Origin of the sequence: Thioalkalivibrio sp. ALJ21 (assembly GCF_000378605.1) — a bacterium.
Classification (GTDB): domain Bacteria; phylum Pseudomonadota; class Gammaproteobacteria; order Ectothiorhodospirales; family Ectothiorhodospiraceae; genus Thioalkalivibrio.
This window is the reverse complement of the sequence record NZ_KB905156.1, coordinates 847,364-904,060: the sequence shown is the minus strand read 5'-3', so window position 1 is coordinate 904,060 and position 56,697 is coordinate 847,364. Positions and strand designations below refer to the sequence as shown.

Annotated in this window: 54 protein-coding genes and 1 riboswitch (2 of these 55 only partly in view); of the genes, 10 read left to right on the top strand and 44 right to left on the bottom strand. The window is 66.4% G+C overall.

Annotation, left to right across the window (positions count from 1 at the left end; genetic code table 11):
• The 4 genes from F579_RS0110375 to F579_RS0110360 form a co-directional block, all read right to left on the bottom strand.
• A protein-coding gene (locus F579_RS0110375) for a zinc-binding dehydrogenase (protein WP_019023284.1) crosses the window boundary here: on the bottom strand, positions 1-120 show its beginning. Its footprint begins 879 nt before the window's first position; only the first 120 of its 999 coding nucleotides appear in the window; the start codon lies at positions 118-120; its stop codon lies off the left edge, out of view.
• Positions 121-192: 72 nt separating this feature from the next.
• The gene (locus F579_RS0110370; protein WP_019584608.1) at positions 193-708 is read right to left on the bottom strand and encodes a Slp family lipoprotein; all 516 of its coding nucleotides are present in this window, start codon (positions 706-708) and stop codon (positions 193-195) included.
• On the bottom strand, positions 689-1,261 hold the full coding sequence (locus F579_RS0110365) for a Slp family lipoprotein (RefSeq protein ID WP_019023286.1): 573 nt from the start codon (positions 1,259-1,261) through the stop codon (positions 689-691). The genes F579_RS0110370 and F579_RS0110365 overlap by 20 nt, the downstream gene beginning before the upstream one ends.
• A gap of 36 nt (positions 1,262-1,297) precedes the next feature.
• Positions 1,298-2,179 carry an HDOD domain-containing protein gene (locus F579_RS0110360; protein WP_019023287.1) on the bottom strand — a complete coding sequence of 294 codons (882 nt, stop codon included), beginning with the start codon at positions 2,177-2,179 and terminating at the stop codon, positions 1,298-1,300.
• A gap of 159 nt (positions 2,180-2,338) precedes the next feature.
• Between F579_RS0110360 and F579_RS0110355 the strand changes: the two genes are divergently transcribed.
• Positions 2,339-3,118: a dienelactone hydrolase family protein gene (locus F579_RS0110355; RefSeq protein WP_019023288.1), complete on the top strand. Its 780-nt coding sequence runs from the start codon at positions 2,339-2,341 to the stop codon at positions 3,116-3,118.
• A gap of 82 nt (positions 3,119-3,200) precedes the next feature.
• Here F579_RS0110355 and F579_RS0110350 read toward each other — a convergent pair whose 3' ends face one another.
• The 6 genes from F579_RS0110350 to F579_RS0110325 form a co-directional block, all read right to left on the bottom strand.
• The gene (locus tag F579_RS0110350; protein ID WP_019023289.1) at positions 3,201-4,493 is read right to left on the bottom strand and encodes a response regulator; all 1,293 of its coding nucleotides are present in this window, start codon (positions 4,491-4,493) and stop codon (positions 3,201-3,203) included.
• Between the two features lie 144 nt (positions 4,494-4,637).
• A complete protein-coding gene (locus F579_RS0110345) occupies positions 4,638-6,191 on the bottom strand; it encodes a bifunctional GNAT family N-acetyltransferase/carbon-nitrogen hydrolase family protein (RefSeq protein WP_019023290.1) in 1,554 nt (517 codons plus the stop codon).
• A gap of 39 nt (positions 6,192-6,230) precedes the next feature.
• Positions 6,231-6,554, bottom strand: coding sequence for a hypothetical protein (locus F579_RS0110340; protein WP_019023291.1), 324 nt, complete (start codon positions 6,552-6,554; stop codon positions 6,231-6,233).
• Positions 6,551-6,943, bottom strand: a complete 393-nt coding sequence (locus F579_RS0110335; RefSeq protein ID WP_017925148.1) for a PH domain-containing protein — start codon at positions 6,941-6,943, stop codon at positions 6,551-6,553. The genes F579_RS0110340 and F579_RS0110335 overlap by 4 nt, the downstream gene beginning before the upstream one ends.
• Before the next feature lie 108 nt (positions 6,944-7,051).
• Positions 7,052-7,861, bottom strand: a complete 810-nt coding sequence (gene speD, locus F579_RS0110330) for an adenosylmethionine decarboxylase (protein WP_012983717.1) — start codon at positions 7,859-7,861, stop codon at positions 7,052-7,054.
• 111 nt (positions 7,862-7,972) lie between these two features.
• Positions 7,973-8,401, bottom strand: a complete 429-nt coding sequence (locus F579_RS0110325; protein WP_019023292.1) for an OsmC family protein — start codon at positions 8,399-8,401, stop codon at positions 7,973-7,975.
• Between the two features lie 222 nt (positions 8,402-8,623).
• Between F579_RS0110325 and crp the strand changes: the two genes are divergently transcribed.
• A complete protein-coding gene (gene crp / locus F579_RS0110320; RefSeq protein WP_012983719.1) occupies positions 8,624-9,262 on the top strand; it encodes a cAMP-activated global transcriptional regulator CRP in 639 nt (212 codons plus the stop codon).
• Positions 9,263-9,345: 83 nt separating this feature from the next.
• Here crp and trpC read toward each other — a convergent pair whose 3' ends face one another.
• From trpC to F579_RS0110255, 13 genes are all read right to left on the bottom strand, one after another.
• Positions 9,346-10,152, bottom strand: coding sequence for an indole-3-glycerol phosphate synthase TrpC (trpC, locus tag F579_RS0110315; protein WP_019023293.1), 807 nt, complete (start codon positions 10,150-10,152; stop codon positions 9,346-9,348).
• On the bottom strand, positions 10,152-11,189 hold the full coding sequence (trpD, locus tag F579_RS0110310; RefSeq protein WP_019023294.1) for an anthranilate phosphoribosyltransferase: 1,038 nt from the start codon (positions 11,187-11,189) through the stop codon (positions 10,152-10,154). The genes trpC and trpD overlap by 1 nt, the downstream gene beginning before the upstream one ends.
• 321 nt (positions 11,190-11,510) lie before the next feature.
• The gene (locus tag F579_RS0110305) at positions 11,511-12,710 is read right to left on the bottom strand and encodes a multidrug effflux MFS transporter (protein WP_019023295.1); all 1,200 of its coding nucleotides are present in this window, start codon (positions 12,708-12,710) and stop codon (positions 11,511-11,513) included.
• Positions 12,711-12,981: 271 nt separating this feature from the next.
• Positions 12,982-13,575 (bottom strand): aminodeoxychorismate/anthranilate synthase component II, encoded by a 594-nt coding sequence (locus F579_RS0110300; protein WP_019023296.1) that lies wholly within the window; start codon positions 13,573-13,575, stop codon positions 12,982-12,984.
• A gap of 114 nt (positions 13,576-13,689) precedes the next feature.
• Positions 13,690-15,177 carry an anthranilate synthase component I gene (gene trpE, locus F579_RS0110295; protein ID WP_019023297.1) on the bottom strand — a complete coding sequence of 496 codons (1,488 nt, stop codon included), beginning with the start codon at positions 15,175-15,177 and terminating at the stop codon, positions 13,690-13,692.
• Positions 15,178-15,269: 92 nt separating this feature from the next.
• Entirely contained in the window at positions 15,270-15,953 is a 684-nt protein-coding gene (locus tag F579_RS0110290; RefSeq protein WP_019023298.1) for a phosphoglycolate phosphatase, read from the bottom strand.
• 25 nt (positions 15,954-15,978) lie between these two features.
• Positions 15,979-16,668 carry a ribulose-phosphate 3-epimerase gene (gene rpe, locus F579_RS0110285; RefSeq protein WP_019023299.1) on the bottom strand — a complete coding sequence of 230 codons (690 nt, stop codon included), beginning with the start codon at positions 16,666-16,668 and terminating at the stop codon, positions 15,979-15,981.
• A 180-nt stretch (positions 16,669-16,848) separates the two neighbouring features.
• Complete coding sequence (locus tag F579_RS0110280) at positions 16,849-17,172, bottom strand: cytochrome c (protein ID WP_019023300.1); 324 nt, start codon at positions 17,170-17,172, stop codon at positions 16,849-16,851.
• Positions 17,173-17,306: 134 nt separating this feature from the next.
• On the bottom strand, positions 17,307-17,972 hold the full coding sequence (locus F579_RS0110275; RefSeq protein ID WP_019023301.1) for an energy-coupling factor ABC transporter permease: 666 nt from the start codon (positions 17,970-17,972) through the stop codon (positions 17,307-17,309).
• Positions 17,973-17,974: 2 nt separating this feature from the next.
• Positions 17,975-18,592, bottom strand: coding sequence for a class I SAM-dependent methyltransferase (locus F579_RS0110270; protein WP_019023302.1), 618 nt, complete (start codon positions 18,590-18,592; stop codon positions 17,975-17,977).
• Positions 18,589-19,752: a 5-(carboxyamino)imidazole ribonucleotide synthase gene (locus F579_RS0110265; protein ID WP_019023303.1), complete on the bottom strand. Its 1,164-nt coding sequence runs from the start codon at positions 19,750-19,752 to the stop codon at positions 18,589-18,591. The genes F579_RS0110270 and F579_RS0110265 overlap by 4 nt, the downstream gene beginning before the upstream one ends.
• Positions 19,749-20,264, bottom strand: a complete 516-nt coding sequence (gene purE, locus F579_RS0110260) for a 5-(carboxyamino)imidazole ribonucleotide mutase (RefSeq protein ID WP_019023304.1) — start codon at positions 20,262-20,264, stop codon at positions 19,749-19,751. The genes F579_RS0110265 and purE overlap by 4 nt, the downstream gene beginning before the upstream one ends.
• Positions 20,265-20,367: 103 nt before the next feature.
• Positions 20,368-21,279 carry a fructosamine kinase family protein gene (locus tag F579_RS0110255; protein WP_019023305.1) on the bottom strand — a complete coding sequence of 304 codons (912 nt, stop codon included), beginning with the start codon at positions 21,277-21,279 and terminating at the stop codon, positions 20,368-20,370.
• A gap of 70 nt (positions 21,280-21,349) precedes the next feature.
• Between F579_RS0110255 and F579_RS0110250 the strand changes: the two genes are divergently transcribed.
• Positions 21,350-21,730, top strand: coding sequence for a group III truncated hemoglobin (locus tag F579_RS0110250; protein ID WP_019023306.1), 381 nt, complete (start codon positions 21,350-21,352; stop codon positions 21,728-21,730).
• A gap of 835 nt (positions 21,731-22,565) precedes the next feature.
• Here the strand turns inward: F579_RS0110250 and F579_RS0110245 are convergent.
• The 9 genes from F579_RS0110245 to rpmE all read right to left on the bottom strand — a co-directional run bounded on the left by F579_RS0110245 (position 22,566) and on the right by rpmE (position 31,354).
• Complete coding sequence (locus F579_RS0110245; protein WP_019025620.1) at positions 22,566-24,626, bottom strand: transglycosylase SLT domain-containing protein; 2,061 nt, start codon at positions 24,624-24,626, stop codon at positions 22,566-22,568.
• Positions 24,627-24,768: 142 nt separating this feature from the next.
• Positions 24,769-25,311: a pseudouridine synthase gene (locus F579_RS0110240; protein ID WP_038029645.1), complete on the bottom strand. Its 543-nt coding sequence runs from the start codon at positions 25,309-25,311 to the stop codon at positions 24,769-24,771.
• The gene (locus F579_RS0110235) at positions 25,311-25,976 is read right to left on the bottom strand and encodes a DUF1007 family protein (protein ID WP_012983737.1); all 666 of its coding nucleotides are present in this window, start codon (positions 25,974-25,976) and stop codon (positions 25,311-25,313) included. The genes F579_RS0110240 and F579_RS0110235 overlap by 1 nt, the downstream gene beginning before the upstream one ends.
• Positions 25,973-26,920 carry a 5'-3' exonuclease H3TH domain-containing protein gene (locus F579_RS0110230; RefSeq protein ID WP_019023309.1) on the bottom strand — a complete coding sequence of 316 codons (948 nt, stop codon included), beginning with the start codon at positions 26,918-26,920 and terminating at the stop codon, positions 25,973-25,975. The genes F579_RS0110235 and F579_RS0110230 overlap by 4 nt, the downstream gene beginning before the upstream one ends.
• On the bottom strand, positions 26,904-27,827 hold the full coding sequence (mdh, locus tag F579_RS0110225) for a malate dehydrogenase (protein WP_019023310.1): 924 nt from the start codon (positions 27,825-27,827) through the stop codon (positions 26,904-26,906). The genes F579_RS0110230 and mdh overlap by 17 nt, the downstream gene beginning before the upstream one ends.
• Positions 27,828-27,853: 26 nt before the next feature.
• Positions 27,854-29,074, bottom strand: coding sequence for a malic enzyme-like NAD(P)-binding protein (locus F579_RS0110220; RefSeq protein ID WP_019023311.1), 1,221 nt, complete (start codon positions 29,072-29,074; stop codon positions 27,854-27,856).
• 75 nt (positions 29,075-29,149) lie between these two features.
• Positions 29,150-30,007: a M48 family metallopeptidase gene (locus F579_RS0110215; protein WP_019023312.1), complete on the bottom strand. Its 858-nt coding sequence runs from the start codon at positions 30,005-30,007 to the stop codon at positions 29,150-29,152.
• Positions 30,004-30,780, bottom strand: coding sequence for a hypothetical protein (locus tag F579_RS0110210; RefSeq protein WP_019023313.1), 777 nt, complete (start codon positions 30,778-30,780; stop codon positions 30,004-30,006). Before F579_RS0110210 ends, F579_RS0110215 begins: the two co-directional genes overlap by 4 nt.
• Before the next feature lie 370 nt (positions 30,781-31,150).
• Positions 31,151-31,354, bottom strand: a complete 204-nt coding sequence (gene rpmE, locus F579_RS0110205) for a 50S ribosomal protein L31 (protein ID WP_012983743.1) — start codon at positions 31,352-31,354, stop codon at positions 31,151-31,153.
• A gap of 337 nt (positions 31,355-31,691) precedes the next feature.
• Between rpmE and rimO the strand changes: the two genes are divergently transcribed.
• Genes rimO through bioD form a run of 3 tightly spaced genes read left to right on the top strand, consistent with a single transcriptional unit; the run spans position 31,692 to position 34,690 of the window.
• Positions 31,692-33,053 carry a 30S ribosomal protein S12 methylthiotransferase RimO gene (gene rimO / locus F579_RS0110200; RefSeq protein WP_019023314.1) on the top strand — a complete coding sequence of 454 codons (1,362 nt, stop codon included), beginning with the start codon at positions 31,692-31,694 and terminating at the stop codon, positions 33,051-33,053.
• A gap of 27 nt (positions 33,054-33,080) precedes the next feature.
• Complete coding sequence (locus F579_RS0110195) at positions 33,081-33,977, top strand: phosphoribosylaminoimidazolesuccinocarboxamide synthase (protein ID WP_019023315.1); 897 nt, start codon at positions 33,081-33,083, stop codon at positions 33,975-33,977.
• Entirely contained in the window at positions 33,974-34,690 is a 717-nt protein-coding gene (bioD, locus tag F579_RS0110190; protein WP_019023316.1) for a dethiobiotin synthase, read from the top strand. The genes F579_RS0110195 and bioD overlap by 4 nt, the downstream gene beginning before the upstream one ends.
• Here bioD and F579_RS0110185 read toward each other — a convergent pair.
• From F579_RS0110185 to tkt, 6 genes are all read right to left on the bottom strand, one after another.
• Positions 34,618-35,421: a lipid-binding SYLF domain-containing protein gene (locus tag F579_RS0110185; RefSeq protein WP_019023317.1), complete on the bottom strand. Its 804-nt coding sequence runs from the start codon at positions 35,419-35,421 to the stop codon at positions 34,618-34,620. The genes bioD and F579_RS0110185 overlap by 73 nt on opposite strands.
• Before the next feature lie 91 nt (positions 35,422-35,512).
• Positions 35,513-36,577, bottom strand: coding sequence for a class II fructose-bisphosphate aldolase (gene fba / locus F579_RS0110180; protein ID WP_012983748.1), 1,065 nt, complete (start codon positions 36,575-36,577; stop codon positions 35,513-35,515).
• Between the two features lie 69 nt (positions 36,578-36,646).
• The gene (pyk, locus tag F579_RS0110175) at positions 36,647-38,077 is read right to left on the bottom strand and encodes a pyruvate kinase (RefSeq protein ID WP_019023318.1); all 1,431 of its coding nucleotides are present in this window, start codon (positions 38,075-38,077) and stop codon (positions 36,647-36,649) included.
• 37 nt (positions 38,078-38,114) lie between these two features.
• Positions 38,115-39,293, bottom strand: a complete 1,179-nt coding sequence (locus tag F579_RS0110170) for a phosphoglycerate kinase (protein WP_019023319.1) — start codon at positions 39,291-39,293, stop codon at positions 38,115-38,117.
• A 138-nt stretch (positions 39,294-39,431) separates the two neighbouring features.
• Positions 39,432-40,430, bottom strand: coding sequence for a type I glyceraldehyde-3-phosphate dehydrogenase (gene gap, locus F579_RS0110165; RefSeq protein WP_012983751.1), 999 nt, complete (start codon positions 40,428-40,430; stop codon positions 39,432-39,434).
• Positions 40,431-40,480: 50 nt separating this feature from the next.
• Positions 40,481-42,481, bottom strand: coding sequence for a transketolase (tkt, locus tag F579_RS0110160; RefSeq protein WP_019023320.1), 2,001 nt, complete (start codon positions 42,479-42,481; stop codon positions 40,481-40,483).
• 358 nt (positions 42,482-42,839) lie between these two features.
• Here tkt and metK point away from each other — a divergent pair, with 358 nt between their 5' ends.
• The 4 genes from metK to F579_RS0110140 all read left to right on the top strand — a co-directional run bounded on the left by metK (position 42,840) and on the right by F579_RS0110140 (position 47,282).
• A complete protein-coding gene (gene metK, locus F579_RS0110155; RefSeq protein ID WP_012983753.1) occupies positions 42,840-44,012 on the top strand; it encodes a methionine adenosyltransferase in 1,173 nt (390 codons plus the stop codon).
• Positions 44,013-44,044: 32 nt separating this feature from the next.
• Positions 44,045-44,126: riboswitch (S-adenosyl-L-homocysteine riboswitch) on the top strand.
• A gap of 19 nt (positions 44,127-44,145) precedes the next feature.
• The gene (gene ahcY, locus F579_RS0110150) at positions 44,146-45,558 is read left to right on the top strand and encodes an adenosylhomocysteinase (protein ID WP_012983754.1); all 1,413 of its coding nucleotides are present in this window, start codon (positions 44,146-44,148) and stop codon (positions 45,556-45,558) included.
• A gap of 95 nt (positions 45,559-45,653) precedes the next feature.
• Entirely contained in the window at positions 45,654-46,508 is an 855-nt protein-coding gene (metF, locus tag F579_RS0110145; RefSeq protein WP_019023321.1) for a methylenetetrahydrofolate reductase [NAD(P)H], read from the top strand.
• Between the two features lie 6 nt (positions 46,509-46,514).
• Entirely contained in the window at positions 46,515-47,282 is a 768-nt protein-coding gene (locus tag F579_RS0110140) for a 16S rRNA (uracil(1498)-N(3))-methyltransferase (protein WP_019023322.1), read from the top strand.
• A gap of 12 nt (positions 47,283-47,294) precedes the next feature.
• Here the strand turns inward: F579_RS0110140 and F579_RS0110135 are convergent, their stop codons facing one another.
• The 6 genes in view from F579_RS0110135 to F579_RS0110110 are tightly spaced (at most 38 nt apart) and all read right to left on the bottom strand, a layout consistent with a single transcriptional unit that may run on beyond the window.
• Positions 47,295-47,786, bottom strand: a complete 492-nt coding sequence (locus F579_RS0110135; RefSeq protein WP_012983757.1) for a hypothetical protein — start codon at positions 47,784-47,786, stop codon at positions 47,295-47,297.
• Positions 47,783-53,293, bottom strand: a complete 5,511-nt coding sequence (locus F579_RS0110130; RefSeq protein WP_019023323.1) for an Hpt domain-containing protein — start codon at positions 53,291-53,293, stop codon at positions 47,783-47,785. The genes F579_RS0110135 and F579_RS0110130 overlap by 4 nt, the downstream gene beginning before the upstream one ends.
• Positions 53,294-53,308: 15 nt before the next feature.
• Positions 53,309-55,387 (bottom strand): methyl-accepting chemotaxis protein, encoded by a 2,079-nt coding sequence (locus F579_RS0110125; RefSeq protein ID WP_038029651.1) that lies wholly within the window; start codon positions 55,385-55,387, stop codon positions 53,309-53,311.
• Between the two features lie 35 nt (positions 55,388-55,422).
• Positions 55,423-56,001, bottom strand: coding sequence for a chemotaxis protein CheW (locus F579_RS0110120; RefSeq protein ID WP_019023325.1), 579 nt, complete (start codon positions 55,999-56,001; stop codon positions 55,423-55,425).
• Entirely contained in the window at positions 55,998-56,363 is a 366-nt protein-coding gene (locus F579_RS0110115) for a PleD family two-component system response regulator (RefSeq protein ID WP_012983761.1), read from the bottom strand. The genes F579_RS0110120 and F579_RS0110115 overlap by 4 nt, the downstream gene beginning before the upstream one ends.
• Before the next feature lie 38 nt (positions 56,364-56,401).
• Positions 56,402-56,697: the 3' portion of a PleD family two-component system response regulator gene (locus F579_RS0110110; protein ID WP_017925122.1), read on the bottom strand. It continues 124 nt past the right edge of the window; only the last 296 of its 420 coding nucleotides appear in the window; its start codon lies beyond the right edge, outside the window — the gene reads right to left on this strand; the stop codon is at positions 56,402-56,404.

Genomic DNA, 56,697 nt, shown 5'->3' with positions numbered 1-56,697 from the left:
CACCCCCGCCGCCAGCAGTCGAATCTTTACGTCGTCAGTCCCTTCAAGCTCGGGCTCGGGGACCTCCCTCAGTTCCAGGACATCCGCCCCACCGGGCTCGTCGAAAACGATGGCTCGCATCGAGCGACTCCTCGTGTTTGAACATGCCTTGTGGATTTTGATACCGCTTCGGGAAGTCTTTCCAGAGACGCGCTAGAGGCCAATCCCGATACCGATCCCGAAACGCACGCCCGACGACGGCCTCGGGGGCTCCGGGTCTGGCCACAGATGGACCGAGTAGGCATCCAGCAGCGGGAAGACGTAGGCCAGCTCCCCGATCGAGCCTTCCTCGGTCCCCGATACCGTCCCCACCGCCGTCACGCGCCGCCCCGGGCGGTAGTCGACCGGGTCGGCAAAACCATCGAGCTTGAGGCGAAAACGCCCTGTGTTGGCCTGCCGTGTCTGGGGTTCCTGGCGCTGCAGCGGGTAGCTGACCACCTCGAGTACCGTGCTGTCCGCACGGTTGTCGACGCGGGCAATCACCCCGCCCCAGACCTGGTCCTCGGCGGGCAGGTTGTCGGCCGTCACGCTGCGCGGGGGCACCGGATCACCCACCGCATCGGGGATGTCCAGCGGGCCGGAGGCGCAGCCCGCCAGCAGCACCGGCGCAAACACCAGCGCCAGCGCAGCGACCCGGGTGCGCCATGTGTTACCAGTACCAGGGATCATATCGCCAGGGGTCGTGACGCCAGTGGTAGGGGTGCGGCCGCCAGTACGGGCCCATATAGCCCGGCGGGCCCCAAGGATCGTAGTAGTACGGATCGCGCGGCGGGGGGCGCTTGGCCCACAGGTGTACCGTCTGTGCATCGATACGGACGAAGCGATAATCGAACTCGCCAATCGAGCCGTCCTCTATGCCATCCAGCCGGCCGCGCACCGTGACCTCGCGCCCCTCCTCGTACACCTGGGGATCGAGGAAGTCGTCGATATAGGCACGGAACCGGCCCTCCGATTGGTCGACCTCGCGCGGACGAGCCTCGCGATTGAGCGGGCGCGCTACCACCTCGAGCCGGGTGCCATCCCGGGTGTTTTCGACCTTTGCAATGACACCGCCCCAGACCACCGCCTGACCCTTGGTCGCCTCGGGGTCGGCGAGGACCTCGGCGCGGGTCAGGGGCTCCTCCGGCAGGGGCTCGATCCCTTCGGGGATGCTCGCACAGCCCACAAGCAATCCACCCAGCAGCAAGGTGGTCAGCGCAGAAAAGTGACGCAGAAGGTTCATGCCTCTAGGACCGCCCGCAGCACACCAAGGTTCGCATCACTCCGGGCCTGGCGCACAAAGCGCCTCGACATCCACGATCTCGTGCTGGGCCGCCTCCACGGCCCGCAGCAGGTCCTCCGGCTCCAGCCCGACGGCCTGCCAGACACCCTCGTCCACCGGTGGGGCATCGGCCCAGTCGCGCGAATCAATCTCGGCCAGGTGGGCCCCCGTATTGGCGAGATGCACCAGCATCACCGCCAACCGGTGCCCCTCGGGCGCTGACTGCGGGTGGTGGTGTCCGGCCACGCAGGCCACCAGCCCCTCCGGCAGCCCCCAGTGGGCGGCCAGCGCCCCGCCCAGCTCCGCGTGGTCGAAACCCAGCTGCTCGCGCTCGGCCCGCTGTGGACTCGGGCCCGTCCCGATATCCAGGCTGGAGAGAAACGCACGGTGCGCCGCCTCCGGCGACTGGGTGAACAGCAAGAGCTTGCCCAGGTCATGTAGCAGCCCGGCGAGAAAGACGCTACCGGCCTGGCGCGGCAGAACCCGGTCGGCCAGGTGGCGGGCGATGACCGCACAGTAGGCGGAATGGCGCCAGAACACCTCCAGCGGCAGACGCTCCTGGTCGGGGATGCTGCCGGTCGCGCGGGTGATCGCACCGGCGACGACCAGACGCTTAAGGGTGTCGCGTCCGAGCAGGCTCACCGCCCGTTCCACGGTATCAACGCTGCGCGTCTGTGCGTACGCCGGGCTGTTGGCCAGGCGCAGAACGAGGGCTACCAGACCGGGGTCACGCCCCAGGGTCGCGGCGATCTGTCCCGGGGTACTGGTGTCATCCTCCAGCAGGCGCGCGACCTCGAACACGACCTGCGGCATCGCCAGCAGCTTGTCGGCCGACTGGACGCGCGCCTCGAGGCTCTCCGTTGCGTGCATCTCGGACATCCTGGTTCTCCATAACAGGGCCGCACGCCCCGCTGTGTCTACTGTAGCCCCATGCCTCCCGTCAGGGAAACGAAGCGCGGGCAAATCGCGGCGGAACGAACCATAATCAGGTACTCGGGTCACTAATGGTTGCTTGCACCCCACAATGGAGGTTGTCCCATGGCGTTTCGACTGACCGCTGCACTACTGGCCTTTACCCTCCCCGGCCTGGCGCTGGCCGGCATCCAGACCGAGGAGGTCACCTACGAACATGATGGCGAGGAGATGACCGGCTATCTCGCCTATCCCGATAGCGACGGCCCCCACCCGGGCGTCCTGGTGGTCCATGAATGGTGGGGCCACAACGAATACGCCCGCGACCGGGCCGAGCAACTGGCACGCGAGGGCTATGCCGCCTTCGCACTGGACATGTACGGCAGCGGCAAGAGAGCCGACCACCCATCCGAGGCGGGGGAGTTCGCAGGACAGATTCGCGGCAACCGCGACCTGATGCTGGGCCGCTTCGAGGCCGCCCATGACTGGCTCAAGGAGCACGATGCCACAGCCGACCAGGCACTGGCGGCGGTCGGCTACTGCTTCGGCGGCACGGTGGTGCTGGAGGCCGCACGCGCCGGCATGGACCTGGCCCTGGTTGCCAGCTTCCACGGCGCACTGGTAACCGACCACCCGGCCGGCACGGGCGACGTCACGGCCGAGGTCCTGGTGTTCAACGGTGCGGCCGACCCGATGGTTCCGCCGGAGCAGGTGGCGGACTTCCGCGAGGAGATGGACAACGCCGAGGCCACCTATACCTTTGTCGACTTCTCCGGTGTGGTGCACAGTTTCACCAACCCCGGGGCCGACGAAATCGCCGAGAAATTCGACATGCCAGTGGGCTACGACGAACGGGCTGACCGCGACTCCTGGAAGCACCTGCTGAGCGCCCTGGAACGCATGTAGTTCGAGGATCTGGCAGTGCTCGAGCGTGGCGGGCTCGTTGCCCGCCACGCTCGATTCACGCTACCCGGTCCCGCCGAGCCGATCAGAAGTTGCGGAAGAAGATCAGGGTCCCAAGCCCCACCACCACGGCCACCATGATCAGGATCGCCAGCTTCAGCCAGCGCCAGCCGCGAGAAGGCGCCGGACGACTGCGGCGCTTGCGCGATGAAGGCCTGGCTGCGGGCGTATCGGCCGCCAGGGCCGGTGCGGGCGACATCGGTTCGTTGGTACGGGCCACCAGCGGTTCATGCGTCTCCCCGCCCGCAGCGGGAGCGTCACGTTCCTGCCCCGAAAGAGACGCAGCCGGATCCGGCGTCGCCCCCAGCTCCAGTTCGCGGATGCGCGCTCGCAGGGTCTGATTGCGTTCGCGCGCCTCCTCCAGCTCCTGTTCGCGACGGGCCAGCCGCTCGGCAAGGGCCGAGGAGGAGCCATCCTGCTCGGAACAGCGGGCCTCCAGATCGGCCCGTGCCCGCTCGGCTGCGGCGGCACGCTCGCACTGCTGATTGCGCTCCTGACGCAGCCGGGACGCCTCTTCCAGGGCCTGATCCCGCTCCTTCTGCACGGTCTCGCGCAAGCGGTCCAGCTCCACCAGCTCGTGGTCCAGCCGGATATTCTCGTTCTCGAACTCGCGCACCCGGGCACGTAGTATTTCCAGCTCCTCGACCTGCTCGGGCGAGTCCGGAGTGGCCGTCTCTTCGCCCGGGTCTTCGCCCGCGATCAGCTCGGCCGCCTGCAGCTCGGCCAGCTGGCCTTCGCTTTCCTCGGCGCGCTGCAAGGCCGCCGTCGCCTCGTCGCGCGCCTCGCTCAGCGCGGCACGCAGGCGTTCGATCTCGCGCTGCGCCTCGCGCTCACTGGCGGATTGCTGGCGGAGCATCAACTCGCGCCGCAGCCTGTCCACTTCCTGCCGCAGGAGCTGGTCACCGCCACCCCCAGGGGTCAGCGGCAGCAGCTCATTGACCACCTCGCGCACACGACCGGGCACAAAGGGCTTCATCAACACGGCGTTGGCGCCCAGTTGCAGCCATTCGCGACTGGCTTCCTCGTCGCTTTCCTGGCCGGTGATGATGGCCACCGGAAGATCGGCCGGGAGCCCTTCGGCGCCATCGCGAATGCGCAGCAACAGGTCCTGGCCATCCAGCCCCGGCATGGACAAGTCCGTCAGCACCAGACCGATATCGGCATTGCGCTGCAGGAGCGACCAGGCCTCTTCGCCGTCCGCCGCCTCGTAGACCACACGCTCACCCTGCAGGATGCGCTGCAGGGCGATCCGGATCACCTTGGAATCATCCACCACCAGGATGGCGGTGCGGGTCGTTGCCGATTGTTGTTCAGTCATCAAAGTCCCCCGGGGCACGTCACGTGCCGCGCTTCCCTGCACGGCCGGACTCGAGTCCCGCTCTGAAGGTTACGCATGCACCCGCCCCGGCGCCAGCGCACGCTGCGGCCCGACGAGAACCGGGTCACGTTTTTTGCGCGCCGCTCAAACGGGCTTCGACTTCCACTGGACCGCATAGAGATCCCGCCGCCGATCGCGCAGGTTGCGCACCGAGCCGTGGTTGCGCAGCTCCTTCAGGTTGTCGAGGTCGAGATCGACAATCAGGGTCATCTCGGTATTCGGCGTCGCCTCCGCGGCCACCGCGTCATGCGGGAACGCGAAGTCGGACGGTGTGAACACCGCCGCCTGCGAGTACTGCATGTCCATGTTCTCGACCCTGGGGAGGTTGCCGACCGAGCCCGACATCACCACATAGCACTCGTTCTCGATGGCCCGCGCCTGGGCGCAGCGGCGCACCCGCAGGTAGGCATTCTTGGTATCGGTCCAGAACGGCACGAACAGGATCTGAAGTCCCTTCTCGGCCATCACTCGGGGCAGCTCCGGGAACTCCACGTCGTAGCAGATCAGGATGCCGATCTTGCCGAAGTCGGTGTCGAACACATGCACCTCGTCCCCACCCTGCAGCCCCCAGTAGGCCACCTCGTCGGGGGTGACATGCACCTTGTACTGGCGGTCCCAGGTCCCGTCGCGCCGACACAGGTAGGAGACATTGCGCAGGACCTCGTCGCTGTACTCGGGCATCGACCCGGCGACGATGTTGATGTTGTAGGCGAGCGCCAGGCGCACCATCTCCTCGCGGATCTGCTCGGTGTATTCGGCCAGGTGCCGCACGGCCTCGGCCGGGTACTCCTGGTTGAACGCGCCCATCAGCGGGCCATTGAAGAACTCCGGGAACAGCACGCAGTCGGAGCGGTAGCCGGAGACGGCATCCACGAAGTATTCGACCTGCTGAAACAGCGAGTCGAGATCCGGCGTCGGGCGCATCTGCCACTGGACCACGCCGATGCGCACGTCCGAGCGGCTGCCGCCGATCAGCTTCTCCTTCTCCTCGTAGTAGATGTTCAGCCACTCGATCAGGGTCGCGTAGGCGCCGGATTTCTCGTCGTCCGGGAGGTAGTTGGTGATGATCTTGCGAACGTGGAAGTCGTTGGCCAGCTGAAAGGTCAGGATTGGGTCGGTGATCTCGTGGTTCTTGACCTTCTCCACGTACTGCTGCGGGGTCAGCTCGTCCCGATACTGCTCGTAGCCCGGGATGCGCCCACCGGCCACGATCGCGCGCAGATTGAGCTTCTGGCACAGCTCCTTGCGCGCGTCATACAGACGGCGCCCGAGGCGCAGGCCGCGATAGTCGGGGTGGACAAAGATATCGACGCCGTACAGGGTGTCGCCATCCGGGTCATGGGTGGTCAGGAACCCGTTTCCGGTGATCTGCCAGTAGCTGTGCTGGTCACCGAAGCGCTTGTACTCGACAATCAGGCTGATCGCCGCGGCCACCACCTTGCCCTTGTCCTCGATGCAGATCTGTCCTTCCGGAAAACGGGAGATCTGTGACCGAAACTGGGCCTCGCTCCAGGCCCCGTCGAGGTCGTGGTAGACCCGCTCCATGATCTCGCGGATGTCATCGTAGTCCTCCATCCGCGTCGGCCGCAGCGTCAGGCGGTGCGGGGCATTGGGGTCGGCGTCTTGCTGATTGCTCACGCGTTAAGTACTCCGTGACGGGACCGCTCGCCGGTCGGTTCAGAAAATCCAGGCCAGCAGCAGCCAGAAAAAGACAAAGAACAAGAAAAAGCCGGGGATCATGAACTGCAATTCGCCAATCAGCCCCTCCCCGGCTGCCAGCGCGAACACCAGCATGACCAGCACCGAGACGATCGCGGCCACCAGGGCCGCCATCTGCAGCCCCATGCCGTCGTCGAAGGTGGTCGCGACCCACTCGGACAGCCCCGGCAGGGTGACGGCCGCGCCCAGCACGATCAACGCCACCAGCAATGCGGCCAGGGCCGAGGTCCCCAGCAGGATGCGCAGGGCCAGGCGGCCGTCGCGGCGATCGCCGGCGCTCACGCAGCCGCCTCGCGACGATCGCGCACATAGTCCCGTACGCGGTGGGGGTCCGGGATACCACTGACGCGGAACTCCGGGTTGTCGCCGGTGGTGTACACCGCAATCTCGCCGACCCGGAAGATCCGGTTCCAGAAGCTCTGGTCGACCTTCACGGTACGGATCTGTCCGATATCCAGGTCCACATGGGACTTGCTGAGCAGACCCTCTTCCAGGTGCACCTGATCGGCATCGATGCGCAGGCGGACCGAGCGCGTCTGCAGATACCACCACAGCAGGATCAACAGCCCCAGGCCAAAGGCGGCAATCAGCAGGACGCTGAAAATGAAACCGAACGGGTGATTGCGAAACATCGCCGGGTGGGCATCGATCGCGGGTGCACGACTGGACATGGGACCTCCGGTTCGCGGACAGGTCCGGACAGTGTGCCAGATGGAGCGCCCGCCGCGGGTGTCTCCAGGCGATGCTGCCGCGCCGGTCAAGGAACGCGGTATCGCGTATCAGGCAGGGCGGCTCATGTTCTTGCCGTAGAAGATCTCCATCATCTCGTGCTTGAGCAGCTTGGCGATGCGCTTGGCCTCCTTGGCCGAGTAGTCATCCTTGCCCAGGCCGAACAGGTAGCTGTCGAGATCGAAATCCTTGAGCACCATCTTGGTGTGGAACAGGTACTCCTGGTACACGTTCACGTCCACCATCTGGTACTTCTCCTTGGTATCGCGCGAGAGGAAGTCCTGGATGGAGTTGATCTTGTGATCGATAAAGTGCTTCTTGCCACGCACGTCGCGGGTAAAGCCGCGCACGCGGTAGTCCATGATCACGATGTCCGACTCGAAGCTGTGGATCAGGTAGTTCAGCGCGCGCAGCGGGGAGATGCGGCCACAGGTGGAGACATCGATATCCGCGCGGAAGGTCGCGATTCCGCCCTCCGGATGGGCCTCCGGGTAGGTATGGACCGTGATATGGCTCTTGTCGAGGTGGCCGACCACCGTCTCCGGCAGCGGACCCGGGCCTTCGGTGTAGCCGATCATCTCGGTCGCCACCGGCTCCTCGGAGATCAGCATCGTCACCGAGGCGCCCTGCGGGTCGTAGTCCTGGCGCGAGATGTCCAGGATGTTGGCCCCGATCAGGTGGGCCACGTCCGTCAGGATCTGCGTCAGACGCTGGGCGTTGTACGCCTCGTCGATGTACGCGATGTACTCGTCGCGATGGCGTTCGCCGGAGGCGTAGCAGATATCGTAGATGTTGAAGCTCAGGCTCTTGGTCAGGTTGTTGAACCCGTGGAGCTTGATCTGCTTCTTGTGACGGGGCATGGCGTTTCCTCTTGCCCGGTGCGCAGGGAACGGCGGATTGTAGACGTCCCGGGGCGTCAGGGAAACACGCCGCGCCTATTCGCGAAAATTCCCGCCGCCCGCGCGGGTGTCTCAACGGGGCGCGGGACCCTCGACGATCTCGAAATCGTGGGTAACCCGGGCCGCAGCCCCCAGCATCAGCGAGGCCGAGCAGTACTTCTCCGCGGACAGCTCCACCGCCCGCCCCACCTGCTTCTCGGACAGGCCGTGGCCGTAGACCCGAAAGTGCACGTGGATGTCGGTGAACACCTTGGGCACCGTCTCGGCCCGCGTACCGTCCACCGTGACCTCGCAGTCGAGGACCTCCTGGCGCCCCTTCTTGAGCATCGCCACGACATCGAAACTGGTGCATCCACCCAGCCCCAGCAACAGCATCTCCATCGGGCGAGCACCCAGGTTACGACCACCGGAATCCGGGGGTCCGTCCATCACGATGGCATGGCCGCTGCCGGTCTCGCCGACAAACGCTACCTGCTCCAGCCATTTCACCCTGACCTGCATACGCGTCTCCTTTTGCCCACAATTTCGGCCCGTTTGGAAGGCCCTGTGTGGCCTATACTCAACAAAAAATGCATGAACTTTGAGATGCAAGGCACAAAATCAAATGCTGGTCGATGGATTTTGTGACTCGATCCCGACACCCGGGTCCCGCTCGCGGAGGGCTGAATTAAACTGAAAACCGTCCTCAACAAGCGAGACGTAAAAGCCATGGATGCCATGACTATGAATAATCCGTTCGTCTATCGCCCGGCGCAGCCGTCGCCGGCACTGGAGCGCTTCCTCGGTTACTGCCATCGTCGGCACTACCGCAAGCGCACGACGATCATTCACTCCGGCACGGTACCGGATACGTTGTACTACGTCGTCAGCGGTTCCGTTTCCGTGTTGGGCGAGAACAACGGTCACGAACTCGTACTGGCCTACCTGAACAAGGGCGAGTTCTTCGGCGAACTCGGCATGTTCGAGGATGACCCGCGTTCGGCCACGGTCGTCACTCGCGAAGACACCGAGACGGCCGAGATCCCCTACACCCAGTTCCGCGAGATCGTGCAGCGCGACCCGGAGATCCTGATGCTGCTGACCAGCCAGATCGCCACCCGCCTGCGTCAGACCTCGCGCAAGGTAATGGACCTGGCCTTTGTCGACGTTACCGGCCGCATTGCCCACACCCTGCTGGATCTCGCACGCCAGCCCGACGCCATGACCCACCCGGATGGCATGCAGCTGCGCATCACCCGCCAGGAGATCGCGCGCATCGTCGGTTGCTCGCGCGAAATGGCCGGGCGTGTCCTGAAGGACCTGGAGGAGCGCGGGCTGATCACCGCCCACGGCAAGACCATTGTGGTATTCGGCACCCGCTGAAGGCATCCGGGCGGAAGCCTGCCCGCAGCGAACGCGGGCGGGCGCCGCGCCGGCAAGCAAACCACGGACGACAGGCCGCGGGTTCAGTCCTCGCCGCGGAACAGCCGGCCCAGCGCCAGCCCCGGATCCTCGGTCCGCATAAAGGCCTCGCCCACGAGGAAGGCATTCACCTCCGCCTCCTGCATGCGCGCCACATCCTCGCGGGTATGGATGCCGCTCTCGGTAACCAGTAGCGCCGAGTCCGGCACCTGATCTTTCAACTCCAGCGTGGTCTCCAGGCGCGTCTCGAAAGTACGCAGGTCGCGGTTGTTGATGCCGATCAGGTCCGCGCCGACCTTCTTCGCGCGCTCGAGCTCTTCGGCATCGTGCACCTCGACCAGGGCATCCATGCCCAGCTCGCGGGTCAGGAAGTACAGTTCGTGCAGCGCGGTGTCATCCAGCGCGGCGGCGATCAGCAGCACGCAGTCCGCCCCCAGCACCCGCGCCTCGTAGACCTGATAGAGGTCGATCACGAAGTCCTTGCGCAGGATCGGCAGCTTGCAGGCCACGCGCGCATCACGCAGATCCCCGTCGCGCCCCTTGAAGAAATCCACATCGGTCAGCACCGACAAGCAGGTGGCCCCGTGTTCCTCGTAGCTGCGGGCAAAGGCCTCGGGATTGAAGTTCGGGCTGATCTGGCCCTGACTGGGGCTGGCCTTCTTGATCTCCGCGATCACGGCCGCGCGCCCGGCATCGATATCGCGCTGCAGCGCAGCTCGGAACCCGCGCGGCTCCGGGGCCGAGCCCATCCAGCCACGCAGCTCGCGCAGCGGCCAGAAGGCCTCGCGTTCCTTCAGCTCCTCGCGCTTGCGCTCGAGGATCCGCTTGAGGATGTCCGGGACGTCAGTCATCAGGTTCCTGCTCCTTGGTTGGTCAATCGCGCACTGGTCGCCTGCAGCCGCTCCAGGCGCTCGCGGGCGGCACCCGAATCGATCGCCTCGGCCGCGCGGCCAACACCCGCGGCCAGCGACTCGGCGCCCCCGCCGGCGTAGATCGCGGCCCCGGCGTTCAGCAGGACGATATCGCGGGCCGCGCCGGCCTGCCCCTCCAGTACCCCGCGCAGCATCGCGGCCGAGGCCTCCACGCTGTCGACCCGGATCGCGTCCAGCCCGCTCCGTGCCAGGCCGAAGTCCTCGGGCACCACGGTGTACTCCTCGATCGTGCCATCCTTCAGCTCCGCCACACGCGTCGGGGCACCGATACTGATCTCGTCCAGCCCGTCCTCGGCATGCACCACCAGCACATGCTCGCTGCCCAGCCCCTTCAGGGCCTCGGCCAGCGGCCGCACCCAGGCATCGGAGAACACGCCCAGCACCTGATTCGGTGCCCCGGCGGGGTTGGTCAGCGGACCCAGCACGTTGAACAGCGTGCGCACACCCAGCTCCTTGCGCGGGCCGATCGCGTGCTTCATCGCGCCATGATGGGCCGGGGCAAACAGGAAGCCGACGCCGACGTCCTCAATGCAGGACCCGACCGCCTCCGGCGACAGCCCGAGATGAATCCCCAGATGCTCCAGCACGTCCGCGGAGCCGGACTTCGACGACACCGAACGGTTGCCGTGCTTGGCCACCCGCACGCCACCGGCCGCCGCGACCAGCGCCGAGGCGGTGGAGATATTGAAGGTGCCGGAGGCATCGCCGCCGGTGCCGCAGGTATCGACCAGTCCGGTCCGCGGGACATCCACGCGTGTGGCCAGCTCGCGCATCACGCCGGCCGCCGCACGAATCTCCTCGATGGTCTCGCCCTTCATGCGCAGGGCCACCAGCAGCCCGCCAATCTGGGCATCGGTGGCCTCGCCGGTCATTACTGCCTGCATCACGGCGGTCATCGCCGCCTCGTCCAGGTTCTGGCGTTCGATCAGGGCCGCTATGGCTTGCTGCACGGTCACAGGGCTGCTCCTGTCGGGGAATCGGGAGCGCTAGTGTAACGCCCGCTCCCGCGCGGCACGAACCAGGGAAACGCTGACCCCTATGCACACTCGCGCTCGAGTCGCTTTTGCGTGCGAACAAGGCGCGGTGACTGCCGTGCAATCATTCTGCACAAGGGAGCCGCAACGCTGTTCCCGCGCAAAAGCGGCCGAGCCCCTTCGGGGTTGGCACCCCAGGTTCCCCGATCCTGCGTTGCGGCCCTTGCCGGTAGAACCACTACCGGCTGCGCACCGCGCCTAGTCTCGGAAAACCTGGGGTACCAACGCGAGTGTGCATAGGGGTCAACGTTTCCCTAATCCTCCACCAAACCAGACGAGGGCAGCAAAGAGCCAGATGACCGCCGCTCCGGCGACCAGGTGCAGCAGGACGTCATCCAGCCAGTCGACCACGAAGAGCGTGAGCAGGGCTGCAAACCCGAGCTGGATAAAGGCCTGCATCGCCGAGGCCATGCCGCGCGCGCCCGGATAGCAGTCCAGCGCCAGCAGGGTCAGCGAGGGCATCCCCAAGGCCAGGGCAAAGCTGTACAGGGCAAACGGCAGGGTCACCGCCGCCACCGAGGGCTCCGGGTCCAGCGCCGCCCAGCCCACCAGTGCCAGTGAAATCCCGGTGAGCAACAAGCCGATGCGTACCGTGACCTCGGGCGCCACACGCCCGGCACTCCAGCCGGAGGCCACGCCCCCCAGCATCAGCCCGACCACCATGGGCGCGAACAGCCACCAGAAATCGCGCTCGCCGCCTCCGAGATGGACATAGATCAGCGCGGGCGAGGCCGCGACGAACAGGAACTTGGCCCCGAACAGGGTGGTATGCACCAGCACCGGCTGCAGGAACTGCACATTGCGCAGGGTGCCCGCATAGCGCCCGAGCACCAGCCGCGGCCGGCTGGACACGCGCCCGACCGGGGGCAGGGTCTCCGGCAGCCACAGACGCGCGGCCAGCAGCAGCACGACCCCGTAGAGCACCAGGAACGCAAACACCGAGCGCCAGCCGAACGCGGATTGCAGATAGCCGCCCAGGATGGGCGCAATCGCAGGCCCCATCGCGAACATGATCGTCACAATCGCGAATACACGCCGCGCATCAATGGGGTCGAAACGGTCGCGCACCAGGGCACGGCTCACGACGACGCCCGCCGCCGCCGCGAAGCCCTGACCGACACGCAGCCCGACCACCTGCCAGTACTCCACCGCCACCACCAGCAGCGCGGATGTCGCGACATAGGCCACCAGAGCCCACAGCACGACCGGACGCCGGCCAAAGGCATCCGACAGCGGCCCGGCCACCAGAGTGGCCAGGGCAAAGGCGACCAGGTAGGAGGACAGCGTCGCCTGCATCGCCGCACCGTCGACGGACAGGTCCGCGGCCATCGCCGGGAACGACGGCAGGTAGGTATCCAGCGAGAACGGCGCCAGTAGCGCCAGGGGTGCGACCAGCAGCGCGAAACGCAGCCGGGTGCGGCGTTCTAGGGAAGCACTGGTCAATGTACGCGCCCGCGCTCGAGTCGCTTTTGCGTGCGAACAAGGCGCGGGGACCGCCGTGCAGTCATTCTGCACAAGGGAGCCGCAACGCCGTGCGCGCGCAAAAGCGGCCGAGCCCCCGCATTGAATAGCTTGTGGGGTTGGAGCCCCATGTTCCCCGATCCTGCGTTGCGCCGCTTACGGGTAGAACCACTACCCGCTGCACGGTGCTCCTGGTCTCGGAAAACATGGGGCACCAACGCGGGTGCGTACATTGACCAGTGCTTCCCTCCGCTCACGCCGGCTGGGGCAGGCGGCGCAGAAAGTTGTCGAGGAGCTCGTGCCCCTGCCGGGTCAGGATGGATTCGGGGTGGAACTGCACGCCCTCGACGTCCAGTTCACGGTGGCGCAGGCCCATGATCTCGTCGCGGGTACCGTCCTCGCGCTCGGTCCAGGCGGTGACCTCCAGGCAATCGGGCAGCGAGGCCGACTCCACCACCAGGGAGTGATAGCGCGTGGCCTCCAGCGGATTCTCGAGGCCCGCAAAGACCCCTACCCCGGTGTGATGCACCGGGGAGGTCTTGCCGTGCATGATCTCGCGGGCCCGCACCACGCGCCCGCCGAATACCTGGCCAATCGCCTGATGTCCGAGACAGACCCCGAGGATCGGGACCTGCCCGGCAAAGCGGCGGATCACCTCCATGGACACACCCGCCTCATTCGGGGTGCAGGGGCCGGGCGAGATCATGATCCCGGCAGGCGCCAGCTCGGCGACCTGGTCGGGCGTGATCTGGTCGTTGCGGTGCACCTCGACCTCCGCCCCCAGCTCGCCCAGATACTGGACCAGATTGAAGGTGAACGAGTCGTAGTTGTCGATCATCAGGATCATGCCGGGAGTCCCTCCGCCGCACCGTACCGGTACAGATCGCAGACTAGCGCGAGTGCGCCCGGCGTGCCCGACAACCGCGCTTGCGCTGCCCGTTCTGCGTCGGTCATCACGCCCTCAGCCACGGTGCCTGCGCGGCCCCAACCCGCCCAGCGCCAGTTCGGCCGCCCGTACGACCGCGCGCCCCTTGTTCAGGGTCTCCTGCCACTCGTTCTCGGGCACCGAGTCATGCACCACCCCGGCGCCGGCCTGGATGTGCAGTTCGCCGTCGTGCAGCACCGCCGTGCGGATTGCGATCGCGGTATCCATGTTGCCGGACCAGGAAAGGTAACCGACCGCACCGGAATACGGCCCGCGCTTGACCGGCTCCAGCTCGTCGATGATCTCCAGCGCGCGGATCTTCGGCGCGCCGGAGACCGTGCCGGCCGGGAAGGTCGCGCGCAGCACGTCCATCGTCGAGTGCCCCGGAGCAAGCTGCCCCTCCACATTGGAGACGATGTGCATCACGTGCGAGTAGCGCTCGATGCTCATGGTGTCGGTCACCTCCACCGAGCCAATCTCGCAGACTCGGCCGACGTCGTTGCGCCCGAGGTCGATCAGCATCAGGTGTTCGGCGCGCTCCTTCGGGTCCGCCAGCAGCTCGACCTCCAGCGCGCGGTCCTCCTCCTCGGTACGCCCGCGCGGGCGGGTCCCGGCGATCGGACGCACGGTCACGCGGTCATCCTCCAGCCGCACCAGGATCTCCGGCGAGGCGCCGACCACGTGGTGGTCGTCCAGGTCCAGGTAGTACATGTAGGGCGACGGGTTCAGCGCCCGCAGCGCACGGTAGAGATCCAACGGGGGTGCCGAGAACGGCACGCTCATGCGCTGCGCCAGGACGACCTGCATCACGTCGCCGTCCATGATGTATTCCTGCGCCCGCGCCACGGCCGCCTTGAAACCCTCGGCCGACCAGCCCGGCACATACTCCGGCACCGCGTGCGGGTGCGGCGGGTCCTCCGGCGGCACCAGCGGCTCGCCGATCCGGCTCTCCAGCTCGTCGAGACGTTCGGCCGCCACGGCCTGCCCGTCGGGGCGCGAGGTATCGGCATGCACCACCAGATACAGCCGCCCGGAAAGGTTGTCGTAGACCACGACCTCCTCGGAGACCATCAGCAGGATGTCCGGCAGCCCCAGGGCATCGGGCTTTTCCGGGCCTTCCAGACGCGGCTCGATCAGGCGTACGGTCTCGAAGCCGAAGTAGCCGACCAGGCCGCCGGTGAAGCGCGGCAGGCCCGGCAGCTCGGCGACCTTGAAGCGCGCCTGGTAGGCCTCGATCCAGGCCAGCGGGTCAGTCTCGGTGGTTTGCTCGACCACGTCACCGTCGGTCTCCACCGTGATGTCATGGCCGTGCACCCGCACCCGGGTTCGCGCCGGCAGGCCGATAAAGGAGTAACGGCCCCAGCGCTCCCCGCCCTGCACCGATTCGAACAGGTAGGAATACGGCCGGTTGGCCAGCTTAAGAAAGATGGACAGCGGGGTCTCGAGATCCGCCAGGACCTCGCGCACCAGCGGGATGCGGTTGTAGCCCTCGCGGGCCAGTGCGTCGAACTGTTCGGGGGTCATCACAAGGGTTCCTGACAAGAGAGGGGCAGACGGCGCGAACGGTCAGTCGCCGTTTCGCCATCGCCCCATTGTCCGGTCCATTGCGATCATCCTCAGGCCGCCCGGGCAGGCAGCAGCTCCGGCAGTTCATCCAGGCGGTCGAGTACCGCGTCGGGGTGCTCGTCGCGGATATCGTCGCCGTGATTGTAGCCGTAGGTCATGCAAACGATCTGGAAGCCAGCCGCGCGCGCCGCCTTCACGTCGCTCTTCGAGTCCCCGACCATCAGCGACTCGGAGGGGTCGACACCCAGTTCCTTCGCCGCGTGCAGCAGCGGCGCCGGGTCGGGCTTTTTCTGCGGCAGGGCGTCGCCGGCGACCACGATCTCGAAGTCGTCGAGGATGCCCTTTTCGCGCAGCAGTGGCACGGTGAAGCGCTCGGCCTTGTTGGTCACGCAGCCCAGGCGGTAACCGGCGGCCTTCAACTGGTCCAGCCCCTCGCGCACCCCCGGGTACAGCGGCGAGCGCCCGGCGGTGTTCTCCTGGTAGATGCGCATGAAGACGGGTAGTGCGCGCTCGAAGGCCTCCGGGTCCGGTTCGCCGTCGAGCGCATTGATCAGCGCCCGCTTGACCAGCCGTTCCACCCCGTTGCCGACCCAGTTGCGCACGGCCGCCTCGCCGCGCTCGGGCAGGCCCAGCTCGCGCATCATGGCATCCACGCTATAGGCCAGGTCCGGCACGCTGTCGATCAGCGTGCCGTCCAGGTCGATCAGGATCATGCGGGGGCGCTTGAGGGACATCCCGGTCTCCGTCGGATGTGGCGAATCAGGCCTTGGCCAGTTCGTCGCGCATCTGCTGGATGATGCTGTTGTAGCGGTTCGCGTCGGAGTCGCTGGACGCGCCGAAGATCGCGGAACCGGCGACGAAGGTATCGGCACCCGCGGCCTTGATCTCGCGGATGTTGTCGGCCTTCACGCCGCCGTCGATCTCGAGGCGGATGTCACGCCCGGATTCGTCGATCATCTTGCGTGCGGCGCGCAGCTTGTCGAGGGTGGCCGGAATGAATTTCTGGCCGCCAAAGCCCGGGTTCACCGACATCAGCAGGATCATGTCGACCTTGTCCATCACGTATTCCAGGTAGGACAGCGGGGTAGCCGGGTTGAACACCAGCCCCGCCTTGCAGCCCTCGGAGTGAATCAGCTGCAGGGTGCGGTCGATATGATCGGAGGCCTCCGGGTGGAAGGTGATGTAGCTGGCACCGGCCTGGGCGAAGTCCGGGATGATGCGGTCCACCGGCTTGACCATCAGGTGCACGTCGATCGGCGCGGTAACGCCGTGCTTGCGCAGGGCATCGCAGACCAGCGGGCCGATGGTCAGGTTCGGCACATAGTGGTTGTCCATCACGTCGAAGTGGACGATGTCCGCGCCGGAGGCCAGGACGTTGTCGACTTCCTCGCCCAGACGGGCGAAGTCGGCGGAGAGGATGGACGGGGCAATGAAATCGGGTTGTGCCATGGGAAGCCTCGCAGGAATCTCTGGGATAGCGGGACCGACCATCGGCCACGCTCTCGGAACCGCGGAACTTTACCGGATGCCGCCATGCCAGGCAAAAGGCGGCGCATACGACAGGCCCTCCAACGCAAACGGGCCGGGGAAACCCCGGCCCGTCGGCTTGCCGCTTCGCGGTAGCCCGAATCAGTTGAATTCGGACTCGATGAAGGCGGCCACGTTGGCGATGTCGTCATCGCTCAGCGCCTGGGCATGCGGGCGCATCAGACCGGTATGGGAACCGATCTCTTCACCGGCGCGGTAGCGCTCGAGCTTGTCGGTTACGTACTCGGCGTCACGACCGGCCAGCGCGGGGAAGATCGCCTGACCCTTGCCTTCGGCCCCATGGCAGCTCAGGCAGGTGGACTGGTACTTGGACTGGCCAGCCTGGATGTCGGCCGCCTGCGCGGCGGAGGACAGCATCAGCACACTCCCTGCGATCCCGGCCAGAACGAACAGCTTGATTTTCATTGTTGTGGTCTCCTCGTTTGCAGCTCACCAACGGGGTTGCGCCCCATCGTGAAGCGAACGTTAGCAGGGCTTCCCTGAACGGTGCATTAACATAAAAACCGATAGGGATATGCCGATTCCGTCGCGCCCCGCGGTCAGCGCCCGTGCACGTAGCGCTCGTCCGACCAGGTCGCCAGCCACTCCGGGCGCACCATCACCAGGCCGGTCACCACCATGCCGTTGAGGACGGCCTCGGGCAGCACGAGCAGGGCCAGATAGCGCACGTAATCGCGGTAGATATCGCCCCAGGCCAGGTCGGTGAACAGCCCGTAGATCACCGCCGAGCTCAGCACCGTGGCCGCCACCGTCAGGGCCCCGCCGAGGAACGCGACCCCGTACAGGTAGATGAACATGTGACGGGGAAGCCAGGCCTCGGTCGCCCGCAGCAGGCCCCAGGTCACGGCCACCGGCAGCACGCCCGCCAGCAAGACCGTCAGCGGAAAGGCCGCAAGCGGCAGCGCCCCCAGCAGGGCCAGCCCCGCGACCACCAGAAACACCATCAGGATCGCCAGCTGCCAGCCAAACATCAGCGTGATCGTGGCCATGCCGAGAAAGTGCAGCGCCAGGCCCTCCAGGGTCTGTGCGCGCAGACCCCAGATCAGCAGCAGACACAGCGTGGCAATCACAAAGAGCTGCGTGCGACCGGGAACAAAAAATGCCTCCCAGGGCATGCGCCGCAGCATGATCAGCAGCCCCGTCCCCAGAAGCAGGGCGGACAGCACTCGGAGCGCAACCGGGAGTTCGCCCGCCCCCTCGACCATGGTCAGTCGGGCTCGCGTTCGGCGGCCGCGACGGTATATTCGCGGCCCTGCTTGACCTTGTCGTAGTTGCCGAACACTTCCTTGAACCCCTTCTCGATAAACCGCCGCAACCCGGTAATGGTTACGACATAGATGCGGCCACCGGGGTTCATCTGCTCGTGGGCATCCAGCAGGTAGGTGTAGAGCATCTCCCGGCCCACCTTGGCCGGCAGGTTCGAGGCCACGAGATCGAAGTGCCGGTCGCGGATCTGGGCAAAACCGTTGCTGTTCATGCACTCGACGTTGGTGATGCCGTTGAGCTCGGCGTTGCGCCGACTGTATTCGACCGCCAGAAAATTGGTATCCACCAGCGTCGTTGTGCCCTGCGGGGCCTTGCGTGCCAGGGTCAGGCCGATCGGGCCATAGCCACAGCCCAGGTCCAGGCAATCGTCATCCGGTTGCACCTCGATGCGATCCAGCAGCATGCGCGTGCCATCGTCAATCCGGCGCGGCGAAAAAAGTCCCCAGGTCGTACGAAAGCGCAGGGGCTCGCCCGCCAGGGTATCGGCGAATTCGAGGTCGCGTTTGAGCTCCGCCTGGCGCGCCCGGCGCGAACGGGAATCCGGGAATGCCTCGCTCACGTGGACACCCCTGCCGCCCGCGCCAGCTCCTGCCACAGCCCCTCGGCGGTGGACGTCGGGGCCATCGCATCCTCCTCCCCAGGCAGGCCCAGCACGCTCAGGTGCCCCATCTTGCGACCCGCCCGCGCCTCGCTCTTGCCATACAGATGCAGGCGGGCACGCCCGGTCTCCAGCACGCTGGACCAGTCAGGGCGGCCGTCCGCGGGCCACAAATCCCCCAGCAGATTGACCATGGCCACCGGGGTGGTCAGGCGCGCCGGGGCGAGCCCCAGACCACAGATCGCGCGCACCTGCTGTTCGAACTGGGAGACAGTGCAGGCATCCAGCGTGTAATGGCCGGTGTTGTGAGGGCGCGGGGCGATCTCGTTGACCAGCAGCTCTCCACCCATCGTCAGGAAGAACTCGACCGCCAGCACGCCACAATAGTCCAGGCGATCGGCAATCAGCTGCGCGATCGCCACCGCGCGGCCGGACAGGTCCTCGTCGACACGCGCCGGCACCCGGCTCAGGTGCAGGATGCCGTCGCGGTGTACATTTTCGGCCACCGGGAAGGCCTCGCTGCGACCATCCGCCGTGCGCGCCACAACGACCGACAATTCACGTTCGAGCTGCACCCGCTCCTCGAGCACGCAGTCCACGCCACCGAGCTCTGCGTGCGCGGCGGCCAGGTCGCCCATGTGATCCATGGGGCGCTGGCCCTTGCCGTCGTACCCCAGCCGGGCGGTCTTCAGGATCGCCGGGAAGGACGGCGCACCGGAGGTATCCTCGCCACCATCGCCACCGGCCGTGACCGGGCGCCAGGGAGCGACTGCCACCCCGATCTCGGCGAGGAAGCGCTTTTCCTCCAGCCGATCCTGGGCCACGCCCAGCGCGCAAAGCCCGGGCCGCAGACAGACATTGGCCTCCAGCCACTCCAGTGCCGGGCGCGGGATGTTCTCGAACTCGCAGGTAATCACCGCGCACTGGCCGGCCAGGGCCGACAGTGTCTCCGCATCCTCGTAGGGCTGGCAAAGATGGCGCGTGGCGACCTGTCCGGCGGGGCTGTGCGGGTCGGGGTCCAGCACCCAGACCGCATAGCCCATCTCGCGCGCAGCCCGCACAAAGTAACGGCCGAGCTGCCCGCCGCCGAGCAGCCCCAGTGTGGCGGGAGGCAGGATCATGATGCGGCCGGAGGCAGGATCTGGTTGAGCACCGTATCGCGCTGCGCGCGGCGGAAGGCGTCCAGACGTTCGCACAGGGCGGGGTCGGAGTTGGCGAGCATCGCGGCGGCAAACAAGGCGGCATTGGCCGCGCCGGCCTCGCCTATGGCGAAGGTCGCGACCGGGATCCCCTTCGGCATCTGTACGATCGACAGCAACGAGTCCTGCCCCTTCAGATGGCGCGAAGCGACCGGCACGCCAAGCACCGGCACCGAGGTCTTGGCGGCCAGCATCCCGGGCAGGTGCGCGGCACCGCCGGCCCCGGCAATAATCGCGGCCAGGCCCCGTTCGCGGGCCTGTTCGGCATATTCGAACAGGAGATCCGGGGTGCGGTGGGCGGAGACCACGCGCGCCTCGTAGGGCACGCCCAGTTCCTCCAGCACGTCCACCGCGCGTTCCATCGTCGCCCAGTCGGAGGTGCTGCCCATCACCACGCCCACGCGCGCAGCGGTATTGTCTTTGTTGGCCGTCATGGACGGAACCTTAGCCGCCCCGCCCCGGGGCGACAAGCCCGCGATGAGGCCGAATCCTCACAGCCCCGGGCTGACAGCCCTCGATCCGCATCTCGTGCGGTGCTCATCCAAGCTCCGCCAGCAACTGGCGGATCATATGCTCGGCCTGGGAACCATAGCCCCCGCCAAACAGGTGATCGTGGTTCAGGATGTGGTAGAGGTTGTAGAGCGTCTTGCGCACCGGGTAACCAGCATCGACCGGGCGCATCTCCTCGTAGGCGTCGAAGAAGTCCTGCCCGGGATGACCGAACAGCTCCATCATCGCCAGATCCGCCTCCGGATCGCCGTAGTACACGGCCGGATCGAACAGCACCGTCGTGCCATCGGCCTGGAAGCCCCAGTTGCCACTCCACAGGTCCCCGTGCAGCAGTGACGGCCCGGGCCGGTAGTCACTGAAGAACCCGCTCAGATTCGCTTCCAGCGACTCCAGCGCCTGGATCAGCGAATGTGCGGCCCCGCGCTCGCGCGCCAGGCCGCGCTGGAATCCCAGGCGCTCGTCGCGATAGAACGACACCCAGTCATCGTGCTGGCGGTTCGACTGCGGCGTCGAGCCGATGTAGTTGTCGTGATCCAGCCCGAAGCGCGCCGCCATCTTCATGTGCATGTCGGCCACCCCGTGGCCCAGCGCGACCCCGTCGCGCCGGCCACCCAGGTCCAGCTCCTCCAGCACGATAAAGCAGACACCCTCCGCCTTGCCCGTACCGATCACTGCGGGGATCTTCACCCGCTCGCAGCGGGCCAGTTCCTCGAGCCCGCGCGCCTCGGCCGCAAACATCGCCTCGGCCATCGCGCCCCGGTTGAGCTTCACGAAATACGTCCGGCCATCGGTCCCGGTCACGCGCTGGGCCTGATTGATCGAACCCCCGGAACAGGCCTGGCTTCCTGTCGGCTCGAACGCGCTTGCGGTATGGTCCGTGATGCACTGGGCCACCGCCGCCGTGATGGCGTCAGGGCCCGCAGAATCCAATCGGTTCATCCTCGGTATCCGGCTTGCTTTCCAGAAGGCAGGTTAACGGTTGCCGCGGGATTCGTCAGGAGACTCACCCATGGCCTTTCGCAAACTCGAACCTCTATGCGACAAGATCGGCGCCGACCGTATCCGCGCGGTCATCGACGACTTCTATCGCCGCCTGTCCAGCGACCCGGAGATCGGGCACCACTTCGAGCGCATCCAGGACTTCGAGTCCCATGTCCGGCGCATCTCGGATTTCTGGTACATGAACCTGGGCGGACGCCTGGAGCAGCCGCCCACGATCGACATGGTCGGCAAGCATGCCCCGATGAACCTGACCGAGGCCGATCTGGCGGTCTGGATGCGGCATTTCAAGGCGACCACCGAGGAGCACCTGGAGGCGCCACTGGCGGCCGAGTGGCAGCAGCTGGCCGAGGGCATCGCCAGCCGGATGCGCGAGGACATCATTCGCTAGCGTCGCCCTACCCGCCTGCCCTGTTGAGGCTGGCCCTGGTTCGGCATCCGGTGTTTACGGTGCCTTCGTCCGGCCGCCAGCCTGCGCTGTCTCGGCAGCGCACCCCGAGTTACTTCTTTGCTCGTGCAAAGAAGTAACCAAGAAACACGCCCGGGATTCGCCCAGGAACCTTGCTCCGGACGCGCCAGGCCGGCGGCGCTGAAACTCGCTTCGCTCAGACAGTCAGCGCCTTCTCCCGGCCTGTCACGCCCTCCACAAGGGGCTCATATCGGGAGGGTAGGTCAAAACCAGTCGTGTTCCAGCGCTTCTGGCTATCCCTTACGCCGTAGGGTGCGTTGAGCGCAGCGAAACGCACCATCCCAGCGTCGGCGCAACCCTGATGCGATTCGCTGCGCTCATCCGCATCCTACGATGGGATCTGGCGCCCGCTGGCGGGCGCGGCACGCCAGGGCCGAAGGCCGCGCGTGCCCAGGATGTCGGAACACCTAGCCTTCAACCATTGCCACGAACGTCTGGATCGCCGTTGTCTTGACCTTCTCCCCCCGCATGAAGCCCCTTGCGGAAGGGTCCTCGGGACGGACGATTCAAAATAGAAACGGGGGCGCTGACTGTCTGAGCGAAGCGAGTTTCAGCGCCGCCGGCCCGAGGGCCCTGGAGCAAGGTCCCAGGGCGGAATCCGGGTGCCCTTCTTTGGATACTTTCTTGGGCAAGCAAGAAAGTACCTCGCGGCGCGCTCGCGAGTGAGCGCACGGCAGTATGTGGACCGAAGGCACGTAAACACCGGGTGCCGAACCAAGGCCAGCCTCAACGTAACGTGCGAAGCAGCCCCGGCCCGTCAGCAGGCGTTTTCGGTGTAGCCGGGCGCGTCGCAGAAGGCGCGGCCGAGCGCGAGATCCTCGCGCATGTTGCGCAATGCCCGGAGGTGATCCTCGCGGCTCGCCGCGAGTTTGGACTCTGGCGTCACCGGAAACAGCAGCTGCGACAGCGACGGCGGGTCCTGCCCCAGACGCACCGCATAGACGATCTGGTAGGCATATACCCGGCGCACATAATCGCGGGTCTCCGAGAACGGGATCAGCTCGGCCCAGATATCGGCGTCCATCTCGCCGTCGTCCGGCAGCCAGGAGCGCACGCGATGCGCCCCGGCGTTGTAGGCCGCCGTGGACAGCAGGCTGTGCCCGCCAAAGCGATCCAGGTTGCGCCGCAGGTAATAGGTCCCCAGCGTCGCATTGGTCGCTGGGTCGAGGATGTCCCAATCGGAGTTGACCCGGACCCCGGCGCTGGAGGCGATCGAGCGCCCGGTCGCCGGCATGATCTGCATGACCCCCAGCGCACCGGCCCCGGAGCGCACGTCGTGCAAAAAGGCGCTCTCCTGGCGGGCGATCGCCATCGCCCAGGCCGGGTCGATGCCCTGTTTTTCCGCGCCCGGGACGATCACGGAATCGAAGGCCAGCGGGAAGCGCAGCTCGATATCGTCCCAGTTGCGGGCCCGCGCGATGGTGAAGATCGCCCGGTCGTACCAGTTCCAGTCGGCGAACTCGGCAGCCGCAGCCTCGAGCTCGGGCGGTTCCATGTTGGCCACCGTGCGGGTCCACTCGCGGCGCGCCTCGGCGTAGCGATCCAGCGCCACCAGTTCGCGCATGCGCTGCATGGACGGGCGCTCCATGATCGATTCGCGCGCGCCATTGGCCAGTTGCAGGGGCTGGTGCGCAATGCGGTAAGGCTGGCCCAGACGATCGGCGGCCAGGAACCCGTGGAAATTGCGCTCGCGCGCCGCCCGCTCGTAGAAAAAGCGCGCCTCCTCGGCATCGCCCAGCTGCTCCAGCGCCCGCGCGTACCAGTACTGCCAGGCGGTTTCGTCGCGGGCATCGCGGCCCATGGAGCGGATCGCGCTTTTGACCGTCTCCCAATCGCCATCATGGAGTGCGGCGCGTACCTGCCACTGGCGCAGCTGGTCGTCGAAGACCTCGGTGTCCAGGCCCTCCATGAACTCCAGCGTCTCGGAGCGGAAACGCAGGGCGAGACGCAGCGCAAGCGCATGTTCGATCTCGCGGGCCGTCTCGGCCGGGAATCCCAGGCGCTCGCCACGCTCCTCCCAGCCCTTCAGGGCCGCATCCAGGTCCTGCGGAATCCAGCGCTTGAACGCCTGTTCCAGCATGGCCTCGGCCGAGCGGTGATCGTCCGCGCGGAAGTCGACCTCGACCACCCGTGACGGCCGCGACTCGAGCTCCAGCCAGCGCTCCGCCCAGTCGCGATCGGCGCTGGCCAGGTAGCGGCGCAGGTAGCTCGCGAGCCCGGTCTGGCGCGCCTGCATCGCCAGGGCGAAACGCTCCCAGGCCAGTTCGTCCGTCAACCCGCCGGCATCGCGCCAGGCCTTAAGCGCCGGATCACAGGCACTGGGGCGGGACTGGCCGTGCAGCCAGATCGAGTCCATATCCTCGATCGCCGCCGAGGTGTTGCCGGTCTCGATCAGTGCCTTGCGCCGCTGGCAGTCCTGCGTAACGGAGAGGTCGCGGCCATCGTCGGCAAAGTCGATATACCGTGACCACTCCTCTTCGCGAGCCAGATACGAGAGGTAGTTGCTGCGCAACTGGCCGGCCAGCGGGGTGTCGTCGTGCTCTTCGATAAAGGCACGCACGGCATCGGGGTCCGCGCGCCCCAGGTCGCGCGCCAATTCGCGATGATCCAGGTAGGGCGTCAGCGGATAACCCTCGAGCGTGCTGCGGGCATTGCGATAGGCCGTCATGTCGCCGCGGCTCAGGGCGCGTTCGGCATGCAGGAACAGGCTGCGTTCGAAGACCATCCCCGTCGGGGCCGGGTTAGCCGCCGGGGCCCCGGCGGCGAAGGCCATGACCAGACCGGTCAGACCCGTGGTGAGTATCCTGGGCAGGCGCATCGGATTGCGTTCTCGCTTGTCTGATCCGTTCATATTCCGCACGACCTGTAGCAGGCGCAATGGCCTTGTGGTGATTTCGCACCGGCCGGGCCGCATTCCGCGACAATCCCGCGATCCTCGAGCATAGAACCCGTGACCGGTATCACCCGCGTTCGATCACGGAATAGTCCCCGCGTTCCAGGCCATCCAGGGTCCAGGAGGCTACCCGGTAACGCACCAGGCGCAGGGTCGGATACCCTACCGCGGCGGTCATGCGCCGCACCTGGCGGTTGCGGCCCTCGTGCAGCGTCAGCGCGAGCCAGGTCGTCGGGATGGACTTGCGAAAGCGTACGGGCGGGTCGCGCTCCGGCAGATCGGGCGGAGCCATGCGCTCGACCTTCGCCGGCTGCGTGCGGCCGTCCTTCAGGTCCACCCCGGTGCGCAGGGCCTCCAGGGCGGCGTCATCGGGCTCGCCCTCCACCTGGACCCAGTAGGTCTTGCTGGTCTTGTGGCGCGGCTGGGTCAGCCGCGCATTCAGACGCCCGTCGTCGGTCAGCACCATCAGCCCCTCGCTGTCGCGGTCCAGCCGCCCGGCCGGGTAGACCCCGGGGATGTCGATGTAATCCGCCAGCGTGGGGCGCCCTTCCAGGTCGGTGAACTGCGGCAGCACGCCCCAGGGCTTGTGGAACAACACGATTCGGGACATTAATCGCAGCGCACGGTTACGCGCTGGGCGAAATGGCGTCCCAGGTCATAGTCCACCGTGGCCCCGTAATCGAGCATCATGGCCTTGGCGACGAGTTGGGGATCCGGGCGGGGGCGCTCCAGCTCTGCACTGCAGCCCGCGGCCGCGAGCCCGTCGGCCTCGATGATGCGCGTACCGGCCGGCTCCTCGTGCAGGAGCTCGATGAAATAGGTCGGATCGTAGACCTTGTACGCCAGGGTCTCGGAACCCACATCGACTGGCTCGTCCAGCGCCAGGCGGAAACGGAAGAACAGCAGCCCCTCTTCCATGCGCATGGACGGATCGGGCTCGGCAACGACGTCCACCTCGCGCCCGCCGGCCTCGACATGGCTGTACCACTCGTATTCCTCGAGGTTGCCGAGGATCTCGCGGGCGAGCGCCTGCAGCTTCTCGTCTTCGGTCGCGCCCTCCTGATGCGCCAGGGCGTCCTCGTAGAGGTACTGCCCGTAGGTCGGGTCGAAGCGCCAGCGATGCAGCATGTGGCTGATGCGCCCCTCGCCATCGCGTTCCAGCGTGATCTCCAGGTCGATCCAGGCATGCGGATGCGCCTGCACCTGCGCACTGACCAGCAGCAGCCACACCAGGCCCGCGGCAAGGATGGCGTAGAGAACAGAACGTGGGCTCATGCAATCTCCGGGGTCGTGGACCGCCAGGCACCGGCGGCCGCCAGCAGGCGACCATGATAATCGCGCGCCACCCCGAGTTCCGCGAGCCAGCGCGCGGCATCGGGTTTCGGCCCGGTAGGGCTCAGGGCCTCGATCCCCGGCAGGTCGGGGATGCGGTCCACCAGCCCGGTCAGACGGCGCGACAAGCGCAGCCGGTCCGCCTGCTCGGCAATGCGCGCGGCCACCACGTCGGCCCGGCGGATATTGCAGCGTGCCACGGCCGGCGGTTCGGCCAGCACCGTTCCCAAGTCGCCCAGGCGGCGAAGGATTCGCGCCGCGGTCCTGGGGCCCACGCCCTCGATACCCGGGATGTTGTCGCTGGCATCGCCCGCCAGGGCGAGCATGTCGGCAACCTGTTCCGGACGGATGCGAAAGCGCTTCTCGATCGCGCGGCGATCCAGCGCGGTCCCGCGCTCCGGATCATGCATCCGGTCCTGGTCACCGAGGATGACCTGGGTCAGGTCCTTGTCCGCGCTCTTGACCTCGATGCGACAGCCCGCGGTCCGGCCGGCACGCGCCAGGCTGGCGATCAGGTCGTCGGCCTCGTACTCGGGATGGGCCAGGGTCCGGAAGCCGAGTTGACCGAGAAGCTCCCGGATACACGTGAACTGCTCGCGCAGTTCCGGTGGCGCCGGCGGGCGGTGGGCCTTGTAGGTGGGGTCGAGCCGATGGCGAAAACCCTGGCGCAGGCTCTCGTCGAAACAAAAGGCGATCGGGCCCGGGGCGCAGGCGGGCAGCCACTGGCAGAGCGAATGCACCAGCCCGTGCACGGCCCCGCCCGGACGTCCGAGAGGATCCGGGTCCAGCCCGCGCGCGAACCAGGCACGAAAGACAAAGATGCTGGAGTCGACCAGCGTCAGGGTCGGGCGCGGCGGCCCCGGGTGCGACTCAGTGCAGGCGTTCAAGGTCCTTGCGCACCCCGGCGATGGACTGGTCGAAGGCCGCGCGTTCATCCGCGTCCAGTTCCAGCTCGATCACCCGTTCCATGCCGCCCTGGCCGAGGATGCAGGGCACGCCCATGGCCACGTCGCGTTCCCCGTACTCACCTTCCAGCAGGGCCACGGTCGGCAGCACGCGCCGGCGATCCACGGCGATCGCCTCGACCATCTCGGCGATGGCCGCGGCGGGCGCGCCATAGGCGCTGGAGGTCTGTTTCAGGGCGAGAATCTCGGCACCCCCGTGGCGGGTACGCTCGACGATGTTGTCGAGCTTCGCCTGGTCCATGAAGTGGTGCAGCGGCACGCCATTGACACTGGAATAGCGCAGCAGCGGCACCATCGCATCGCCATGACCACCCAGCACCAGTGCCTGGATGTCGTGGGTGGAAAGCCCCGTCTCCAGGGCGATGAAGGCCTCCATGCGCGAGGTATCCAGCACCCCCGCCTGCCCGAAGATCCGATCGCGGCTCCAGCCGGTCTTCTGCCAGGCGCGGTAGGTCAGCACGTCCACCGGGTTGGACACCACCAGGATGCGGCTCTGCGGGGCATGGACAAGGATATCCTGCAGGATCTGGTCGAGGATCTCGACGTTCTTGTCCAGGACATCGGAGCGCGACATACCCGGCTTGCGCGGCAGCCCGGCCGTGACAATCACCAGTTCCGCACCGGCGATCACCGAGGGTCCGTGACTGCCGATCAGGCGCGTATCGAAACGCAGCAGGGGCGCGGTCTCCTGGATATCCAGCGCCGCACCGGCCGCCGCACCCTCGCGCACGTCCAGCAACGCGATCTCGCGGGCGACATCGCGCCGGGCCAGGAACTGGGCGGTGGATTCGCCGACGCGTCCGGCTCCGATGATGGCGATTTTCTGCATGCTTCCCTCGTCTGACGGAGGTGGGTTTAGCGGCGGGCAACCCCGCTGTCGCGCGCGGCCTGTGCGACCGCCTGCGGCACGGTATCGATCAGGCGCGGATCGAACGGGGTCGGCAGGATGTAGTGCGGGCCGAACTCGAGTGCCTCCAGGCCGTAGGCGTCCAGCACGGCCTGCGGGATCGGCTCGCGGGCGAGCGCGGCCAGCGCGTGCACGGCCGCGACCAGCATCTCGTCATTGATGCGGCGCGCGCGCACATCAAGCGCACCGCGGAAGATGAACGGAAAACCCAGCACGTTGTTGACCTGGTTGGGGTAGTCCGAGCGGCCCGTCGCCATGATCAGGTCATCGCGCGTCTCGAGCGCCAGTTCCGGACGGATCTCCGGATCCGGGTTGGACAGCGCGAAGATCACCGGCTTTGGCGCCATGGATTTCAGCATCTCGGCTGTCAGCAGATCGGGACCCGACAGCCCGATGAAGACATCCGCCCCCTCGCAGGCATCTTCCAGCGTGCGCGCCTCGGTATCGACCGCGAAGATCTGCTTGTATTCGTTCAGGTCGTTGCGCTGGCTGTGGATCACGCCCTTGCGGTCCACCATGAACAGGTTCTTCTTGCTCGCCCCCAGGCGCAGTAGCAGTTGCATGGAGGCGATGCCGGCCGCACCGGCGCCCACACAGACAATCTTCGCGTCACTGAGCTTCTTGCCCTGGATCTCCAGGGCATTCACCAGACCGGCCGCGGTAATGACCGCCGTGCCGTGCTGGTCGTCGTGGAAGACGGGGATATCCAGCCGCTCGGACAGGCGACGCTCGATCTCGAAGCAGTGCGGCGCGGCGATGTCCTCGAGGTTGATCCCGCCGAAGCCGCCGGCAATGCGGGCCACGGTGTTGATGAAGTCCTCCGGCTGCGGCGCATCCACCTCGATGTCGTAGACGTCGATGTTGGCGAAGGCCTTGAACAGCACGCCCTTGCCCTCCATCACCGGCTTGGCCGCCAGCGCGCCGACATTGCCCAGCCCCAGCACGGCCGTGCCATCGGTGATCACCGCGACCAGGTTGCCCTTGCCGGTATAGCGGTAGGCGAGCTCCGGGTCGGAGGCAATCGCACGCACCGGCGCGGCCACACCCGGCGAATAGGCCAGGGAGAGATCATCCTGGGTCGCCGTGGGCTTGGTGATATGGATGGCCAGTTTCCCGGCCGGCTGCTGTTCGTGGTAGTCCAGCGCGCGCTGGGTAAAATCCTTGGACATGGTGTGGCGGGGCCTTTCAAGCAGTGTCTGTCAGAATACAGCGGGGTTACGGGGCCGCTCCGGCCCCGTAACCCGTCAGTTGACCGGGTGGGTCGGCACCGAGGAGCGCCGGGCCTGTTCGTACAGCGGCCGGAACTCGTCGGCCATGCGGGTCAGGTCGCGCTGGCGCGACTCGGGCGCCGGGTGCGTACTCAGGAACACCGGATGACTCCCGTTCGCCTGTTCCGCCATCTTGCGCCACAGGCTCGCGGCCGCGTCCGGATCATAACCAGCCCGCGCGGCCAGTTCGATCCCGATGCGGTCGGCCTCCGCCTCCATCCGGCGGCTGTGCGGCAGCTGTACCGCGAGCGCAGCCCCCAGGGCGGCGCCAGTCAGCGCCACGGGCGAGCGGTCGCCGGTCATCGCATAGCCCGCTACCGCGAGATTGCTGGCCAGGGCCACCGACATCTTCTCGGCCGTGTGCGCGGACAGCGCATGGGCGATCTCGTGGCCGATGATTTGCGCCAGTTCGTCGTCGGTCAGTTCCAGTTGATCGATGATGCCGGAGTAGATCGCCATCTTGCCACCCGCCATGGCGAAGGCATTGACCGTGTCCGGCGCCTCGATCACGCGAATCTCCCAATCCCAGTCGGCGGTCTCGGGGCGGTACTTGACCGCCTGCGCCACCACGCGCTCGGTGATCTGCTGTACGCGCGCGGTCATCTGGGGGTCGGCGTCCACCCGCCCCTCCTCGCGCGCCGGGGCGAGCATCTCCACATAGGCCGTGCGCGAGGCGTCGATTGCCTGATTCTCGGAAACGAGCATCAGCTGCGAGCGCCCGGTGACCGGGTTGGTGGTACAGCCCGGCAGCGCGACGGCCAGGCCCGCGCCGATCAGCAGCGTCAGGACCAGCGCCGCCCAGCGACGGGGAAACAGGCGGGACAGGGCGTTCATGGATCAAGCACCTCGAGATCAAAGGGGTGGCGGATACGCATCCGCCCTCGCTCCCTCCAAGGATACACCGCGCCGCGTGCAACAACGGTGTTACCCAGCAGTGAGCGTGGTTCCAGATCCTCGAAAAAATCGCGGTCATCCCCGGAGATCAGCAGATCCAGTGGGCCGTCCAGGACCAGGACCCAGTGCGGGTCGCGCACCCGCACGTCGATCACCTCGCCCTGGACCCGCAGCCGCCCCTGCGAGCGCTCGCGCGGCGGCTCCAGCCAGCCGACCGGGAAGGCCTCGAGCCGCTCCAGCCAGAGCCCTCGCGACGCTTCCCTTGCCGCAGCCTCGGCCCCGTAGTAGCACTCGTCCAGGGGCCCCGGTTCCGGCCCGGGGCGCGGCATCGCCAGACCATCCCCAATCAGGCTGGCCGCCGGCAGCGGCCCATCGTCGATCCAGGCATGCATGCGCAGGCGGCCATAGGCGTCGCGGGCCGGACGCCCCGGCAACAGCACCAGGCGCTGATCGACGCCGCGCAGGCGTTCCTCCAGGGACTCGCGCAAGTCCAGCCCGAAGCCGACTGGCAGCAGCTGTGGCGCAACCGGCGGAAGCGGGGCCGCCGGTGCCAGACCCAGCAGACGGATGTGTCGCCCGTCTTCCAGTTCCAGGGCATCCGGCGCCCACACACGCTCGACCGTCACGCGCTGCAGATCGCGCGGATCGTGGTCCTCCAGCGCACATTGCGCCGCGGCCACCGGCGCGAGCAGCCACGCCGACAGCGCGACCAAACAAACGAGGGCGCCCCGCAGGACGCCCTCGTTGCTTGGCACGAGCATCCGCTGGACGCCCCGCCAGAAACCGCCTCGCGCCATCGGGCGCGAACGCACTCTAGGGAGACGCTGGTCTAATCGCACGTCCGCGTTGACACCCCAGGTTTTCCGAGACAAGGCGCGGTGCGCAGCCGGTAGTGGTTCTACCGGTAAGGGCCGCAACGCCGGATCGGGGAACCTGGGGTGCCAACCCCGAAGGGGCTCGGCCGCTTTTGCGCGAGAACGGCGTTGCGGTTCCTTTGTGCAGAATGACTGCACGGCAGTCACCGCGCCTTGTTCGCACGCAAAAGCGACTCGAGCGCGGACGCGCGATTAGACCAGCGTCTCCCTAGAATGCGAAGCGGCGGTTGAACTTGTCGACCTGACCGGCGGTGTCAACGATCTTCTGCTTGCCGGTGTAGAACGGATGGCACTGCGAGCACACGTCCACGTGCATCTCGTCCTTCGAGAGAGTGGAGCGGGTCTCGAACTGCGTGCCGCAGCTGCAGATGACCTTGACGTTGTGATAGTTCGGATGAATGTCGGCTTTCATGGTCGGCTCACGCGTGTTCTGGCGAAAAGTGCGATAGCATAGCCGCCTTCCCGGGGCTGTTGCAAGGTCCCGTGTAAAGGCCGGGAGGCGGAGCCTGTGGACGCAAGCCCCTGAAGATAGCGCCCCTTCGAGGCATTCCAAACGGCCTGTGGATAACCTTGTGGACGAATTGTCAGCGCCGGCAGCAACCGGGGCCAGAAGGGGCAGCGCAACCCGCCCCCGACCGACAACCCGACCACGCAACCCGTTAAATCAAAAGAACAATCCGGGAGTACACCGGCTGACGCACCAGGCTCCGGGCGCACCCGGAGCCGCTCCCAGAAGGCGATAACGTACTGTGAATAAAAGCAACATCCCGTCTCCGGACAACGCGCAGCGCGTAGGCTTTGTCAGCCTCGGCTGCCCGAAGGCACTGGTCGACTCCGAACAGATTCTGACGCGCCTGCGCGCCGAGGGCTACGAGATCGCCGCCGACTATGACGGCGCGGACCTCGTCGTGGTCAATACCTGCGGCTTTATCGACGATGCAGTGGCCGAATCCCTGGACGCGATCGGCGAGGCCCTGGATGCCAACGGCCGGGTAATCGTCACGGGATGCCTGGGCAAGGATGCCGAGCGCATCCACGAGACCCATCCGGGCGTGCTCGCGGTCACCGGGCCGCATGCCTACGAGGAAGTCGTGGGCGCGGTGCACGAACACCTGCCGCCGCCGGCGACCCCGTTCGAGTCACTGGTGCCGCCGCAGGGGATCCGCCTGACCCCGCGCCACTACGCCTACCTGAAGATCTCCGAGGGCTGCAATCACCGCTGCAGCTTCTGCATCATCCCCAGCCTGCGCGGCGACCTGGTCAGCCGCCCGATCGGCGAGGTGCTGGCCGAAGCGGAGCGCCTGGCCGCAGCCGGAGTGCGCGAGATCCTGGTGATCTCGCAGGACACCTCGGCCTATGGCGTGGACGTGAAGTACCGCACCGGCTTCCATGACGGGCGCCCGGTCCGCTCCGACATCGCCCACCTGGCCGAGGCGCTGGGCCAGCTCGGCATCTGGGTCCGCCTGCATTACGTCTACCCCTACCCGCACGTAGATCGGCTGATCCCGCTGATGGGCTCGGGCGAGGACGGCGGGATCCTGCCGTATCTGGACATGCCGCTCCAGCACGGCCACCCCCGGGTACTCAAGGCGATGCGCCGCCCGGCTGCCGCCGAGCGCGTACTGGAACGCATTGCGAGCTGGCGCGAGCAGGTCCCCGACCTGACGCTGCGCTCGACCTTTATCGTGGGCTTTCCGGGCGAAACCGAGGCCGAGTTCGAGACCCTGCTGGAGTTCCTGCACGAGGCGCAGCTCGATCGTGTCGGGGCCTTTGCCTACTCGCCCGTGGAGGGCGCTGCGGCCAACGACCTGCCGGACCCGGTGCCGGAGCCCGTGCGCGAGGAGCGCCTGGCGCGCTTCATGGACGTACAGGCCCGGATCAGCGCCGAGCGGCTCCGCCGCCGGATCGGCAGCCAGCCGGTGGTGCTGGTCGACGAAGTGCACGCGGACGGGGCCGTGATTGCCCGCTCCGCCGCGGAGGCCCCGGAGATCGACGGCGTGATTCGCGTGGCCGGGATCGACCCGGAGTCGGTGGATGTCGGGGACTTCATCGAGGTCGCGATCACCGACACCGACGAGCACGACCTGATCGCCGAACTGCCAGACGACTGACCACAACCCGACCGAACGGAAGCACTGATGAGCGACGCCCTGCTGGAAAGCCATATCCCCGATCTCGAACGGGTCCATCGCGGCAAGGTGCGCGACCTGTACGCGGTCGACGCCGACCACTGGCTGATGGTCACGACCGACCGCCTCTCGGCCTTTGACGTGATCCTGCCCACGGCGATCCCGGGCAAGGGGCGCATGCTGACCGCGATTACCGAGTTCTGGATGCACAAGGTTGAACGCGAGCTGGGCATCCCCAACCAGCTGACCGACATCCCGCTGGAGCAGGCGGTCCCCGACCCGGCGATCCGGGCGCCACTGGAGGGTCGCAGTCTGGTAATTCGCCGGCTCGAGGCGCTGCCGGTGGAGGCCGTGGTGCGCGGCTACCTGATCGGGTCCGGCTGGAAGGACTATCAGGCCAGCGGCGCGGTCTGCGGCATCCCGTTGCCGGCCGGCCTGGAACTGGCCTCGAAGCTGCCGGAGGCCATCTTCACCCCCAGCACCAAGGCCGCCGTCGGAGATCACGACGCGAACATCGACTTCGCCACCGTAGTGGACACGATCGGCGAGGAACGGGCGCAACAGGTGCGCGACGCCGCACTGGCAATCTACGCGATGGCGCGCGACTACGCGGCCGAGCGCGGGATCATCATCGCGGACACCAAGTTCGAGTTCGGGGTAGACGCGAACGGGACGCTGCACCTGATCGACGAGGTCCTTACGCCCGATTCGTCGCGCTTCTGGCCGGCGGACCAATATGCACCAGGCCGCAGTCCCGAGTCCTTCGACAAGCAGTACGTGCGCGACTATCTCGAGACCCTGGACTGGGACAAGACCGCCCCCGGACCCGAGCTGCCGGCCGATGTCGCGGAGCAAACGGCTGCGCGCTACCGCGAGGCCCTGGAACGCCTGACCCGCGACGCATGAACGACGTGCCACAGGGCCTGTTTGTTACCGGGAGCGACACCGGGGTCGGCAAGACCTTCGTTGGCTGCGCCCTGCTGGCAGCGTGGCGCGCCGAAGGCCTGGACCCGCAGCCACGCAAGCCGGTGGAATCTGGCTGCCCCGAGCGCGACGGCACGCTGTTCCCCGAGGATGGCGCCGCCCTGACCGCGGCGGCCGGCCTTCCCGCAACGGCCGTGGCGCAGGTGACACCCTGGCGGTTTCCCGATGCTCTGGCGCCCGATCAGGCCGCTGCGCGCCAGGGGGTGCGGCTGACGATCGCGGAACTGGCCCGGGCCAGCGAGGCACCGGGTGGCGGCCCCCGACTGGTGGAGGGCGCGGGCGGGTTCTATTCGCCGCTGTGTGCCGACGGCCTGAATGCCGATCTGGCGCAGGCCCTGGGCTTTCCGGTCCTGCTGGTGGCCGAGGACCGGCTGGGAGTACTGAACACCTGCCTGCTGACGCTGGAGGCGCTGGAACATCGCGGCCTGACACTGGCCGGGATCGTGCTCAACCGGCGCCGCGCCGATACCGATCCGCTGCTGGACAACGTCGGGGCGCTGACCCGGTACACGGCCGCGCCGATCCTGTCGCTGCCGGAGGGGATAGCCCCGCAGGACGCGACTCAGAAGCTCTCGATCTGGAAGTCGTCCTGGCGGATGCCGCCCTCGCCCGGCGTCACTTCGTCCAGGGTCTGATCCGGGCGCACGGCACCATTCCCGCTCTCCGGCTCGGCGGCCTCACCGGACTGACGGAACGAGGCCAGCAGATCACGCAGCTCGCGCGTCCCGGCGTGATCCACACGTCGGCTCTCGATGATATGAACCGGCCGCTGCGCCTCGCCGTAGTACGCCTCGTTGAAGTCGTCGCGCACGGTCAGGCGCGAGCCGGACAGGCTCATCCCCAGGTAGGCCCCACGCGAGCGGGAATAGGTCAGAAAGTCGGCCGTCGGGGTGGATCCACGCCCGGCCCCGACCGGACCGGCGGCAACGGAGGCGTCGGCGCCGAGACGAATGGCGGAACCGAACATCGAATCAACTGCATCCTGGGTACGTGCGACCATCACGACCTCGGCGGCATCCCCCCCGAACTGCATGCCAAAACTGATCGACCCCAGCGAATAAAAGGCAACCGGTGAGTAGTCGCCCTTGTCCTCGTCCCAGGCGAGGAACACACCCATGCCCCCGGAGCCCCCGATCAGGAAGGCACCACGCCCGATACGCGGAAAGATCACGACACCTCGAGCGGTACGCAGGTCTTCCTGCAGGTGTTCATATTCGGGGTGCGTTGCCAGACGCTCCAGCGTGACCTTCGCCCGATCGACGATGTCCTGCGGGTCAACCTCGCGGCTGAACGGGTTGGCGTGGGCAGTGGCAGACAGCGCAGCCACCACCAGCGCGGTCAGGCAAAGATGGATCAGTCGCTGCATTGGATAAACGCTCCGGATTGCTCGGAATTGGCGACATGATCGCATAAAAAAAGGGGGCCGAAGCCCCCTTTTCCGTGCTGCGATCCGCAGATCAGTTGACCTTGGGATCCAGCTCGCCGCTCTTGTAGCGAGCGACCATGTCGTCCAGCGAGACCGGCTTGATCTTGGACGCCATGCCGGCGCAACCGAAGGCCTCAAAGCGGGCCTTGCAGATGTCCTTCATGGCCGCGGTGGAGGCCTTCAGGAATTTGCGCGGATCGAATTCCTTCGGGTTTTCCGCCAGGAACTTGCGCACCGCGCCGGTGGAGGCCATGCGCAGGTCGGTGTCGATATTGACCTTGCGCACGCCGTGCTTGATGCCTTCCTGGATCTCTTCAACCGGCACGCCATAGGTCTCGCCCATGTCGCCGCCGTAGTTGTTGATGATCTGCAGCCATTCCTGCGGCACCGAGGACGAACCGTGCATGACCAGATGGGTGTCCGGGATGCGGTTGTGGATCTCCTTGATGCGCTCGATGGCGAGGATGTCGCCGGTCGGCGGACGGGTGAACTTGTAGGCGCCGTGCGAGGTACCGATGGCGATCGCCAGGGCGTCGCACTTGGTGTTCTTCACGAAGTCGGCCGCCTCGTCCGGATCGGTCAGCAGCTGGTCGTGGGACAGCTTGCCTTCGGCACCGGAGCCGTCTTCCTCACCGGCCATGCCGGTTTCCAGGGAACCCAGGCAGCCCAGTTCGCCTTCCACGGACACGCCGCAGGAATGCGCCATCTCGGCGACCTTGGCGGTCACGTCACGGTTGTAGTCGTAGCTGGCCGGAGTCTTCATGTCGGGCATCAGCGAGCCGTCCATCATCACCGAGGTGAAGCCGGACTGGATCGAGCGCAGGCAGACCGCGGGCTCGGAGCCGTGGTCCTGGTGCAGGACGATCGGGATATCCGGGTACTGCTCGGCGGCGGCCTCGATCATGCGACGCAGGAAGGGCTCGCCGGCGTACTTGCGCGCACCGGCCGAGGCCTGAATGATCACTGGAGAGTCGACCTCGGCGGCCGCTTCCATGATCGAATGGATCTGTTCCATGTTGTTCGCGTTGTAGGCCGGCATGCCGTAGCCATGCTCGGCGGCATGGTCCAGCAGTTGGCGAAGGGAGATCAGTGCCATGGGTTCCTCCTTAACGGGATCGGACTGACGTAGTAAAAAATCTTGGGATTGCCAGGGGGCCGCGCCGGCTCACAGCTCGTCACCAACGCGCACGATCTTCATGGCATTGGTGCCGCCATGCTCGCCCTGCAAATCACCCTTGGTAATGATAACCAGCCCGCCATCCTGCACGACGCCCTCGGCCCGGAGCAAGTTGACCGCCTCACGGTTCAGGCTCTCGTGGCTTTCGGGGATCGGCTCCAGGATCCGGGGATACACCCCGCGATAGAGCGTCATACGGCGGCTGGTGGACTCGTGCTGGGTGAGCGCGTAGATCGGGATACCGGAGCTGATACGCGACATCCAAAGGGCCGTGGAACCGGATTCGGTCAGCGCAGCAATGGCCGCCACGTCCAGGTGATTGGCCGTGTACATCGTGGCCATCGCGATGGCCTCGTCCACGCGGCCAAAGGTCGAATCCATGCGGTGATCCGACTGGCGCGCGGCGCGCTGACGCTCGGCGGCCTCGCAGATTCGGTCCATGCTCTCGACCACGCGCGCCGGATAGCGACCCGTCGCGGTCTCGCCGGAGAGCATCACCGCGTCCGTGCCGTCGAGCACCGCGTTGGCCACGTCGAAGACCTCGGCTCGCGTCGGGATCGGGTTCTGGATCATGGTCTCCATCATCTGGGTCGCCGTGATGACCAGACGATTGAGGGTGCGCGCCCGCGAGATCAGGGTCTTCTGCACGCCGGGCAGCTCGGCATCACCAATCTCCACGCCGAGGTCCCCGCGCGCGATCATGATCACCTCGGAGGCCGCGATGATCTCGTCGATCACCTCCAGGGCCTCGGAACGCTCGATCTTCGCGCAGATCCCGGCCTCCCAGCCGGCGTCCTTCAGCAGGCTGCGCGCCAGGTGCAGGTCCTGCGCGGAACGCGGGAAGGAGACGGCCAGGTAGTCCACCTGCAGCTCGGCCGCCAGACGGATATCCTCGCGGTCCTTGTCGGTGATCGCGGGGGCGGACAGGCCGCCGCCCTGGCGGTTGATGCCCTTGTTGTTGGACAACTCGCCCCCGACCACGACGGTCGTCTCGATGCGCGCCCCGTTGACGGCGGCCACCTTGAGCACAATGCGTCCGTCATCCAGCAGCAGGATGTCGTCGGGACGCACGTCCTGCGGCAACTCCTTGTAGGTCAGCCCGACCTGGGTCCCATCCCCGGCGTCGCGATCCAGGTCTCCGTCCAGCGCGAAGGATGCACCCTCCTGGAGCTGGACCCGGCCTTCGCGAAAGCGGTCGATGCGGATCTTCGGGCCCTGCAGATCGCCGAGGACGCCGACGCAACGGCCCGCGCGATCCGCCGCGGCGCGCAGGCGTGCGAGGCGGGCACGATGGTCATCGGGGTCGCCATGCGAGAAGTTCAGCCGAACCACATCCACGCCGGCCCGAATGATGGCCTCCATGGCCTCGTCGGTATCCGTGGCCGGCCCGAGGGTGGCCACGATCTTGGTACGTCTCATCCGCGTCGCTCTCCGTCAGCGGAGAGCGCGCCGGGCATCAGCCGCGGGCGCGCTCTTCCAGGATGGCGACGGCCGGCAGGGTCTTGCCTTCCAGGAATTCGAGGAAGGCACCACCACCGGTGGAGATGTAGCTGATGCGATCGGCCAGGTTGTACTTGTCGATCGCGGCCAGGGTGTCGCCACCACCGGCGATGGAGAACGCATTGCTCTCGGCAATGGCCTCGCCCAGGGCCTTGGTACCGGCGGCGAACTGGTCGAACTCGAACACGCCGACCGGGCCGTTCCAGACGATGGTGCCGGCGTTGCGCAGGGCCTCGGCGTAGGTCGCCGCGGTCTCGGGGCCGACGTCGAAGATCATGTCGTCATCGGCCACGGCATCGACAGACTTGGTCTCGGCCGAGGTCGACTCGGAGAATTCCTTGCCCACGGTCACGTCGGTCGGTACCGGGATCTCGCCGCCCTTGGCGCGGGCGGCCTCCATCAGGCGCTTGGACTCGTCGACCAGATCGGCCTCGTACAGCGACTTGCCAACACCGTGGCCCTGGGCCGCGATGAAGGTGTTGGCGATACCGCCGCCGACGATCAGCTGATCCACCACGCTGGACAGCGACTCCAGCACGGTCAGCTTGGTCGAGACCTTGGAGCCGCCGACGATGGCCACCAGCGGGCGCTTCGGGGTCTCCAGGGCCTTGCCCAGGGCTTCGAGTTCCTTGGCCAGCAGCGGCCCGGCGCAGGCCTGCGGGGCAAACTTCGCCACGCCATGGGTCGAGGCCTGGGCGCGGTGGGCCGTACCGAAGGCATCCATCACGAACACGTCGCACAGGGCCGCGTACTTCTTCGCCAGCGCCTCGTCGTCCTTCTTCTCGCCCGCATTGAAGCGGACGTTTTCGAGCAGGATGACCTCGCCCGGCTTGGCGTCCACGCCGTCGAGGTAGTCCCGCAACAGACGCACCTCGCGGCCCAGCAGACCGGCCATGTGCTCGGCGACCGGGGCCAGGGAATCCTCTTCGGAGAACTCGCCCTCGGTCGGGCGGCCCAGGTGCGACATCAGCATCACCGCGGCGCCGGCGTCCAGCGCCTTCTGCACGGTCTCCAGGCTCGCACGGATACGCGCGTCGGAGGTGACCTTGCCGCCTTTCACCGGCACGTTCAGGTCCTGGCGCACCAGCACACGGCGGCCATTCAGGTCGAGATCGGTCATCTTGATGACAGACATGGGAGTACCTCTCGAAATTCGGTTGAAAAGAAAAAGGCTTCGGGCGAGCCCCGTTTGGGGCTCGCCCCAGGCCTCTGGTCCCCGGTCAACCCGGGGCAAGGAAAACGGCCGGGCCCGCGAGGACCCGGCCGTCAGGCCTTACTTGGCGACGTGCTCCACCATGCGCAGCATGTTGCAGGTGTAGCCGTACTCGTTGTCGTACCAGGCCACGACCTTCACGAAGGTCGGATCCAGCTGGATGCCGGCGCCGGCATCGAACACGGACGGGGCGGTGTAGCCACGGAAGTCCGTGGAGACCACCAGCTCGTCGGTGTATCCCAGCACGCCCTTCAGCTCGCCCTCGGAGGCCTTCTTCATGGCCGCGCAGACGTCGTCGTACTTGGCGTCGCCGTTGAGTTCCACGGTCAGGTCGACCACGGAGACGTCGGAGGTCGGCACACGGAAGGCCATGCCGGTCAGCTTGCCGTTCAGTTCCGGCAGCACCTTGCCCACGGCCTTGGCCGCACCGGTGGAGGACGGGATGATGTTCTCCAGGATGCCGCGGCCGCCGCGCCAGTCCTTCATGGACGGGCCGTCAACGGTCTTCTGGGTCGCGGTGGCGGCGTGCACGGTGGTCATCAGGCCACGCTTGATGCCCCAGGTGTCATTCAGCACCTTGGCCACCGGGGCCAGGGCGTTGGTGGTGCAGGAGGCGGCTGAGACCATGTTCTGGCCCGCGTAGTCACCGTGGTTCACACCATAGACGAACATCGGGGTGTCGTCCTTGGACGGCGCGGACATCACGACCTTCTTGGCGCCGGCGTCCAGGTGCTTCTGGGCGGTCTCGGCGGTCAGGAACAGGCCGGTGGACTCGATCACGATGTCGGCGTTGATGTCGCCCCACTTCAGCGCGGCCGGGTCCTTCTCGGCGGTCAGGCGGATGCGGTTGCCATTCACCACCAGGTGGTCGCCGTCGACGCTGATGTCGCCCTCGAAGCGGCCGTGCACGGAGTCGTAGCGCAGCATGTAGGCCAGGTACTCCGGATCCAGCAGGTCGTTGATACCGACCACCTGGAGGTTCGGGAAGTCCTTGGCGATGGCGCGGAAGGCCATGCGGCCGATACGACCGAAGCCGTTAATACCAACCTTGATCGACATAGGATGTCTCCTCTCTTTCTTGCTTATGCGAAATCGATGCGGACGTAAGCTTAGCCGTTCAGCACGTCACGGGCGATCTGGGCAACGTTCTCCGGCTTGAAGCCGAAGTAGTCGAACAGGGCGCCACCCGGGGCCGACTCGCCGAAGCGATCCATGCCGAACACGGCGCCGTCCAGACCGGTGAACTTGTACCAGCCCGCGGTGGCGCCAGCCTCGACGGCCACGCGCTTGCGCACGGCGGCCGGCAGCACGGCCTCCCGGTAGGCGGGGTCCTGTTGCTCGAACAGCTCGACGCAGGGCATGGAGACGACACGCGCCTTCTTGCCTTCGCCAGCGAGTTCCTCGGCCGCCTTGACCGCCAGCTCGACCTCGGAGCCGGTCGCGATGAAGATCAGGTCCGGGGTGCCGTCGCAGTCCTTCAGGATGTAGCCACCGCGCGCGATGTTGGCGAGCTGTTCGCCATCACGCTCCATGTGCGGCAGGCCCTGACGCGAAAGGATGAACGCGGAGGGGCCATCGGTGCGCTCGATACCGGCCTTCCAGGCCACGGCGGTCTCGACCGCGTCGCAGGGGCGCCAGACGTTCAGGTTGGGGATCAGGCGCAGGCTCGGGGTCTGCTCGATCGGCTGGTGGGTCGGGCCATCTTCGCCCAGACCGATGGAGTCATGGGTCAGCACATACATCACGCGCTGCTTCATCAGCGCGGACATGCGGATGCCGTTGCGGGCATAGTCGGAGAAGATCAGGAAGGTACCGCCGTACGGGATGAAGCCGCCGTGCAGGGCGATGCCGTTCATGATCGCGGCCATGCCGAACTCGCGCACGCCGTAGTAGACGTAGTTGCCCGCGGCATCGTCCTTGCTGACGCCCTTTGAGCCGGAATACATGGTCAGGTTGGAGCCGGCCAGGTCGGCGGAGCCGCCCAGCAGTTCCGGGACGGCCGGGGCCATGCCGGCGATCGCGTTTTGCGAGGCCTTGCGCGAGGCGACCTTCTCGGCCTTCTCGACGGCTTCCTTGATGTAGGCGTTGGCCTTTTCGCTCCAGTCGGACGGCAGGTCACCGGCCATGCGGCGTTCGAATTCGGCGGCCAGTTCCGGGTGCGCCTGCTTGTAGGCGGCAAAACGCTCCTTCCACTCGGCCTCGACCTTGGAACCCTTGTCCTTCGCGCTCCAGCCTTCGTAGATGTCGTTCGGGATCTCGAACGGGGCGTGGTTCCAGCCCAGCTCCTTTCGGGTCAGCGCGATTTCGTCGTCACCCAGGGCGGCGCCGTGGCACTCTTCCTTGCCGGACTTGTTCGGCGAACCGAAGCCGATCACGGTGCGGCAGCAGATCAGGCTCGGCTTGCCGGTTTCCTTGCGCGCCTCTTCGATCGCGGCCTTGACTGCATCGGCGTCATGGCCATCGACACCGCGCACCACGTGCCAGCCGTAGGCCTCGAAGCGGCCCGGGGTGTCGTCCGTGAACCAGCCCTCGACCTCGCCGTCGATGGAGATGCCGTTGTCATCCCAGAAGGCGACCAGTTTGCCCAGGCCGAGGGTGCCGGCCAGCGCGCAGGTCTCGTGGGAGATCCCTTCCATCATGCAGCCGTCGCCGAGGAAGGCGTAGGTGTGGTGGTCGACGATGTCGTGTCCGGGCTGATTGAAGTGCGCGGCCATCATCTTCTCGGCCAGCGCCATGCCCACCGCGTTGGAGATCCCCTGGCCCAGCGGCCCGGTGGTGGTCTCCACGCCCGGGGTGTAGCCGTATTCCGGGTGACCCGGGGTCTTGGAGTGCAACTGACGGAATTGCTTGAGCTCGTCCATCGGGAGCTCGTAGCCGGTCAGGTGCAGCAGCGAGTAGACCAGCATGGAGCCGTGGCCGTTGGACATCACGAAGCGGTCGCGATCGGGCCAGTGCGGGTTCGCCGGGTTGTGCTGCATGTAGTCGTTCCACAGCACTTCGGCGATGTCCGCCATCCCCATCGGGGCGCCCGGGTGGCCGGAATTGGCCTTCTGGACGGCGTCCATCGACAGGGCGCGAATGGCATTGGCAAGCTCTCTACGGGTCGGCATGCTGAACTCCTGCTCTTTCGAAATAGTGTTGGGTTCGGCTGGCGGCGATCAGCGGCGCGGGGCGCCAGCGGCGGCCAGACCCGGACAGGTCGACCGATCGAGGGCACACAGATCCTGCCGGCGCTCAAAGACACGGAATGGCCCGAGCAGCCCCAGCAAAGGCGATGCATTTTGGCCACTTTCCGCGATCGGGGCAAGTCGGTGCCAGGGCGCACCAGAACGCGGTCTCGACGGGATTCGCGCGCCCCGGGGCCCCACAAACACCGGGAGGGGGGCTTAGAAAATCTCGTCGAGTTGCGTTACAGTACGGGTCGTTTTGCGCAAAACTAAATCGAAACGACCCACAAAGGAACGCCTAATGTCCAACGATTACATCTTCACCTCGGAATCGGTTTCCGCGGGCCATCCCGACAAGATGGCCGACCTGGTCTCCGACACCATCGTCGACGCCATCATCGAGCAGGACCCGCATGCGCGTATCGCCTGCGAGACCGCCACCAAGACCGGCATGGTCATGCTGCTGGGCGAGATCACCACCGGCGCGCAGATCGACTACGAAAAGCTGGTGCGCGAGACCGTCTGCGAGATCGGCTATAACGATTCCGACGTCGGCTTCGACGGCAAGACCTGCGCCGTGCTGAACGTGCTGGGTGAACAGTCCCAGGACATCGCCATGGGTGTGGACCGCGACGTCTCCGACCGCGCCACCCAGGGCGCCGGTGACCAGGGCCTGATGTTCGGCTACGCCGCGCGCGAAACCGATACGCTGATGCCCGCCCCGATCTTCTACGCCCACAAGATGGTGCGCATCCAGTCCGAACTGATGAAGAGCGGCAAGCTGCCGTGGCTGCGCCCGGACGCCAAGTCCCAGGTCTCGCTGCGCTATGAAGACGGCAAGCCGGCCGGCCTGGACGCGGTGGTCCTGTCCACCCAGCACAGCCCGGACATCTCGCAGAAGGACCTGAAGGAAGCGATCTACGAAGAGATCTTCAAGAAGGTGCTGCCGAACGAATGGCTGAGCCAGGTCTCGGATGACAAGATCCACATCAACCCGACCGGCAAGTTCGAGATCGGGGGCCCGGTGGGTGACGCCGGCCTGACCGGCCGCAAGATTATCGTCGACACCTACGGCGGCATGGCCCGTCACGGTGGTGGCGCGTTCTCCGGCAAGGACCCGTCCAAGGTGGACCGTTCCGCTGCCTACGCCGGCCGCTACGTGGCCAAGAACATCGTCGCCGCCGGCCTGGCCGACAAGTGCGAGATCCAGGTCTCCTACGCCATCGGCGTGGCCGAGCCGACCTCGATCACCGTCGACACCTTCGGCACCGGCAAGGTCGACGATCGCAAGATCGAAGGCTTCGTGCGCGAAGTGTTTGATCTGCGCCCGTGGGGCCTGATCCAGATGATGGATCTGCTGCGCCCGATCTACAAGGCGACCGCCGCCTATGGTCACTTCGGCCGCGAAGACGTCGACCTCCCCTGGGAGCGCACCGACAAGGCCGAGGAACTCAAGAAGATGGCGGGCCTCTAAACAGACCCCTATTTGGTAAGCGAAATACCCATCCGGCTGAGGAGCGCTGCAGCGGTTTAACCGTCAGGCTCAGCCGGATGTCCCCCTGAAACGTGAACACGGCGCTCATCCAGATAACCGGAGAAGTTGATCCATGAATGCTGTGATGAACGACAAGAAAACGACCGATTACGTCGTCAAGGACATCAACCTTGCCGAATTCGGCCGCAAGGAAATTGCGATCGCCGAGACCGAAATGCCCGGTCTGATCCAGACCCGCGAAGAGTTCGCGGCCTCCAAGCCGCTGAAGGGCGCCAAGATTGCCGGCTCCCTGCACATGACCATCCAGACCGCGGTGCTGATCCAGACCCTGGAAGCCCTGGGCGCCGACGTGCGCTGGGCCTCGTGCAACATCTACTCCACCCAGGACCACGCCGCGGCCGCGATTGCCGACAACGGCACCCCGGTCTTCGCCGTGAAGGGCGAGACCCTGGAAGAGTACTGGGACTACTGCCACCGCATCTTCGAATTCGACGGCGGCGCCAACATGATCCTGGACGACGGCGGTGACGCCACGCTGCTCCTGCACATCGGTGCCAAGGCCGAGAAGGACCAGTCCGTCATTTCCAACCCGGAGAACGAAGAAGAGATCGCCCTGTTTGCCTCGATCAAGGATCGCCTGGCCAAGCAGCCGAACTGGTACTCCGAGCAGCTCGCCAAGATCAAGGGCGTGACCGAAGAGACCACCACCGGTGTCCATCGCCTGTACCAGATGGCGAAGGACGGCGAGCTGGCCTTCCCGGCGATCAACGTCAACGACTCGGTCACCAAGTCCAAGTTCGACAACCTGTACGGCTGCCGCGAGTCCACCGTGGACTCCATCAAGCGCGCCACCGACGTAATGATCGCGGGCAAGATCGCCGTGGTCGCCGGTTACGGTGACGTCGGCAAGGGTGCCGCCCAGTCGCTGGCCGGCCTCGGTGCCACCGTGTGGATCACCGAGATCGACCCGATCTGCGCCCTGCAGGCCTCGATGGAAGGCTTCCGCGTGGTCACGATGGACGAGGCCGCCGACAAGGCCGAGATCTTCGTTACCGCCACCGGTAACAAGGACGTGATCACCGAAGATCACATGACCCGCATGAAGGATCAGGCCATCGTCTGCAACATCGGTCACTTCGACTCCGAGATCGCCGTGGCCGCGATGCGCAAGTACGAGTGGGAGAACATCAAGCCGCAGGTTGACCACATCATCCTGCCGAACGGCAACCGGATCATCATGCTGGCCGAAGGCCGCCTGGTGAACCTGGGCTGCGGCACCGGCCATCCGAGCTTCGTGATGTCCAACTCCTTCACCAACCAGACCCTGGCCCAGATCGAGCTGTGGACGAAGGGTGACCAGTACGACAAGAACGTCTACGTGCTGCCGAAGCACCTGGACGAGAAGGTCGCGCAGCTGCACCTGAAGAAGCTGGGTGCCAACCTGACCCGTCTGACCGACGAACAGGCCAAGTACCTGGGTCTGCCGGTGGATGGCCCGTTCAAGCCGGAACACTACCGCTACTGATCGGCCAGCCTCACATTTCAATTCGTTGTTAATGTGAACGCCGGGGCGGGCCGCATGTTCGTGCGGTCCGCCTTCTTTTTGTCTGGAGGACAAACATGTCTACCCAAAAACGCGTCTTCAGCGTTGAATTCTTCCCGCCCAAGGACGAGGCCGGGGCCGAACGGCTGGCCAAGGCCCGCAAGCGTCTGGGCGCCCTGAAGCCCGAGTTCTACTCCGTGACCTTTGGTGCCGGCGGCTCGACCCGCGACCGCACCCTGGAAACGGTCAAGGACATCATCAATAAGGACGGCATCCCGGCCGCCCCGCACGTCTCCTGCATCTCCTCGACCAAGACCGAGCTGCACGAGCTGCTGTCGACCTACCGCGACATCGGCGTCAACCGCATTGTCGCGCTGCGCGGCGACCTGCCGTCCGGGACCAAGAACTCCGGCGGCGACTTCCGCTATGCCTCCGAACTGGTCGAGTTCGTGCGCGCCGAGTTCGGCGGCCAGTTCAAGATCGAGGTCGCGGCCTATCCGGAGTTCCATCCGCAGGCCCCGAACGCCGAGAAGGACCTGGAGAACTTCAAGACCAAGGTGGACGCCGGCGCCGACGCCGCGATCACCCAGTACTTCTACAACGTGGATGCCTACGAGGCCTTCATGGAGCGGGTGGAGAAGATGGGCATCACCATCCCGATCATTGTCGGGATCATGCCGATCACCAACTACACCCAGATCGTGCGCTTCTCCGAGATGTGCGGGGCCGAGATCCCGCGCTACATCCGCAAGCGCATGGAGGCCTATGGCGACGACAAGGAGTCGATCCGCAAATTCGGGATCGAGATCGCCACGCGCCTGACCGACGACGTCCTCGACAAGGGCGCACCGGGGATCCACTTCTACTCCATGAACCAGGCCGGTCCGACCGAGACCATCTGGAAGAACCTGGACCTGGACAACCGTCGGTAACGCCCGATGCGCTGCCCCCGGCTTCTGATCAACGACACGGATCTGGCCGCGGGGCAGTCTATTCCCGCGTCGCAGGACCGGCTGCACTACGCCACCAATGTCCTGCGTCTCAAGAACGATGCTGCCTGCCGGGTGTTCGACGGCCAGGGCAACGAATTCCACGCCCGCCTGGAGGTCACCGGACGTCGCTCCGGCACCTTCCACCTGGGCGACCGCGCCGCCGCCCCCACCACACCCGCCCGCCCCATTGAACTGCTCCAGGGTATTGCCCGCGGAGACCACATGGACCTGGCGGTACAGAAGGCGGTGGAGCTGGGTATCAGCGTGATCCGGCCCGTGCTTTGCGAGCGCAGCCGTTCGGCCGCCGCCCACCGAGGGCTGGAGAAGCGCCAGGCCCACTGGGCCGGGATCATCCAGGCTGCGGCCGAACAGTGCGGCCGTAACGAGCTACCACTTCTGGCGCCACCCGCCACACTGGACGAGGCCCTGGACGCCAGCTCACCTGCCCTCGACCTGGTCGCGGACGAGCAGGGGCCGCCCCTGTCCGGGGCACTCGACTCGTTCGGGAAGGGGGGCACATCCGGGCGGGTACGGATACTGATCGGACCCGAGGGGGGACTGACTGACGAGGAACGCATCCAGGCGCGCAACGCCGGGTTTCAACCGGTCGCCATGGGCCCCCGCACCCTGCGCACGGAGACGGCCGCGATCAGCCTTTTGACCCTGGTGCAATGGAAGCTCGGGGACCTCGACGGTGGGGCCGCCCTCACCTAGGGACCAGCACGCTTATACCGCTTCCGGCTGTGAAAGCTCGAGCAGGCGATCCTCGATCGCATCGAGCCGCAACAGGTGGCTGGTCACTCCCGACGCCTTTACCTTCCACGCCCACGGAGAGGCGTCCGCCTCGTCAACGGCATAGATGTTTTGCGGCGTGATGCGCACCGGATGTGGCGTGCCACGTACCTCCAGCGCATAGAATGGCAGTCGGTCCGGTTGGGTAATCGCCTGCATGACCAGCAAGCGGGTAAACCGGCGCTGCGCATCCTCGGCTGGGTGTTCGGGATACAACAGACGGTGGACATTGACCACGGGCACCTGGACGTCCTGCCAGATCAGCGTGGGCTCCAGCCAGGGGATGTCCGCATGCTCGTGATCAGTCTGCACGGCACCTGCCCGGGTGGTGACCTCGAGAAAGGCGCTACGCGGCAACAGGATGGACCCGGTGTCCAGCTGCACGATCACCGATTCGACCGACGGCTCGCGGGTCTCCTCGCTCATGCGGGAACCTCCTCAAGGTGACGCCGGATTTCGTCCAGCAGGTCATTCTCCAGGTACGGCTTGCCCAGATAGCCATTGACGCCCAGCCGCGAGGCGCGTTCGCGATGCTTCGTGCCACTGCGCGACGTGATCATGATAATCGGGACCTGGCTCAGCTCCGGATGATCGCGGACATGGGCGGCGAACTCGAACCCGTCCATGCGCGGCATCTCCACATCCAGCAGGATCAGCTGCGGTCGCCGCTCCTCCAGCATCGTCACGGCATCGAGACCATCGCGGGCCGTGACCACATCGTACCCATGGCGGGCGAGCAGACGCGCGGTAACCTTGCGGATGGTGATCGAGTCATCCACGACCATGATACGCGGGGCACCGGCAATCTCCGTCGGCACGCCCGCCTCGACAGTGCCCGCCGTGGCCGCCGCGAACCGGACCAGCATGCTCAGGTCGAGGATCAGCATGACCGAGCCATCGCCCTGCAGGGTGGCACCAGCGACCCCGGGTATACGGCTCAGTACCGGGCCGACCGATTTCACAACCACTTCCTGGCTCCCCAGCAACCCGTCGATCCGCAACGCCACGCGCTGATCGTCGGCGCGCACCAGCAACAGCGGGAACGCGTGGTCCGGCAGATGGCTGGCACTGGCCTGCGTCTCAACCCCCATCAGGTCACCCAGGGCACGCACGGCGTAGTCCTGACCGGCGTAGGGATAGCTCACATGCCCGTCGCCGCCGGCCACGACCTCTTCGGCATGCGCCCGCACGACGCCCTCCACGGACGCCATGGGCACGGCGAAGATCTCCTCGCCCACCTGCACCAGCAATGCCTGCGAGATCGCCAGCGTAAACGGCAACCGCATGGTAAAGCGCGAGCCTCGTCCGGGCGTCGAATCGATCTCCAGGGTGCCGCCCAGTTGCTTGACGTCGCTGTTCACCACGTCCAGCCCCACCCCGCGACCGGCCACCTGCGACACTTCCGTGGCGGTGGAGAACCCGGACTGCAGGATCAACTGCAGGGCCTGGGCATCGGTAATCTCGGCATCGGCGGTCAGCAGCCCGCGCTCCACGGCGCGCGTGCGGATAGCATGGGCATCGATCCCGGCGCCATCGTCCGTCACTTGCAAGCGGATCTCGCTGCCTGACTGCTCGAGCGACACCACGATCTGGCCCGTTTCCGCCTTGCCGGCCGCGCGACGCGCCTCGCTGTCCTCAATCCCGTGCGCAATTGCATTGCGCAGCAGGTGCTCGAGCGGGGCGACCAGCCGTTCCAGCAATGCGCGGTCGAGCTCGGCCCCCTGCCCGGAAAACTCCACACGGACCGACTTGCCCATGTCGTCGCCGGCCTGGCGTACCACACGCCGCAGACGCGGGGCCATACGCGCGAAGCGCACCATGCGCTGGCGCATCAGCTGGTCCTGGAGATCAGTCCCCACGCGACGCTGCTGCAGCAGGATACCGCCAGCATTCTGCAGCTCGTCACCCACGTCCTGCTTCAGGGCCTCAAGGTCACTGACACTCTCGGCCAGCGCACGCGAGAGCTGCTGAATGCCGGAATAGCGGTCCATCTCCAGCGGATCGAAATCCACCGCCTCATCACCGCTCTCCTTCTCGACCCGGAACAGAATCTGCGCCTCGGTCTCGATCTCGAGCTTGCGCAGCTGCTCGCGCAGGCGAGCGATCGTCCGCTCCAGTTCATCGACCTGACCTTCGACACGACCCACCGTCTGCTCGAAGCGACGATGGAAGGTCGCAAGCTCACCGGCATGATTGACCAGCGCATCCAGCACCTCGGCATCCATGCGTACCTGGTCCTGGATACGGCGTGCATCCATCGGCGCGGGCTGCGCGGCGGTCTCCGGCTCGTCGTCCGGCAGCAGGGCCGCGGGCTCCGCGTCCTCGGCCTCACGGCTGGGGGCCGGCTGGCTCTCGAACTCTTCACCACCACCGGATGCCCAGTCGCGCAAGGCCGGCAGGGTCTCGCTGGCCTCTTCGTTCGTCTGCCAGCTACCGACCCCGCGCTCGACCAGGTGCTGGACATCGGTCAATGCGCGCTCGACCAGCCGGAAGAATCCTTCTCGGGGCTCCAGTCCGGTCTCGGTCTCCACGCCCAAGGCACTTTCCAGGGCATGGGCAATCGCCCCGACCACCTCGAAACCAGCCATCCGGGCACTGCCCTTCAGCGTATGCACCTCGCGCTGGAAGGCATTCTGATCCGGCCCCGGACGGCCGCCGGCCTCGCGCCACGATGCCAGGGCCGCGAACGCGGCCTCCAGGATATCGCGGGCCTCTTCGATGAATACCTCGGCGAACTCCGGATCGATCTCTTCCTCCAGCTCCACCTCCAGCCCGGCATCCGGCTCGCCCGCCAGCCCGGCGTCGCCGGGCTCGGCGCCCACCGCTTCGGCCTCCGCTGGCTCGGGCGTCAAAGGCGTCGCGGACTCGACATCCGGTTGCGGTGGCTCGAGCGCCGATCCGAGCCCATCCGACTGTGGCGGCTCGGAGACCTGCTCGGCAGCATCCTCGTCGGCAGCACGCAGCAACTGCTCGGCGGTCGCATGGTCGAGGAGCTCGTAGACCTCGGGCGACCACTCGGGTGGTGCGTCCGTCTTGACCGGGTCAGGGTGCTCGTCGGCCACTGCATCTGCCACGTAGCGCTCGAGTTCGGCGAGCAGAGTCTGGGCTCGCGCCGCCAGCGGCCACTCCATCTCGCGATGGATGCGCACGATGCGCTCGAACGGTCCGCAAACGGCGTAGATGCCGCGGATGTCGGCCGTTCGGGCACTCCCGTTCAGGGTATGCAGTGCGCGCTCGAGCTCGTGATTCGGCACCCTGTCAGGCCGGCTCCCGGACGCGTCGATCCATTCACGAAGGGTAGCCAGATGGGTGCGGGCCTCGGCCGAGAACACCTGCCAGAGTTGCGGGTCGGTGCCCGCGTCCTCGGGCAGCTCGAGCGCTTCGTCTTTTGTTTCCAGCGCGGATTCCGCAGGGATAGGCGACTCGAGGGCAGCCTCGGGCGCATCCAGCGACACCTCCAGCTCCTGTGCATCCAGGTCCAGCGACTCCGCCGCCTCCAGTTGGTCTTCCGGGGCCTCCGGAATGGGGGCTGCCGGCCATTCGGGTTCGGCAGAGCCAGCAGAGTCCAGGGCCTCCATGCTGCGCGCGAGCTCGGCAAAATCGTCCTCGGCACCGGCCGGCATCTCGGCGGATTCCTCCGCCGGCTCCATCTCGCCGGACAGCAGTGCCTGCAGGCGCAACGCGATATCCAGTACCGGGGTATCCGGGCCGGTATCGTCACGGACTTCTGCCACCAGGCCCGGCAGGACCGCAATTGCATCCTCAAGTGCCTGGATGGTCGCGAAGTCCGCCTCTTGCCCGCCTTCCAGCAGGCGATTCAGGAATGACTCCACGACCCAGGCGAATTCCCCCAGACGCAAGGCCCCCGCCAGGCGACCGGAACCCTTGAGCGTATGGAAGGAACGACGGATCACCGTCAGGGCATCCATGTCGGAGGGCGCGGCCTGCCAGCGCGGGAACTGCTCGCCGAGGCTTTCGATCTCCTCGTCGGCCTCCTCGAGGAAGATATCGAGAATCTCGGGATCGATATCCGGCCCCCGAACCTGCGAGGACAACACGGACTCGTCGTAGTGCAAACGTTCTGCACTCGAGACATGCACCGGCGGGGCCGGAGCGGCTTCGGATACTGCCGCCGGCTCGGGAATATCCTCCTCGGCCTCAGCAAAAACGGCCAGCGGCTCTTCCTGCCCCGTGACCTCCTCAACATCGTCATCCGGTGAAAGCTCTTCCCCGCTTGCACCCAGGGACACATCGGTAAGCGAAACAGGGCGCTCGACCGCATCGCCACCGGAGATCGCGCCCAGACGCTGCAGTGCGGCCACACCCCGCTCATGGACACTATCCAGCTCGCGCCAGGGCTGCCCGGAGGACTCCAGCGCCAGCTCGATCGAGCTCAACACTTCCGCCAGCGCCCCGACCTCGTCCTCACCCAGGTCCCGTGCCGCCAGCCCGGCGTCAGCACGAGCCTCCAGATAGCGGATCAACGGCTGCAACAGGGCCTGCAGGGCCTCGAAACCGCCGATCGACATCGCACCGTCGACCCGCTCCAGCGCGCTGCGGGCCTCGTGCAGCCCGTTATCCGCGCCTTCTCCGGAGAGGTATCCGAGCAAGGTATCGCGCACGCGCCGCACGTCCACCAGGGCCTCCTGGTAGACCGCCGCCGCCAGGTGGCGATCAAAGTCGGCACGCGGGCCGCTGGCCGCACGCCGACGCAGGCCCGATTCGAGCAGCGACTCCAGTGCCAGTAGATGCTCGGCCAATTCCATGTCGACCTGTTCGTCGGATTGCCCGGCCCGCTCCGGCGTCAGGGCCTCCATCAGGGCATCGGTGTGGCGCTGGCCCGCCTCCAGACCGAGCAGACTCAGGGTCGAGCCGATCCGCTCGACCTGTTCGCTCAGGCTGGCCAATTCCTCTTGGCCGCGCTGTTCCGAACGCATCAGCACGTCCAGACGCTCGCGCACCTCGGCCAGGTCGTCTTCCAGGGCGGCGCGCAGATTCTGATAGACCGCCTGGCCGACCCCTCCGCCGTCGTCGCCTTGCAGCGCGTCCAGACCGAACACTTCGCGCACCGCGCGCGCCTGTTCGCCATCGGAACTTGACCCCGCAATGTGGAACAGCAAGGTCTTGATCAGGTCATCCGGGATGGCGTGATCGGGCTCCGAGCCATCGTCGTTCGATTCGCAATGCTCGCTGAGGATGCCCAGGTATCGCCCGAGCTCGCGGTCCACACGCCCGATCAGGCGGCGAATGTCGGTACTGGCCTCGAGGCCCTCGTCCGCGAGCGACTCCAGGATGCCACCGGTAATCCAGAACAGGCGCCGGAGATCCCCCGGGGGGACCATTTCCTCGATCTGCTGTGCCACGGGCTTCAGGCGGCGAGCCGCCGCGATCACATCACCGCGAACCAACTCGAGAAGTTCGCGCTGAAAGCCGCGACGGGCCTCTTGCAGCCGCCGTGCGCGCTCCTCAGGCTGTAGCGCCTCACCACCGGCCCCGACTCGACCGTCGTCCACCACCTGCAGATCCGGCATCAAGGCCGCGACGTCCATCAGCAAGGTGGCGCCCCGCGCTGCACGCAGCTCGTTGAGCAACGGGACCAAGATCATCGGCGAAGGCAGTTCCGAGTCGCCCTCCTGCTCAAGGTAGTCGGGCAACTGCAGCGCGGCGCGCAAGAGCGCCTCGGTTGCCTCCGGGCTGGGCGGCTCGGCTCCCTGCTGCAGATCCATCACCTGCAACATCTCGTCGCAGATCAGGACCACGCTCTCGACCTGCACCATGGTCAGGGTGCCGCGAATCTGCTCCAGTCCCGCGCGGGCCTCATCGAGGCACTCGCTACAGGCAGGGTCCTCGGCATAGCGCCGCAGGGCGTCCTGGAGTTCGACAAAGAGCTTGTCGAGCTCGTCGCGGACCCAATTCAGTGCGCTGGGTGCCATATCTGCGGCCCGGCGTCAGGCGCGCTGCTCGTTCGGGACGGTTTCCTCGGAGGACGCATCGGGCTCGGCGGTATCGTCGCCAGGCTCGGGTAGCGTCGGGTCGGGGAGCTTGAAGTCCGACACCGAGGACTGGAGCTGCGCGGACAGTTGCGCCAGATCGCCGATGGCGGCCGCGGTGGACTGGGTACCCTGAGTGGTCTCCGAGGTGATCTCGCGGATCTGGCCCATGATCGAGGTCACGTTGCGCGCCATCTCCGACTGCTGGCGTGCCGAGTTCGCGATCCCGTCGATCAGATCCGCCAGATCGGCAGACACCTGCTCGATCTCGGCCAGCGCCTCGCCCGCCGCCTGGGCCATCTCGGCCCCGGACACCACGTTGGCGGTACTTTGTTCCATCGACGAAACCGCCTCGCTGGTATCCGCCTGGATCGCCTTGACCAGACCCTCGACCTGACGCGTCGCCCCGGAAGAGCGCTCCGCGAGGCGCTGGACCTCGTCCGCCACCACCGCGAACCCGCGACCTGCCTCGCCTGCGGCGGATGCCTGGATCGCCGCGTTCAACGCAAGCACGTTGGTCTGTTCGGCGATGTCGTTGATCAGCCCGATGATGTCGCCGATCTCCTGCGAGGATTCGCCCAGGCGCTTGATCCGTTTCGCGGTCTCCTGGATCTGCTCGCGGATGGTGTCCATCCCCTCGATCGAGCGGCGCACCGTGGCCGCCCCCTTGGATGCGATTTCCACGGAGTTTCGTGCCACCTGGGCCGACTGCCCGGCATCCTGCGCGACCTTGTCGACCGAGTGGCTCACCTCGTCGATCGCATCGTTCGCCTGCTGGATCTCGCGGGCCTGCTCCTCGGATTTCTCGGCCAGCCCCAGCACCTGCGAACGGGTGGCGGCCGAGGATTCGCTGATATCCGCCGCCACCGTGTTGATGGTCGCGACCAGGGTACGCAAGTTCTCGATCGCGTAGTTCATCGAGTCCGCGATCGCGCCGGTGAAGTCCTCGGTCACAGTCGCGTTGACGGTGAGGTCCCCGTCGGCGAGGTTCATCATCTCGTCGAGCAGGCGCAGGATCGCCTGCTGGTTACGTTCATTCTGCGCCTCGGTCTCGGCCAGTTCGCGCTTGGTGTCGCGATACAGGAACAGGCCCATCGCGATCAGCAACAACAGCGCCAGACCACCCAGGGCAAAGCCGACCAGGGCGACCACACCCGCCTGTTCGGCCTCCCGATTCAGGGCGACTTCCAGGCCACCAGTCACCTCCAGCATCGCCCCCGAGCGGGCCTCGACGGCCGAGGCCGCGGCGTTGATCTCGAAGATCTGCGACGAGGTATCCAGCACCCCTTCGACCGCCTCGCTGAAGGCAATGAACAAGGTCGCGATCTCCTGCAACATGCGCTGGGTCTCGGCGTCGTTAACACGCTCGATGCCCAGGGGCTCGAAGCCCTCGATCAGGCCGTCGAGCACACGCCCGTACAGCGTGGCATCACGCTCGAAGCGCTCGATCGCGGTGGCCGCGGCCGCGCCACCCTGCAACACTTGGTTGAGGTTGTTGGCGATACGCTGAATCAGCATCGTCTGGCGCGAGGCCACATAGACCTGCTCCGGCGATTCGCCGATCTGGACCATGCGCCGCACGACATCATCGGACAGGCGTGCCAGCTCCGGCGAGAAGGCCTCCACCGCCTCGGAAAATTCCGTCACCTGCTCGATATCATCCGAGCCCACGATGACGGTGGTGACGTCGTCGCGATAAAGCGACCATTCCCGGTTGACGGCCGCGAGATCACTGGAGACCGCCTCCGGCAGCGGCAGCAGGCCGTCACCACCATCGCGCAGGCGCTCGAGCTGGTCATCGAAGCGATTACGCAACTCCGTGATATCGGTGATCGCCTGTTCGGAGCCCCCGGCCGCTTCCAGGGTACCCGTCGCCAATCGCTGCGAAAGCAGCTGCATCTCGCTGGCCAGGGCGACACGGTCGCGATACTGGCTTTGCTCGAATTCGTGGTAGGTAAAGGCCACGCCCGTCGCGATCAGGGCCAGCACCAGCAGCCCCCCGAGGACGATATTGCGCAAGCGTCGACTCGATCCCATACGTCAAACCCCCTGTTGCAGCCCGCCGGCTCCGCTTATACAGCGGCCGCGGTCTGTTCGGTATTCGATGCCCCAGCCAGCTCCATGCCGGCAAAGCGATTGGTGTCATTCAAAAGCAGATCCAGATCCAGCACCGGGTGCAGCCGGTGCCCGAGATCGAATCCGCCGGTAATAAAGGGGCGCACGCCATCAGGCACCGACACCTCCAGTCGCCGTTGCGACGGAATGCAGCGCCGCATGCCCTCGACCTGGCTCACCAGCAACCCGGCCATCCCGTGTCCCTGGGGGGCCACCACCACGCGCTGCCCGCTCGCGTCGTGCGGCAGGGGGGTATCCAGCAGCAGCTTGCCCATGTCGAAAACCGGCAGGACCAGCCCGCGCAGATTCCCCACACCCAGCACGGCCGGATCCGCCAGCGGCACCCGCGTCAGCGACAGCGGGTCGGCCACCTCGGCGATCGAGTCCATGTCGACCAGAAAACGGAAATCGGCGACACGGAGCAACACCCCGCGCCAGCCCGTGCCGATATCCCGTCGCAGCTCGCGGTTCACGCGACGCCCTTCGCGATCGAGACTCGCGAGCAGGGCGTAGGGCGTGGACCGCTCGATCTTCATGCGTTCAGGTACTTACCGATGGTTTGCAGCAGGTCCTTTTCCGCCACCGGCTTGGTGATGTAGTCCCGAGCCCCCTGGCGCATGGCCCAGACCCGGTCCGTGGCCTGGTCCTTGGTCGACACCACGACCACGGGCACATGCGAGGTCTCGTCCGATTTCGACAACTCGCGGGTGGCCTGGAAGCCATTGAGCCCCGGCATCACCACATCCATCAGCACCAGATCCGGGACCTGCGCCTTGGCCGCAGCCACGCCCTCCTCGCCGCTTTCGGCCGTGGTCACGGCATGGCCATGCTTCTCCAGCATGGTGCGCAGGACATGGATCTCGGTCGGGGAGTCATCAACGATCAGGATGCGGGCCATGGGTCGTTCCTTGTCGGCATCTTGTGGTGCGGCGGGTTTCAGCTTCCTGCCGGGCGAGTGTACTGGCGCATCGCACCCAGGAGGTCATCCCGGGTGAAGGGCTTGGTCAGGTAATCCTCGGAGCCAACCACGCGGCCCTTGGCCTTGTCGAACACGCTGTCCTTGCTCGACAGCATGATGATCGGCGTGGCCCGGAACCGTTTGTTGTTCTTGATCAGGGCACAGGTCTGGTAGCCATCCAGACGCGGCATCATGACATCGATAAAGATGATATCCGGGTTGGAGTTGGCCACCTTGGACAGGGCCTCGAAGCCATCCACGGCCGTAATGACGT

Coding starts and splice junctions, on each gene's coding strand:
- F579_RS0110370 (WP_019584608.1), bottom strand. CDS start 708: ATGATCCCTGGTACTGGTAACACATGGCGCACCCGGGTCGCTGCGCTG.
- F579_RS0110365 (WP_019023286.1), bottom strand. CDS start 1,261: ATGAACCTTCTGCGTCACTTTTCTGCGCTGACCACCTTGCTGCTGGGT.
- F579_RS0110360 (WP_019023287.1), bottom strand. CDS start 2,179: ATGTCCGAGATGCACGCAACGGAGAGCCTCGAGGCGCGCGTCCAGTCG.
- F579_RS0110355 (WP_019023288.1), top strand. CDS start 2,339: ATGGCGTTTCGACTGACCGCTGCACTACTGGCCTTTACCCTCCCCGGC.
- F579_RS0110350 (WP_019023289.1), bottom strand. CDS start 4,493: ATGACTGAACAACAATCGGCAACGACCCGCACCGCCATCCTGGTGGTG.
- F579_RS0110335 (WP_017925148.1), bottom strand. CDS start 6,943: ATGTCCAGTCGTGCACCCGCGATCGATGCCCACCCGGCGATGTTTCGC.
- speD (WP_012983717.1), bottom strand. CDS start 7,861: ATGCCCCGTCACAAGAAGCAGATCAAGCTCCACGGGTTCAACAACCTG.
- F579_RS0110325 (WP_019023292.1), bottom strand. CDS start 8,401: ATGCAGGTCAGGGTGAAATGGCTGGAGCAGGTAGCGTTTGTCGGCGAG.
- crp (WP_012983719.1), top strand. CDS start 8,624: ATGAATAATCCGTTCGTCTATCGCCCGGCGCAGCCGTCGCCGGCACTG.
- trpC (WP_019023293.1), bottom strand. CDS start 10,152: ATGACTGACGTCCCGGACATCCTCAAGCGGATCCTCGAGCGCAAGCGC.
- F579_RS0110300 (WP_019023296.1), bottom strand. CDS start 13,575: ATGATCCTGATGATCGACAACTACGACTCGTTCACCTTCAATCTGGTC.
- trpE (WP_019023297.1), bottom strand. CDS start 15,177: ATGACCCCCGAACAGTTCGACGCACTGGCCCGCGAGGGCTACAACCGC.
- F579_RS0110290 (WP_019023298.1), bottom strand. CDS start 15,953: ATGTCCCTCAAGCGCCCCCGCATGATCCTGATCGACCTGGACGGCACG.
- rpe (WP_019023299.1), bottom strand. CDS start 16,668: ATGGCACAACCCGATTTCATTGCCCCGTCCATCCTCTCCGCCGACTTC.
- F579_RS0110280 (WP_019023300.1), bottom strand. CDS start 17,172: ATGAAAATCAAGCTGTTCGTTCTGGCCGGGATCGCAGGGAGTGTGCTG.
- F579_RS0110275 (WP_019023301.1), bottom strand. CDS start 17,972: ATGGTCGAGGGGGCGGGCGAACTCCCGGTTGCGCTCCGAGTGCTGTCC.
- F579_RS0110265 (WP_019023303.1), bottom strand. CDS start 19,752: ATGATCCTGCCTCCCGCCACACTGGGGCTGCTCGGCGGCGGGCAGCTC.
- purE (WP_019023304.1), bottom strand. CDS start 20,264: ATGACGGCCAACAAAGACAATACCGCTGCGCGCGTGGGCGTGGTGATG.
- F579_RS0110255 (WP_019023305.1), bottom strand. CDS start 21,279: ATGAACCGATTGGATTCTGCGGGCCCTGACGCCATCACGGCGGCGGTG.
- F579_RS0110250 (WP_019023306.1), top strand. CDS start 21,350: ATGGCCTTTCGCAAACTCGAACCTCTATGCGACAAGATCGGCGCCGAC.
- F579_RS0110245 (WP_019025620.1), bottom strand. CDS start 24,626: ATGCGCCTGCCCAGGATACTCACCACGGGTCTGACCGGTCTGGTCATG.
- F579_RS0110240 (WP_038029645.1), bottom strand. CDS start 25,311: ATGTCCCGAATCGTGTTGTTCCACAAGCCCTGGGGCGTGCTGCCGCAG.
- F579_RS0110235 (WP_012983737.1), bottom strand. CDS start 25,976: ATGAGCCCACGTTCTGTTCTCTACGCCATCCTTGCCGCGGGCCTGGTG.
- mdh (WP_019023310.1), bottom strand. CDS start 27,827: ATGCAGAAAATCGCCATCATCGGAGCCGGACGCGTCGGCGAATCCACC.
- F579_RS0110220 (WP_019023311.1), bottom strand. CDS start 29,074: ATGTCCAAGGATTTTACCCAGCGCGCGCTGGACTACCACGAACAGCAG.
- F579_RS0110215 (WP_019023312.1), bottom strand. CDS start 30,007: ATGAACGCCCTGTCCCGCCTGTTTCCCCGTCGCTGGGCGGCGCTGGTC.
- rpmE (WP_012983743.1), bottom strand. CDS start 31,354: ATGAAAGCCGACATTCATCCGAACTATCACAACGTCAAGGTCATCTGC.
- F579_RS0110195 (WP_019023315.1), top strand. CDS start 33,081: ATGAGCGACGCCCTGCTGGAAAGCCATATCCCCGATCTCGAACGGGTC.
- bioD (WP_019023316.1), top strand. CDS start 33,974: ATGAACGACGTGCCACAGGGCCTGTTTGTTACCGGGAGCGACACCGGG.
- F579_RS0110185 (WP_019023317.1), bottom strand. CDS start 35,421: ATGCAGCGACTGATCCATCTTTGCCTGACCGCGCTGGTGGTGGCTGCG.
- fba (WP_012983748.1), bottom strand. CDS start 36,577: ATGGCACTGATCTCCCTTCGCCAACTGCTGGACCATGCCGCCGAGCAT.
- pyk (WP_019023318.1), bottom strand. CDS start 38,077: ATGAGACGTACCAAGATCGTGGCCACCCTCGGGCCGGCCACGGATACC.
- F579_RS0110170 (WP_019023319.1), bottom strand. CDS start 39,293: ATGTCTGTCATCAAGATGACCGATCTCGACCTGAATGGCCGCCGTGTG.
- gap (WP_012983751.1), bottom strand. CDS start 40,430: ATGTCGATCAAGGTTGGTATTAACGGCTTCGGTCGTATCGGCCGCATG.
- tkt (WP_019023320.1), bottom strand. CDS start 42,481: ATGCCGACCCGTAGAGAGCTTGCCAATGCCATTCGCGCCCTGTCGATG.
- metK (WP_012983753.1), top strand. CDS start 42,840: ATGTCCAACGATTACATCTTCACCTCGGAATCGGTTTCCGCGGGCCAT.
- ahcY (WP_012983754.1), top strand. CDS start 44,146: ATGAATGCTGTGATGAACGACAAGAAAACGACCGATTACGTCGTCAAG.
- metF (WP_019023321.1), top strand. CDS start 45,654: ATGTCTACCCAAAAACGCGTCTTCAGCGTTGAATTCTTCCCGCCCAAG.
- F579_RS0110140 (WP_019023322.1), top strand. CDS start 46,515: ATGCGCTGCCCCCGGCTTCTGATCAACGACACGGATCTGGCCGCGGGG.
- F579_RS0110135 (WP_012983757.1), bottom strand. CDS start 47,786: ATGAGCGAGGAGACCCGCGAGCCGTCGGTCGAATCGGTGATCGTGCAG.
- F579_RS0110130 (WP_019023323.1), bottom strand. CDS start 53,293: ATGGCACCCAGCGCACTGAATTGGGTCCGCGACGAGCTCGACAAGCTC.
- F579_RS0110125 (WP_038029651.1), bottom strand. CDS start 55,387: ATGGGATCGAGTCGACGCTTGCGCAATATCGTCCTCGGGGGGCTGCTG.
- F579_RS0110120 (WP_019023325.1), bottom strand. CDS start 56,001: ATGAAGATCGAGCGGTCCACGCCCTACGCCCTGCTCGCGAGTCTCGAT.
- F579_RS0110115 (WP_012983761.1), bottom strand. CDS start 56,363: ATGGCCCGCATCCTGATCGTTGATGACTCCCCGACCGAGATCCATGTC.